Annotated in this window: 56 protein-coding genes, 1 tRNA gene, 2 pseudogenes and 1 other annotated feature (1 of these 60 only partly in view); of the genes and pseudogenes, 26 read left to right on the top strand and 33 right to left on the bottom strand. The window is 58.8% G+C overall.

What is annotated here, in order from left to right; all coding sequences use genetic code 11:
- Nucleotides 1-194: 194 nt before the first annotated feature.
- From K1W69_RS11940 to K1W69_RS11915, 6 genes are all read left to right on the top strand, one after another.
- Nucleotides 195-1,046: an LOG family protein gene (locus K1W69_RS11940; protein WP_220228572.1), complete on the top strand. Its 852-nt coding sequence runs from the start codon at nucleotides 195-197 to the stop codon at nucleotides 1,044-1,046.
- A gap of 142 nt (nucleotides 1,047-1,188) precedes the next feature.
- Nucleotides 1,189-2,679, top strand: coding sequence for an ABC transporter substrate-binding protein (locus K1W69_RS11935; RefSeq protein WP_220228571.1), 1,491 nt, complete (start codon nucleotides 1,189-1,191; stop codon nucleotides 2,677-2,679).
- 60 nt (nucleotides 2,680-2,739) lie between these two features.
- Entirely contained in the window at nucleotides 2,740-3,687 is a 948-nt protein-coding gene (locus K1W69_RS11930; protein WP_220228570.1) for an ABC transporter permease, read from the top strand.
- Nucleotides 3,684-4,523, top strand: coding sequence for an ABC transporter permease (locus K1W69_RS11925; RefSeq protein ID WP_220228569.1), 840 nt, complete (start codon nucleotides 3,684-3,686; stop codon nucleotides 4,521-4,523). The genes K1W69_RS11930 and K1W69_RS11925 overlap by 4 nt, the downstream gene beginning before the upstream one ends.
- Nucleotides 4,520-5,509 carry an ABC transporter ATP-binding protein gene (locus K1W69_RS11920; protein WP_220228568.1) on the top strand — a complete coding sequence of 330 codons (990 nt, stop codon included), beginning with the start codon at nucleotides 4,520-4,522 and terminating at the stop codon, nucleotides 5,507-5,509. Before K1W69_RS11925 ends, K1W69_RS11920 begins: the two co-directional genes overlap by 4 nt.
- Nucleotides 5,509-6,330, top strand: a complete 822-nt coding sequence (locus tag K1W69_RS11915) for an ATP-binding cassette domain-containing protein (protein WP_220228567.1) — start codon at nucleotides 5,509-5,511, stop codon at nucleotides 6,328-6,330. Before K1W69_RS11920 ends, K1W69_RS11915 begins: the two co-directional genes overlap by 1 nt.
- Here K1W69_RS11915 and K1W69_RS11910 read toward each other — a convergent pair.
- Entirely contained in the window at nucleotides 6,306-7,016 is a 711-nt protein-coding gene (locus K1W69_RS11910) for a pyrimidine 5'-nucleotidase (protein ID WP_370688258.1), read from the bottom strand. The two genes, K1W69_RS11915 and K1W69_RS11910, sit on opposite strands and share 25 nt — an antisense overlap.
- Before the next feature lie 105 nt (nucleotides 7,017-7,121).
- Here K1W69_RS11910 and K1W69_RS11905 point away from each other — a divergent pair, with 105 nt between their 5' ends.
- The gene (locus tag K1W69_RS11905) at nucleotides 7,122-8,027 is read left to right on the top strand and encodes an EamA family transporter (protein WP_220229315.1); all 906 of its coding nucleotides are present in this window, start codon (nucleotides 7,122-7,124) and stop codon (nucleotides 8,025-8,027) included.
- A gap of 299 nt (nucleotides 8,028-8,326) precedes the next feature.
- On the opposite strand, the gene K1W69_RS11900 is transcribed toward K1W69_RS11905, so the two are convergent.
- The 5 genes from K1W69_RS11900 to argB all read right to left on the bottom strand — a co-directional run bounded on the left by K1W69_RS11900 (nucleotide 8,327) and on the right by argB (nucleotide 14,395).
- Complete coding sequence (locus K1W69_RS11900; RefSeq protein WP_220228565.1) at nucleotides 8,327-9,292, bottom strand: Csu type fimbrial protein; 966 nt, start codon at nucleotides 9,290-9,292, stop codon at nucleotides 8,327-8,329.
- A 13-nt stretch (nucleotides 9,293-9,305) separates the two neighbouring features.
- The gene (locus K1W69_RS11895) at nucleotides 9,306-11,621 is read right to left on the bottom strand and encodes a fimbria/pilus outer membrane usher protein (RefSeq protein WP_220228564.1); all 2,316 of its coding nucleotides are present in this window, start codon (nucleotides 11,619-11,621) and stop codon (nucleotides 9,306-9,308) included.
- Between the two features lie 128 nt (nucleotides 11,622-11,749).
- On the bottom strand, nucleotides 11,750-12,136 hold the full coding sequence (locus tag K1W69_RS11890; protein ID WP_258571087.1) for a fimbrial biogenesis chaperone: 387 nt from the start codon (nucleotides 12,134-12,136) through the stop codon (nucleotides 11,750-11,752).
- Nucleotides 12,137-12,195: 59 nt separating this feature from the next.
- Complete coding sequence (locus K1W69_RS11885; protein WP_220228562.1) at nucleotides 12,196-12,741, bottom strand: Csu type fimbrial protein; 546 nt, start codon at nucleotides 12,739-12,741, stop codon at nucleotides 12,196-12,198.
- A gap of 748 nt (nucleotides 12,742-13,489) precedes the next feature.
- Nucleotides 13,490-14,395, bottom strand: a complete 906-nt coding sequence (gene argB / locus K1W69_RS11880) for an acetylglutamate kinase (protein WP_220228561.1) — start codon at nucleotides 14,393-14,395, stop codon at nucleotides 13,490-13,492.
- 155 nt (nucleotides 14,396-14,550) lie between these two features.
- On the opposite strand from argB, the gene msrB reads away from it, so the two are divergent.
- Entirely contained in the window at nucleotides 14,551-15,054 is a 504-nt protein-coding gene (msrB, locus tag K1W69_RS11875; protein WP_220228560.1) for a peptide-methionine (R)-S-oxide reductase MsrB, read from the top strand.
- Nucleotides 15,055-15,064: 10 nt separating this feature from the next.
- Here msrB and K1W69_RS11870 read toward each other — a convergent pair whose 3' ends face one another.
- The 5 genes from K1W69_RS11870 to K1W69_RS11850 all read right to left on the bottom strand — a co-directional run bounded on the left by K1W69_RS11870 (nucleotide 15,065) and on the right by K1W69_RS11850 (nucleotide 21,225).
- Nucleotides 15,065-17,311 carry a DUF3604 domain-containing protein gene (locus K1W69_RS11870; protein WP_220228559.1) on the bottom strand — a complete coding sequence of 749 codons (2,247 nt, stop codon included), beginning with the start codon at nucleotides 17,309-17,311 and terminating at the stop codon, nucleotides 15,065-15,067.
- Between the two features lie 105 nt (nucleotides 17,312-17,416).
- Entirely contained in the window at nucleotides 17,417-18,289 is an 873-nt protein-coding gene (locus K1W69_RS11865) for an NAD(P)-binding domain-containing protein (RefSeq protein WP_220228558.1), read from the bottom strand.
- A gap of 1 nt (nucleotide 18,290) precedes the next feature.
- A complete protein-coding gene (locus K1W69_RS11860; protein ID WP_220228557.1) occupies nucleotides 18,291-19,589 on the bottom strand; it encodes a TRAP transporter large permease in 1,299 nt (432 codons plus the stop codon).
- Nucleotides 19,590-19,620: 31 nt separating this feature from the next.
- On the bottom strand, nucleotides 19,621-20,133 hold the full coding sequence (locus K1W69_RS11855) for a TRAP transporter small permease (RefSeq protein WP_220228556.1): 513 nt from the start codon (nucleotides 20,131-20,133) through the stop codon (nucleotides 19,621-19,623).
- 87 nt (nucleotides 20,134-20,220) lie between these two features.
- A complete protein-coding gene (locus tag K1W69_RS11850; protein ID WP_220228555.1) occupies nucleotides 20,221-21,225 on the bottom strand; it encodes a TRAP transporter substrate-binding protein in 1,005 nt (334 codons plus the stop codon).
- Nucleotides 21,226-21,393: 168 nt separating this feature from the next.
- Between K1W69_RS11850 and K1W69_RS11845 the strand changes: the two genes are divergently transcribed.
- The gene (locus tag K1W69_RS11845; RefSeq protein ID WP_220228554.1) at nucleotides 21,394-22,221 is read left to right on the top strand and encodes a GntR family transcriptional regulator; all 828 of its coding nucleotides are present in this window, start codon (nucleotides 21,394-21,396) and stop codon (nucleotides 22,219-22,221) included.
- Here the strand turns inward: K1W69_RS11845 and K1W69_RS11840 are convergent.
- From K1W69_RS11840 to rpmH, 5 genes are all read right to left on the bottom strand, one after another.
- Nucleotides 22,218-22,982 carry a CDP-alcohol phosphatidyltransferase family protein gene (locus tag K1W69_RS11840; RefSeq protein WP_220228553.1) on the bottom strand — a complete coding sequence of 255 codons (765 nt, stop codon included), beginning with the start codon at nucleotides 22,980-22,982 and terminating at the stop codon, nucleotides 22,218-22,220. The two genes, K1W69_RS11845 and K1W69_RS11840, sit on opposite strands and share 4 nt — an antisense overlap.
- A 68-nt stretch (nucleotides 22,983-23,050) precedes the next feature.
- Nucleotides 23,051-23,704: a ribosome biogenesis GTP-binding protein YihA/YsxC gene (yihA, locus tag K1W69_RS11835; RefSeq protein ID WP_220228552.1), complete on the bottom strand. Its 654-nt coding sequence runs from the start codon at nucleotides 23,702-23,704 to the stop codon at nucleotides 23,051-23,053.
- A gap of 15 nt (nucleotides 23,705-23,719) precedes the next feature.
- Entirely contained in the window at nucleotides 23,720-25,525 is a 1,806-nt protein-coding gene (gene yidC / locus K1W69_RS11830; protein WP_220228551.1) for a membrane protein insertase YidC, read from the bottom strand.
- On the bottom strand, nucleotides 25,525-25,926 hold the full coding sequence (rnpA, locus tag K1W69_RS11825) for a ribonuclease P protein component (protein ID WP_220228550.1): 402 nt from the start codon (nucleotides 25,924-25,926) through the stop codon (nucleotides 25,525-25,527). The genes yidC and rnpA overlap by 1 nt, the downstream gene beginning before the upstream one ends.
- A 47-nt stretch (nucleotides 25,927-25,973) precedes the next feature.
- On the bottom strand, nucleotides 25,974-26,111 hold the full coding sequence (gene rpmH / locus K1W69_RS11820) for a 50S ribosomal protein L34 (RefSeq protein WP_220228549.1): 138 nt from the start codon (nucleotides 26,109-26,111) through the stop codon (nucleotides 25,974-25,976).
- Between the two features lie 346 nt (nucleotides 26,112-26,457).
- Between rpmH and K1W69_RS11815 the strand changes: the two genes are divergently transcribed.
- The 4 genes from K1W69_RS11815 (at nucleotide 26,458) to K1W69_RS11800 (ending at nucleotide 30,514) form a co-directional block, all read left to right on the top strand.
- Nucleotides 26,458-27,237, top strand: coding sequence for a TVP38/TMEM64 family protein (locus tag K1W69_RS11815; RefSeq protein ID WP_220228548.1), 780 nt, complete (start codon nucleotides 26,458-26,460; stop codon nucleotides 27,235-27,237).
- 42 nt (nucleotides 27,238-27,279) lie between these two features.
- Entirely contained in the window at nucleotides 27,280-28,707 is a 1,428-nt protein-coding gene (locus tag K1W69_RS11810) for a dihydrolipoyl dehydrogenase family protein (protein WP_220228547.1), read from the top strand.
- A gap of 63 nt (nucleotides 28,708-28,770) precedes the next feature.
- On the top strand, nucleotides 28,771-30,324 hold the full coding sequence (locus K1W69_RS11805; protein WP_370688235.1) for a sensor histidine kinase: 1,554 nt from the start codon (nucleotides 28,771-28,773) through the stop codon (nucleotides 30,322-30,324).
- 113 nt (nucleotides 30,325-30,437) lie between these two features.
- Nucleotides 30,438-30,514: transfer RNA gene (locus K1W69_RS11800), tRNA-Arg, on the top strand.
- A 264-nt stretch (nucleotides 30,515-30,778) separates the two neighbouring features.
- Here the strand turns inward: K1W69_RS11800 and K1W69_RS11795 are convergent.
- Together K1W69_RS11795 and K1W69_RS11790 are read right to left on the bottom strand one after the other, a co-directional pair.
- Nucleotides 30,779-31,609, bottom strand: a pseudogene (locus K1W69_RS11795) (IS5 family transposase).
- Between the two features lie 268 nt (nucleotides 31,610-31,877).
- The gene (locus K1W69_RS11790; RefSeq protein WP_220228545.1) at nucleotides 31,878-32,198 is read right to left on the bottom strand and encodes a hypothetical protein; all 321 of its coding nucleotides are present in this window, start codon (nucleotides 32,196-32,198) and stop codon (nucleotides 31,878-31,880) included.
- 198 nt (nucleotides 32,199-32,396) lie between these two features.
- Between K1W69_RS11790 and K1W69_RS11785 the strand changes: the two genes are divergently transcribed.
- The 7 genes from K1W69_RS11785 to K1W69_RS11755 are packed head-to-tail and all read left to right on the top strand — an operon-like array spanning nucleotide 32,397 to nucleotide 41,016.
- Complete coding sequence (locus K1W69_RS11785; RefSeq protein ID WP_220228544.1) at nucleotides 32,397-33,554, top strand: C4-dicarboxylate TRAP transporter substrate-binding protein; 1,158 nt, start codon at nucleotides 32,397-32,399, stop codon at nucleotides 33,552-33,554.
- A gap of 59 nt (nucleotides 33,555-33,613) precedes the next feature.
- The gene (locus K1W69_RS11780; RefSeq protein ID WP_220228543.1) at nucleotides 33,614-34,114 is read left to right on the top strand and encodes a TRAP transporter small permease; all 501 of its coding nucleotides are present in this window, start codon (nucleotides 33,614-33,616) and stop codon (nucleotides 34,112-34,114) included.
- A gap of 8 nt (nucleotides 34,115-34,122) precedes the next feature.
- Entirely contained in the window at nucleotides 34,123-35,433 is a 1,311-nt protein-coding gene (locus tag K1W69_RS11775; protein ID WP_220228542.1) for a TRAP transporter large permease, read from the top strand.
- A 9-nt stretch (nucleotides 35,434-35,442) separates the two neighbouring features.
- Nucleotides 35,443-36,297, top strand: coding sequence for an IclR family transcriptional regulator (locus K1W69_RS11770; protein ID WP_220228541.1), 855 nt, complete (start codon nucleotides 35,443-35,445; stop codon nucleotides 36,295-36,297).
- Entirely contained in the window at nucleotides 36,297-38,396 is a 2,100-nt protein-coding gene (locus K1W69_RS11765; RefSeq protein ID WP_258571008.1) for a hydantoinase/oxoprolinase family protein, read from the top strand. Before K1W69_RS11770 ends, K1W69_RS11765 begins: the two co-directional genes overlap by 1 nt.
- Nucleotides 38,397-38,398: 2 nt before the next feature.
- Entirely contained in the window at nucleotides 38,399-40,108 is a 1,710-nt protein-coding gene (locus K1W69_RS11760; RefSeq protein ID WP_258571007.1) for a hydantoinase B/oxoprolinase family protein, read from the top strand.
- Nucleotides 40,109-40,155: 47 nt separating this feature from the next.
- The gene (locus tag K1W69_RS11755; protein WP_220228538.1) at nucleotides 40,156-41,016 is read left to right on the top strand and encodes a fumarylacetoacetate hydrolase family protein; all 861 of its coding nucleotides are present in this window, start codon (nucleotides 40,156-40,158) and stop codon (nucleotides 41,014-41,016) included.
- 611 nt (nucleotides 41,017-41,627) lie between these two features.
- On the opposite strand, the pseudogene K1W69_RS27040 reads toward K1W69_RS11755, so the two are convergent.
- Nucleotides 41,628-41,787: pseudogene (locus K1W69_RS27040) on the bottom strand (IS3 family transposase); the annotation flags it as partial.
- 78 nt (nucleotides 41,788-41,865) lie between these two features.
- A protein-coding gene (locus tag K1W69_RS11745; RefSeq protein WP_220228536.1) for an IS3 family transposase occupies nucleotides 41,866-43,037 on the bottom strand; the annotation gives its coding sequence in 2 pieces (ribosomal slippage) (nucleotides 41,866-42,749 and nucleotides 42,749-43,037; 1,173 coding nt in all).
- Nucleotides 42,640-42,756 (bottom strand) — a sequence feature (AL1L pseudoknot). Its footprint overlaps the gene before it by 117 nt.
- Before the next feature lie 261 nt (nucleotides 43,038-43,298).
- On the opposite strand from K1W69_RS11745, the gene K1W69_RS11740 reads away from it, so the two are divergent.
- Together K1W69_RS11740 and K1W69_RS11735 are read left to right on the top strand one after the other, a co-directional pair.
- Complete coding sequence (locus K1W69_RS11740; protein ID WP_220228535.1) at nucleotides 43,299-43,517, top strand: hypothetical protein; 219 nt, start codon at nucleotides 43,299-43,301, stop codon at nucleotides 43,515-43,517.
- Nucleotides 43,518-43,577: 60 nt separating this feature from the next.
- Nucleotides 43,578-43,799: a hypothetical protein gene (locus tag K1W69_RS11735; protein WP_220228534.1), complete on the top strand. Its 222-nt coding sequence runs from the start codon at nucleotides 43,578-43,580 to the stop codon at nucleotides 43,797-43,799.
- A 9-nt stretch (nucleotides 43,800-43,808) separates the two neighbouring features.
- On the opposite strand, the gene K1W69_RS11730 is transcribed toward K1W69_RS11735, so the two are convergent.
- The 4 genes from K1W69_RS11730 to K1W69_RS11715 all read right to left on the bottom strand — a co-directional run bounded on the left by K1W69_RS11730 (nucleotide 43,809) and on the right by K1W69_RS11715 (nucleotide 47,127).
- Nucleotides 43,809-44,258 (bottom strand): MarR family winged helix-turn-helix transcriptional regulator, encoded by a 450-nt coding sequence (locus K1W69_RS11730; RefSeq protein WP_220228533.1) that lies wholly within the window; start codon nucleotides 44,256-44,258, stop codon nucleotides 43,809-43,811.
- A 22-nt stretch (nucleotides 44,259-44,280) separates the two neighbouring features.
- Nucleotides 44,281-45,558: a TRAP transporter large permease gene (locus K1W69_RS11725; RefSeq protein WP_220228532.1), complete on the bottom strand. Its 1,278-nt coding sequence runs from the start codon at nucleotides 45,556-45,558 to the stop codon at nucleotides 44,281-44,283.
- Nucleotides 45,555-46,040 carry a TRAP transporter small permease gene (locus tag K1W69_RS11720; protein WP_220228531.1) on the bottom strand — a complete coding sequence of 162 codons (486 nt, stop codon included), beginning with the start codon at nucleotides 46,038-46,040 and terminating at the stop codon, nucleotides 45,555-45,557. The genes K1W69_RS11725 and K1W69_RS11720 overlap by 4 nt, the downstream gene beginning before the upstream one ends.
- Nucleotides 46,041-46,128: 88 nt before the next feature.
- On the bottom strand, nucleotides 46,129-47,127 hold the full coding sequence (locus K1W69_RS11715; RefSeq protein ID WP_220228530.1) for a TRAP transporter substrate-binding protein: 999 nt from the start codon (nucleotides 47,125-47,127) through the stop codon (nucleotides 46,129-46,131).
- Between the two features lie 160 nt (nucleotides 47,128-47,287).
- Between K1W69_RS11715 and K1W69_RS11710 the strand changes: the two genes are divergently transcribed.
- Genes K1W69_RS11710 through K1W69_RS11695 form a run of 4 tightly spaced genes read left to right on the top strand, consistent with a single transcriptional unit; the run spans nucleotide 47,288 to nucleotide 50,248 of the window.
- A complete protein-coding gene (locus tag K1W69_RS11710; protein ID WP_220228529.1) occupies nucleotides 47,288-48,019 on the top strand; it encodes a 2-oxo acid dehydrogenase subunit E2 in 732 nt (243 codons plus the stop codon).
- Entirely contained in the window at nucleotides 48,016-48,261 is a 246-nt protein-coding gene (locus K1W69_RS11705; RefSeq protein ID WP_220228528.1) for a biotin/lipoyl-containing protein, read from the top strand. The genes K1W69_RS11710 and K1W69_RS11705 overlap by 4 nt, the downstream gene beginning before the upstream one ends.
- Nucleotides 48,258-49,259 carry a thiamine pyrophosphate-dependent dehydrogenase E1 component subunit alpha gene (locus K1W69_RS11700; protein ID WP_220228527.1) on the top strand — a complete coding sequence of 334 codons (1,002 nt, stop codon included), beginning with the start codon at nucleotides 48,258-48,260 and terminating at the stop codon, nucleotides 49,257-49,259. Before K1W69_RS11705 ends, K1W69_RS11700 begins: the two co-directional genes overlap by 4 nt.
- Nucleotides 49,256-50,248, top strand: coding sequence for an alpha-ketoacid dehydrogenase subunit beta (locus K1W69_RS11695; RefSeq protein ID WP_220228526.1), 993 nt, complete (start codon nucleotides 49,256-49,258; stop codon nucleotides 50,246-50,248). Before K1W69_RS11700 ends, K1W69_RS11695 begins: the two co-directional genes overlap by 4 nt.
- Nucleotides 50,249-50,257: 9 nt before the next feature.
- On the opposite strand, the gene K1W69_RS11690 is transcribed toward K1W69_RS11695, so the two are convergent.
- From K1W69_RS11690 to K1W69_RS11650, 9 genes are all read right to left on the bottom strand, one after another.
- Nucleotides 50,258-50,410: a YjiS-like domain-containing protein gene (locus K1W69_RS11690; protein ID WP_220228525.1), complete on the bottom strand. Its 153-nt coding sequence runs from the start codon at nucleotides 50,408-50,410 to the stop codon at nucleotides 50,258-50,260.
- 154 nt (nucleotides 50,411-50,564) lie between these two features.
- On the bottom strand, nucleotides 50,565-50,840 hold the full coding sequence (locus K1W69_RS11685) for an IS3 family transposase (protein ID WP_220228524.1): 276 nt from the start codon (nucleotides 50,838-50,840) through the stop codon (nucleotides 50,565-50,567).
- Nucleotides 50,841-50,922: 82 nt separating this feature from the next.
- Complete coding sequence (locus K1W69_RS11680; protein ID WP_258571006.1) at nucleotides 50,923-51,189, bottom strand: transposase; 267 nt, start codon at nucleotides 51,187-51,189, stop codon at nucleotides 50,923-50,925.
- A gap of 104 nt (nucleotides 51,190-51,293) precedes the next feature.
- Entirely contained in the window at nucleotides 51,294-53,048 is a 1,755-nt protein-coding gene (locus K1W69_RS11675) for a SulP family inorganic anion transporter (RefSeq protein ID WP_220228523.1), read from the bottom strand.
- A 153-nt stretch (nucleotides 53,049-53,201) separates the two neighbouring features.
- The gene (locus K1W69_RS11670) at nucleotides 53,202-54,149 is read right to left on the bottom strand and encodes an MBL fold metallo-hydrolase (RefSeq protein ID WP_220228522.1); all 948 of its coding nucleotides are present in this window, start codon (nucleotides 54,147-54,149) and stop codon (nucleotides 53,202-53,204) included.
- Between the two features lie 25 nt (nucleotides 54,150-54,174).
- Nucleotides 54,175-54,618 (bottom strand): DUF6691 family protein, encoded by a 444-nt coding sequence (locus K1W69_RS11665; protein WP_220228521.1) that lies wholly within the window; start codon nucleotides 54,616-54,618, stop codon nucleotides 54,175-54,177.
- A gap of 4 nt (nucleotides 54,619-54,622) precedes the next feature.
- Nucleotides 54,623-55,057: a YeeE/YedE family protein gene (locus K1W69_RS11660; RefSeq protein ID WP_220228520.1), complete on the bottom strand. Its 435-nt coding sequence runs from the start codon at nucleotides 55,055-55,057 to the stop codon at nucleotides 54,623-54,625.
- A complete protein-coding gene (locus K1W69_RS11655) occupies nucleotides 55,054-55,266 on the bottom strand; it encodes a YgaP family membrane protein (RefSeq protein ID WP_220228519.1) in 213 nt (70 codons plus the stop codon). The genes K1W69_RS11660 and K1W69_RS11655 overlap by 4 nt, the downstream gene beginning before the upstream one ends.
- 112 nt (nucleotides 55,267-55,378) lie before the next feature.
- A protein-coding gene (locus K1W69_RS11650) for a Crp/Fnr family transcriptional regulator (RefSeq protein WP_220228518.1) crosses the window boundary here: on the bottom strand, nucleotides 55,379-55,479 show its end. The gene runs 574 nt beyond the window's last position; 101 of the gene's 675 nt are visible here — the last part of the coding sequence; the start codon falls outside the window, past its right edge; it ends in the stop codon at nucleotides 55,379-55,381.

The raw sequence follows: 55,479 nt of genomic DNA, 5'->3' as shown, positions 1-55,479 counted from the left end.
CGTGTATTCCTTGGAGGTTTCCTTAACGGTCGGGGCGTTATTCTGGCGGTTGGCCGGAACCGGCCTGGATCGGCTGGCGTTGATCATGCGCTGGTCATGCTTTGTCTGCGGACAAGCTACTAAGGGAGGAAAAGCGGGGCGTCAATCAGCGGCCCGCGCGCCGGGGCGACGGCGGCATCGCGAAAGGAAAATCCATGAGTTTCAATCCAAAGAAAGATGGCTGGGATCCGCTTCCGACATCGCGGACCGATACGATACGCGCCCGGCAGACGCCGTCGACGCCGCAAACGACCTCGCCTGTCTATCGTCTCGCTTTCGTCGACGAGGATTTCATGTGCCGGGAGGAATTGCGGCCGGTGCGTCTGCAGCTCGAACTGCTGAAGCCGGAAATGCTGCTCAGCGAGCGCGGCGTCAAATCGACCGTCGTCATCCAGGGCGGCGCGCGCATACCGGCGCCGGGAGAAAAACCCGCCGCGGCGCGCAACGAAACCCAGCGGCGCAATCTCACTGCGGCCTCCATCTACTACGAAGAGGCGCGCAAATTCGCAGGCCTGTGCTCGCAGCATTCCGCCCTGTCCGGCTACAGCGAGTTCGTCGTCATGACCGGCGGCGGGCCAGGCGTCATGGAGGCGGGCAATCGCGGCGCTTCGGAAGTCGAGGCGCCGTCGATCGGCCTCAACATCGTTCTGCCGCACGAGCAGGCGCCCAACCGCTACATCGATCCGGAGCTTTGCTTCAATTTCCACTATTTCGCCATCCGCAAGATGCATTTCATGATGCGCGCGAAGGCGGTCGCCGTCTTTCCTGGCGGTTTCGGCACCATGGACGAACTCTTCGAGACGCTGACGCTGATACAGACCGAACGCATGGACAGGGTTCCGGTGATCCTGTTCGGCGCAGAGTTCTGGAACCGCGTCGTCAATTTCGAGGAGCTGGCCGATTTCGGCACGATTGCGCCTGAGGATCTTGATCTGATCAGCTTCGTCGAAACGGCCGAGGAGGCCTGGTCGATCATCGCCGAACGCTACGGCGTGGACACGGAGTGATCGGGGGCTATCGTCAAAGCCCGCTAACACGTGGCATGACGTAAGTCTCGCGAACACGCCGGCGATAGCGTCAGCGCCGTCACCGGCGTTTTATATTGTTCGGCTAATGATGGTTCCGGAACCCCTATTTCGGAGCCGGACCATGACCTTGTTCAACCGACTGATTGCCTCTTCAGCCCTTGTCTTGACCGCCGGCCTGCTTCTTGCAGGTCCGGCCGCTGCTTCGCAGTTGCGCATCGGAATGCAGCAGGAGCCGACCTCGCTCGACCCGACGGCGGACGCCACGGCGTCGATCGACGGCATGCTCGCGCACAATGTCTATGAATCGCTGACGACCGTGAACGAGGCGGGCGAGGTCCTGCCGAACCTGGCCGAAAGCTGGACCATCTCGGACGATGGCCTCACCTATACGTTCACGCTCGTTGAAGGCGTGACATTCCACGACGGCAGCGCCTTCGACGCCGACGACGTGAAATTCAGCTTCGACCGCGCCATGGCCGAAGACAGCACCAATCCTTCCAAGAGCATTTTCAAGCCGATCGAATCCGTGACGGTCGTCGACCCGCGGACAGTCGAAGTTAAGCTGAAGCAGAAGGACGCCTTCCTTCTCTTCAATCTCGCCCAGGGCGACGCTTCGATACTCGGCCCCGAAACTGTGGACGGCAACGCGACAAAGCCCGTCGGCACCGGACCCTTCGCCTTCGATTCCTGGACCCGCGGCGACCGCCTGGTTCTGAAGAAGTTCGAGGATTATCGCGACGCCGACGAGGTCTCGATCGACACGGTCGAATTCCGCTTCATATCCGATCCGGCGGCCGCCAGCGCAGCCTTGCTGTCCGAGGAACTCGACGCCTTTCCGGGCTTCCCCGCGCCTGAACTCCTGCCGCAGTTCGAAGCCGATCCCCGCTTCAATGTCGTGATCGGCTCCACGGAAGGCGAGGTCATCCTTGCCATCAACAATGCGAAACCGCCCTTTGACGATATTCGTGTGCGCCGGGCGATCAGCCATGCGATCGACCGCGACGAAATCATCGATGGCGCCATGTATGGCAGGGCGGTTCCGATCGGCAGTTTCTATCCCCCGCACGGCGCCGCCTATGTCGATCTCACCGGCGCCTATCCGCACGACACAGAAAAAGCAAAGGCGTTGTTCGAGGAAGCCGGCGTCTCCGGCGCCACGATGACCCTGCGTTTGCCGCCATTCCCCTATGCCGCCCGTTCGGGCGAGATCATCCAGGCGGAACTCGCCGAAGCCGGGATCGATGCGAAGATCGAGAATGTCGAATGGGGTTTCTGGCTGGACGAGGTCTACAAGAAACTGAATTACGACATGACCATCATCGCTCATACCAGCCCCAACGACATGGGCAACTTTGCGCGCGGCAAAAGCTACTTCTATGGCTTCGAGGATCCGGAATTCAACGAGCTGTGGGCGCGCATCGAAACGGAAGCCGATCCGGACAAGCGCAATGCGCTGCTGGCGGAAGGACAGAGATTCGTCACCGACCAGGCTGTTCACGGTTTCCTGTTCCAGTTGCCCAAGCTCGCCGTGATCCGCGACGGCGTCAGCGGCTTCTGGACATCTTCTCCGGTATTGTTCCAGCCGCTCGCGGACGTAGGCTGGTCTGAATAGCGGAAGTGAAACGGCCGCGGCGTCGTATACCGCCGCGGCAGCTCTTTCCTTTTTCAGGACATGCAGTACTTCCTGTTCCGCCGCACAATCGGGTTTGTTCTTACGCTGCTCGCCGTGTCTGTCATCGTGTTCGCGGTGATGAACATCCTTCCCGGCGATCCTGCGCTGACCATTCTCGGTCTTGATTCCACCGAAGACGCCCGTGCTGCGCTGCGTCTTGAGCTCGGTCTCGACGCGCCCGTCGCAAGTCGCTATCTCGAATGGATGTCCGGCGCCGTACACGGTGATTTCGGGCAGAGCTACGCCTGGTCCGTGCCGGTCGGCGAACTGATTGCGGAGCGTCTGCCGCTCACCCTGTCGCTTGCCTTGTCCGGCATGCTTTTTACCATGATTCTGGGGCTGGTCATGGGCGTTCTGGCCGCCGCCGATCACAGGCGTTTCGGCGACTGGGGCGTCATGTTCGTCAGCCAACTCGGCATTGCGTTACCGGCGTTCTGGCTATCCATCCTTCTGGTATTGCTGTTCGCAGTCAAATTGCGCTGGCTTCCGCCTGGCGGTTTTCCCGGATGGGATGAGCCGCTCGCCGCCATGCGCGCCCTGGTGCTGCCGACGATTGCGCTGGGTCTTGTCCAGTCGGCCGTTCTTGCGCGCGTCACGCGGTCCGCCGCGCTGGAGATCATGCGGCAGGATTTCGTGCGCACTGCGCGCGCCGCCGGGCTCGGGCGAAGCCGTATTTTGTGGCGTCACGTGCTCCCCAACGCGCTGGTGCCGATCGTCACCATCATCGGTATGCAGTTCGCTGCTCTGGTGACGGGCACGATCATCATCGAAAATGTCTTCTACCTGCCCGGGCTCGGCAGGTTGACCTTCCAGGCGATTGCCAATCGCGACCTGTTCACGGTGCAGGCTCTTGTCTTGATGTTTGCGGCCATAGTGATCGCAGGAAACTTCGTCGTCGACGTCGCCTATCTGCTGATCGATCCGCGACTGAAAGGGCGCATGCGATGATCAGGCGCTTCGCCACGGCTGTGCCTGCGAACACAGCAATCGGCGCGGTCCTGCTCGCTGTCGTGCTGTGCGCGGCTCTGTTGTCACTGGTCTGGACGCCCTATCCTTATGCCGAGATGAATATTGCCGGGAAGTTCCAGGGCATGAGTTCCGAACACTGGCTGGGGACTGATCAGTACGGCAGAGACGTCCTGTCGCAGCTCATGGCCGGAGCGGCGAGTTCGATGGCCGTCGCCTTCATCGCCGTGGGGCTGGGCGGGCTGACCGGCGCGGCGCTCGGCATGGTCGCTGCGTCCGTCGGCGGCGTGACGGATGACGCGATCATGCGGCTGGGCGATCTCGGCTTTGCGTTTCCGGCGCTGTTGTTCGCCATAATGCTCGCCGCCGTGTTCGGGCCTTCGCTGGGCGTCGCCATTGTCGCGATCGCATTCATCAACGTGCCCGTCTTCGCGCGGGTCGCGCGGGCCGCCGCCATTCAGGTCTGGACGCGGGATTTCGTTCTGGCCGCGCGGGCCGCCGGCGTCGGCTCTTTTGGCATTTCCATGCAGCATGTTTTGCCGAACATCGCCGCGCCGCTGATTGTCCAGGCGACGATAGAATTCGCCGTAGCCATTCTCGCGGAGGCCGCGCTTTCCTATCTCGGCCTCGGCGCACAACCGCCGCTGCCGTCCTGGGGGCGGATGCTGGCGGAGGCCCAGACATTGCTCTATCTCGCGCCACAGCTCGCGATCTATCCGGGACTGTGCATCGTCGTCACCGTAATCGGGTTCGGCATGCTGGGAGACGGCCTCAGGGATATGACGGATCCGCGTCTCTCGAAGGAGCGCGCGGCATGATCGGGGTCGAGGGTCTGTCGGTCCATTTCAATGCGGGCTGCGCGGTGCGCGACGCACAATTTGCGATTGCGCCCGGCGACCGCGTCGGCGTCGTCGGCGAATCCGGATGCGGCAAATCCGTGCTTGCGCTTTCCCTCATGGGCATGCTGCCGGAGACGGCACGCATGAGCGGGTCCCTGAAAATCGACGGCGTGGAAATGGCCGGAAGCGACGAGGCTGCCTGGCGGAACCTGCGGGCGCGCCGCCTGGCGATGATCTTTCAGGAGCCGATGTCGGCGCTCAATCCCCTGCGTCGTGTTGGCGAAACGGTCATGGAGCCAATGCGGGTCCATCTCGGACTGTCGCGCGCAGACGCCAGAAGGAAAGCGCTGGCGCTGTTCGAGGAAACGGGAATCCCGGAGCCGGAGCAACGCTTTCGCCAGTTCCCGCATGAACTGTCCGGCGGTCAGCGGCAACGGGTGTTGATCGCGCTGGCGCTTGCCTGCGATCCGGACGTTCTGATCGCCGACGAGCCGACGACGGCGCTGGACGCCAATGTCGCGCTCAGGATCATCACGCTGCTGGTCGAGTTGTCCAAGCGGCGCAACATGGCCTTGCTGTTCATCAGCCATGATCTGGAAGCGGTTCGCCGCGCCACCACGCGGGTCATGATCATGTATGGCGGGGATATCGTCGAGCAGGCGCCGACGCAATCGCTCCTCGTCGCGCCCGCGCACCCCTACGCCAGGGGATTGCTTGCAACCCGTCCACGCTTCCGGCCCGCGCGGCAGCGCGATCTGCGACTGCCGACAATCCCGGGCGCCGTGCCGCCCTTGAAGGATCTGCCAATTGGCTGCCGGTTTTCCGGCCGCTGTCCCGTGGAGCTCGCGCACTGTCGTGAGCAGGCGCCCCCGCGCCGAACTCAGGGGAGCGGAACCGTGGCGTGTCATCACACCGGCGAAGTTCTTGCCGGCCATGCGCGCCCGATCGAAAAGGCGTTCGTCTGATGCCTGCGCTTCTCCAGCTGGATCGCGTAACCCGCCGCTACGCCTTGCCGCGACGCTCGCTCCTCCGGGCGCCGGCGCCGCTCACGGCGGTCAGCAATGTCAGCTTGACGCTCGCGCGAGGCGAGACGCTGGGCGTGGTTGGAGAAAGCGGGTCAGGCAAGTCGACGCTTGCACGCCTCGCAATGGGTTTCGAACGTCCGGATGAAGGGGCCGTGTGCTTCGACGGGAAGGACCTTGCCCGCCTGTCGAAGCCGGAGCTCAAGGCTTTGCGGCCGCGTTTCCAGATGGTGTTTCAGGATCCCTACGGATCGCTCGATCCGCGCCGGCGCGTGGGCTGGTCCGTCGCGGAACCGTTGCGCGTGCTTCGTCGGGAAGAGCCGGCGGTCATTGAATCGCAGGTGAACGCGGTTCTGGAAAGAGTGGGGCTTCGGGTTGAAGACGCCCGCAAATATCCACATGAATTCTCGGGCGGCCAGCGCCAGCGAATTGCGATCGCGCGGGGCATTGTCACCAGCCCCGATCTCCTTATTGCCGATGAGGCTGTTTCGGCGCTCGACGTTTCCGTCCAGGCCCAGATCCTCAATCTCCTGATGGATCTTCGCGACGATATGGGTCTCGGCCTGTTCTTCATCAGCCATGACCTGCAGGTCGTATCGAGCATCAGCGACCGGATTGTCGTGCTCAGACAGGGCGAGATCGTTGATGATGGTCCGACGGACGATGTCATGTTCAGGTCGCGGAACGCCTACACGCGTTCGCTCATGGCCGCGGCCGGGTGGCGTGCGGCAAGGGACGGTCAGTCCGCCGCGACCGACAGGTAATGGCCGAGAAAGTCAGCCAGATTGTCCGTCACATAATCGATATGCTCGCCCTCGCGGCCATCATGTTCCCAGGCCTCGCCCAGCGCCTGGTCCAGATTGTGGGGAACAACGAGCACGGTCGCCATGCCAAGATCCTTCGGCACGACAAGGTTACGCGGCAGGTCCTCGAACATCACCGCCTGCTCGCTGTGGACGCCATGCTGTTCCAGGAACAGATCGTAGGTCTGGCGCGCTGGTTTCGGCGTCAGGCCAGCCGCAAGGATATCGAATATTTCGTCGAAATGATCGAGAATGCCGAGGGCGCGGGCGGTGCGTTGCGCATGGCCGAGATCGCCATTGGTGAAGATGAACTTGCGGCCGGGCAGCGTTCGGATCGCCTCTCCAAGCGCCGGGTCCGGCTTGACCCACGAGTAGTCGATGTCGTGCACTTTCTCCAGAAAGTCGTTCGGATCAATGTTGTGCAGGTTCATCAGTCCGTTCAGCGTCGTGCCGTGATCCCGGTAGTATTGTTTCTGCAATTCCCGGGCCTCTTCACGCGGCAGGCGCAACAATGTCGATACATAATCGGTCATGTTGCGGTCTATCTGTGAGAACAGATCCGTGTGGCGCGGGTAAAGCGTATTGTCGAGATCGAATACCCATTCGGTAATGCGATCGAAATCTGATTTCTTGGGAAGGTTGTCGATCATGTGTGTTGGCGCCACGCTTCGAGCTGAAAAGTCTGTCGTCCTTGCATAAAACCTATCGGGCTCCATTGGCAAATCCAATATTTGTCTCTAGTCACGTCGGATATGGAACTCTGGATTCCCATCACGATAGCGGCTGCGTTCCTGCAGAATGTCCGCTCCGCAATGCAGAAACATCTCAAGGGCGTCATGGGAACGACGGGCGCCACTTTTGTGCGTTTCGGTTTCGGCTTTCCCTTCGCTATTTTTTTCGTGCTGGCGCTTCGTTACGGAGCGGGGTTCGCCTTTCCGGACCTCAACGGCGCCTTCTTCGTCTGGGCGATTGTCGGCGCGCTGGGACAGATCGCCGGCACCCTGCTTCTGGTCTACCTCTTCTCGTTTCGAAACTTCACGGTCGGCACCGCCTACTCACGCACCGAGCCGGCTCAGGCGGCGCTATTCGGACTGATTTTCCTGGGCGAGACCATGAGCCCGGGCAGCCTCGTTGCGATCGCCATTGCGGTTTTCGGCGTCATGATCCTGTCCGTCGCCCGTGGGCCGATGAGCTGGACCGGATTGTTCACCGCGATTTTCAGCCGCATCGCCCTGATCGGCATCGCATCGGGCACGGGTTTCGGCATCGCCGCCGTGGCTTACCGCGCGGCGTCGCTGTCGCTGGGCGGTCCGAATTTCATGATGCAGGCCGCCGTCACGCTCGCCTTTGTCATCGTCTTCCAGACGGTGGTGATGTTCGCGTGGATGCTCTGGCGCGATCGTGAGGAAATCAGCCGCATCGCCGCGGCCTGGAAGCCGGCGCTGATTGTCGGTCTCGCCGGCGCCACCGCCTCCTTCGGCTGGTTCATGGCGATGACGCTGCAGCAGGCGGCCTATGTGAAGGTGCTGGCGCAGGTCGAGATCATCTTCACCTACGCCTCATCGGTCTTCATTTTCCGGGAAACGGTCAGTCGCCTGGAAATCGCCGGTACATTGCTGATTGTCGCGGGCGTGATCGTTCTGGTGGCCGTGACCTGACGAAGGTCGCGGCGTACGTTCGAACAGGAACGAAACAAGAACTTTATGGGTGCGTTTCGCCTCGTTTTATGCTATATGAGGCGCGTTGAATTCCGCCCGCCTGGAGGCGTGAGAGTCGTGAAAACGCGGATTCCCGAAACAAAGCCAGATTGCCCGAGACCGCATTACCCGAAACAAAGCCAGATGCTGCGCAGACCTGTTTTATTGCTTCGGGTGTTATGAAACTGCAACATAACCATATGATATTTATGCGAATTCATCCCTTGATCAGAGCACGCGCCCGGCATCCGCCGTCAGCGTTATAGATAGGTGATCGTAACCACAACAGTGTCGGTATAGACGCCTGGCGGTACGGACGACTGGGGCGGAACTCGACCATAAACGGGGAGGTCGACGCCGCCGCCGCTTGCTGTGCCGAACACCGAGTCCCAGCCGGAGCCCCAGGCATTTGTCCTGGCTGCGTCCGTGTAGAGGCCGTAGCTGATCATGTCTGTGCCGGATTGCATGCGTCGATTCGCCGGGTCGTACGTTCCGGCCTGGCCGTCGTCCAGTGAAATCCAGTATTTTGTCCCGGCGGTGCAGGTCACGGAAAGCGAAGTCGAGGCATCGATGTTGTGCGTGATGTTTCCGGAAGCGCTGCCGAAATCGAGATCGTCTGCTTCGACAAGGCAGTTGGCCTCCACCTTGGCGCTGACCTTGACCTGCTGACTTGTCGCATATGCGCCGGTCACGGCGTCGCACTGCAATGAATCTCCGGCGGCGTAGTAGAACCGGACGGAGTGCCAGGAAATTGTGTCGCGGTAGGTGTCCGGCTCAGCCGTTGGCTGTGCGCCCGAGAGAAGGCCGTAAAGGGTCACCACTCCGGATGCGGTCCCCTGCGTAACCGGCAGGACGATGCGCTGTGGCGATCCCAGTTGCGGATGATCGGAATGTCCCCACAACGTCGTGTGCGCCGCATCCGTGTAAAACCTGTAATAGAGCTTTTCGTAGAAGCCGGCGCTCATCCACCGGTCCGCTCCGTTGAAACCGCCTCCGAAACCCGGGCCGTAATTGGCGCATAGGGTAACCGCTGTGGCGGAGCCCAAATTCGAGCATTCAATTGTAATGTCCGTTGCGGTTGCGGTGTTGCCCGTCAGTGTATCGGCGTCGCCGAAATCCACGGAAATCCGTGAGGGAATACTGCAACTTGTTGCGGCTGCGTCGGCGGGAAACAGGGCGACTGCCAGATTGCAAAGGACCAGGACGAGGAGGGTGCGTGTAAGCAATTGAGTGACTTTCCTATTGGATCGCGATGCAGGTGACGTCGGGCAACATGACTTGAGCGCCGGCCTGTCTGGCATATTCGAATTCTGCAATGCATTTTGCGCCGCTGGTGCGGGTCATGGTGACACGGTTCCGGGCGCCGAGATTTTCGATAAACGCCTGGCCGTCGTAACCGACCGCAAACGGCTCGGAGGACCCCTCTGTTTTTCCGGTGGTTCCGACCTCGAGGAAGTCTCCATTCTCGTCCCGGAAAGTGATCAGTGCGGAGCCGCCCTCCTGACTGCCGGTGAATTCGACGACGACACCGGAAAGGCCGGCGGGCACGACCTTGCGGCCAGTGCTGTCGACAACGACATCGAGAGGCAGGTCCATTGGATCAATGCCGATCCGGTTGCGCTCGTAGGAGCGAAGATCGGGGATCAGCAACTTGCCGCGAGGTCCGGTCACGCCAACCTCCTGATTTTCCAGCAATACTGGAACACCGCTGGCGCCGGCGTCCACTACAGCGAATGCGTCGTCGATGCGGTTGGTCAGGAAGACGCCGCCGCCGGCTGCGACCACTGAGCCGCTGAGCCGGCCGCTCGCCGAAAGGCTTTCACCGCGCTGGCGAACCGTAGCCGACAGCTTGGCTATGGGTATGCGCTTTTCTACGGTAGCGGTCACAATCGGCTTGTCATTTTGCTGGTAGGCGAAATCCCAGCCGAAATTTCCGTTTTCCTCACTGGCTGGCCGTCCCACCGAGGCGATGGAGGAGAGGCCTTCGGCGATCGAGTTCGATGACGAGTTCAATGTCATATCGCCGCCGAGCGGCCTGGAAAACGCAGCCAGCACACCGTATTCATTGCGTTCCATGTCAGCATAGGCCGAACCCGAGAACGTGCCGTCGAAGAGCGGCGTGGAGAAGGAGGCCGAGGCAACGCTCTGCTGATCGCCGTCGAACCGCTCAATCCGGGTGAAGTTCAGGTTCAGATTGGTTTTTTCCAGAAAGGTAAGCGGAAACGAGAATGATATCTGATCCAGGGCGCGCGGGACCGCGCCCGACCAGTTCGGATGCCCGTCGTCATCGGCAGTCCGGAATGTATAGGATGCGATGTCGTTGAACGCGCCGAAACTGCGTTGCATTCGTGCTTCTACATGGACGCTGGCGATTTCGAGCTCGATGGCCCCCGAAAGGAAAATCCCGGTCTCTTCTCCTGTGGTGCTGCCGGACATCGACAGTGAGCCGACGCCCCATTTTCCGAGGCCGGCGACCACGCCCATGCCGGCATTGATCAAACCTTCTCCGCCTTCCGCGTGCCCTTCCAGCGTAAGCCAGTCCAGCGCTCCGTAACGGATGCTGGCCGATCCCATCAGTCGCTCGTCATACATATCGAATTGGGAGCCGTATCCGGTTCTGGGGAAACCCAGTTCGAGAGAATAGTCCAGCAGACCGGTTCGCAGGAGTTTGTCGGAGATGAAATATTCGGCTTCGGTTACGACTTCTGCGCCGGTTTCGTCGCGAACGACGATGAGCGCTGTGCCGGGGCCTGTGGCGGTGGGCATGTCGGCGATCTCGAAAGGTCCGGCCGGCACCGGTCCTGAAAACCGCCTCGTATTGCCGAGAAAAACGTCGACAGTCGACGGAACTGCGGCGGTGCCGGCGAAACCGGGAATCGGCACGGTCACAAGTCCCGGGCGGAGCCCGAAGTTTCGCTGTATCTGAACTCCGCCCAGGCGTGTAGGGCGCGTCCAGCTCAGTCCGCTGGTGATCAGGTCGCCGGCGCGATAGGTTCGCATCGTATTCGGATTGGAATAGGTCCAGAAGGACTCCAGGCGCCGGACTTCACCCAGTGAAAGCGCAGCGGTATTCGACAGTACTCCGGCGGGGCTGAATACTCGGCTTTCGAAGGCGCCGCTTATGCCTCCATGCCCGTAACGGGAGGTGTCAAAACCGTAGTACCCGCTTGTATTGATCGAATAGTTGATAAGCCCGCCGAAACCGGTCTCCACGTGGTTTTGCGGGTTGTCGCCAGTCAAAGGATCATTGCCCCGGCTCGCCGATACAATGCGTGGAGAACGCTCTGCGTTCGAAGCGGAAAAGGAAAGGGTCTGAGAGGCGCCGTCATAGACCACAGAAACATTCGGCAGTTGCGACAGATCGATTCTGCCGTCCGGCCGCTTTGCCGCTTTGACGGGCTGAATGCCGACATTGCGCAATTGCTCGGGATCCATGGACAGGATTCCTCCGGATTCCAGGCGAACCGAAGCGATGAGTTCGGTCGAGACTCCGTTGATGAATACCTCGAGCTGCAGATCGTGACTGAATGCGTATGCGCCATCGAGCATGGACATATCGGTCGTCTGCGCAGTTGCAGTGTCAGCATATCCCGTAAGAGCGGCCACAAGCGCCAGGGCCGCCAGACAGCATGGCTCCCTGGTCAAAGTGGATCGGACTTGCATGGTTAGTGCAGCGACGCAGCCTAGTGGAAGTGAACCGGGATCGCATGACGGACGAGGATGTTGATCATTCCCGTCTGACGGCGCGACGGGTCCGGCAGCTGGTCGATGATCAGACGGTAGGATTCCCGACCCCTGACCGGTAGCTTCGCTACACGGACGATACGAATGATGTTCTCCGTACCTGGAGCCAGTTTCGATATGGGCGGGCTGGCGACCACATCGCGCGTCGGTTCAAGCACATCCTTGCCGTTCTCCACGGTCCACCTGAAAACCCGGACCTGTATGGTGACCGGATCGGTTTCGTCGTTCCACACTCTGACGGACGCAGTCTTTGCACCGTTCCCGAGGTCCAGGGAGGTGGGAGCGACTCGAAGAGTAGATCCCACGGCGGATGCGCTAAACAACATCGACAAAACAAATGCTGCAGCGAGAAAGAAAGGGCGCATTGTCTCGCACTCCCTTGTTATCACTCGGTTGGCAGCGCGCTGCCGTACCAGATCGTTGCAGTAATGGCGTCGGTATAAGTGCCGGTCGGGACATTCTGTCCCGAAGAGACGACAGCATGGATCGTGTGTGCTTCCTCGCTGCCGGTTGCCGACTCTACGGACTTGGTGGTGGCGTCGTCGTCGCCCCACACAGTCGTGTAGCTATTGTCCTGATAGAGCTGATAAGAAACAGTGTCTCCATCGAGATTGGTCAGAACGCGAGCGCCTGTATTGCCGGACGTTCCTCCGCTTAAACCGATTTCGAATGGAGAGTCGTTCGTGCATTCCACAGACAGGTCGGCGGTTGCAGTAATCTGGGTATCCACGATACCGGTTGAAGGGAAGGTGATGTCGCTTGCGGAAAGAGTGCACTCAGCCGTAATCGTCAGGCTGACGCCGAACTCGGCTGTTGCTGTTTGCGCCAATACCGGCGATGCGAAAAGAAATGTGACGACGCTCGTTATAGGAAAAATATGCTTCATGATTTTTTGCCTTTTATGCTCAATTAATTTTGGATCGACGGCCATATTGTGAAAATTGCGGGAAGCCGTGAATATATGCGCTTCCGTCTTGATCTCGTGTATTCGTCTCGCGGTGCTCCTTCCTCGAACGATGAACCCGGATGCGTTGGATCCATACGCGCACGCGGCAAGAAGCCGGACGCGGGGCGGATTAAAACCTGGAGTGAGTGCTGGGTGTATGCTGCTGACTTCGGTGCGAACGATTGGTCCGCGAGACAAGGTGCGGTGTTGTGAACGCCTTGTTCGTTGGCTCTATTTCTGTAAACGCGATGCCGAACAAAAGGCGCCTGTAACCAGGTGGAAGTCATTAAATGTATTCCGTATTTTCTGTAACAACTCTCCAAATTTGAAATCTGATAAATCTGGTCGCCGGACCTGTGTTTGCCCGACTCCCTGCGAAAACGGCCTTCGTATGCCAAGAATGCATCCGTCCGTCAAGCACAATCTATAATAGAATTCAGGATGCGTTCACTACCTAATTTTGGTGGCAAGTGTGGCTCATCTCGAAAATATCGGAGTTTACCGGGAACGCAGAACAAAAAATGAACATTTCTGGTGCATTCCGGCGCGTTTCATGCTAGAAAACGGGCGCGAAGTCTGCGCGACCGGGCGCCTGAAGCCTGAAAACGCGGATTCCCGAAACAAAGCCAGATCGAGGTAACGCCGAAAACCGGCGAAAAACCGGAATCCCGAAACGAACCCAGATTTACCGAAACAAACCCAATTTCTGGAAATATATAAATAAAACAATATCTTATGGAACTATCAGGGTTCCAGCGCCGTGTTCTGTCATGATTTCCAGCAGCACGGCGTGACGTGTTTTACCGTTGAGAATGACCACGCCCTCGACGCCCGCCTCGATCGCCTGGATGCAGGTTTCGACTTTCGGGATCATCCCGCCGGAAATGGTTCCGTCGGCGATCAGGGCGCGCGCCTCGCCGACCGAGAGTTCCTTAAAGAGGTTTCCGTTCCGGTCGAGCACGCCCGGAACGTCGGTCAGGAACAGGAGGCGCGAGGCCGACAACGCCCCGGCGATGGCGCCGGCGAAGGTATCGGCGTTGATGTTGTAGGTATGGCCGTCGCGTCCAGGCGCCACCGGCGCGATCACCGGGATCATCTCGGACTTTGCGAGCAGATCGAGAAGCGTGCGGTCGACCTCGACGACTTCGCCGACGAAACCGAGATCGAGGATCCTCTCGATGTTGGAATCCGGATCGATCATGGTCTTGTGCGCCTTCTTGGCGAAGACCATGTTGCCGTCCTTGCCGCACAGGCCAATGGCCCATTCGCCCTCGGCGTTGATCATCGCGACGATTTCCTTGTTGATGGAGCCGGCGAGCACCATCTCGACGATCTCGACCGTCTTCTCGTCGGTGACGCGCAGTCCGCCCTCGAATTTCGATTCGATGCCCATCTTGTTGAGCATCGCGCCGATCTGCGGTCCGCCGCCATGAACAACGATCGGGTTGATGCCCGACTGCTTGAGCAGCGCCACGTCGCGGGCGAAGGCCTGACCGAGCGTGTCGTCGCCCATGGCGTTGCCGCCGTATTTCACGACAATGGTGCGGTTTTCATACTGCTGCATGTAAGGCAGCGCCTCGGCGAGGAATTCCGCCTGCAGTTCAGCCTTGCCGCCCTTGTCTGTCGTGATGTCGGTCATGAAGTATCCCCTTTGATTTGCGGTGTTGTAGCGGCATTGCAGGCGAGGGGCAATTGCCTCTTCCCGGGCGAAAACACATGCCACTCGCGAAAAGTTCATGGGAACGTCATCACGATTTTTATTATGTTTGGTTCGAGAAAGAAGGAGACGGAACAATGATCAATCGTCGATCACTCCTGTCAGGCGCGGCCGTCGCCGCAGTGGGCGCCTTTGCTGCGGCAAGACACATGTCGGGCCCCGCGCAGGCGAGCGAGGAATTCGAAGTCACCCATACGGACGCGGAATGGAAGGCCATGCTCACCGACGAGCAATACGCGGTCCTGCGCCATGAAGCGACGGAACGCGCCTTCACCAGCCCGCTGTTGAATGAAAAGCGCGCCGGCACCTTCAATTGCGCCGGATGCGATCTCCCGCTTTATGCGTCGGAAACCAAATTCAAGAGCGGCACCGGCTGGCCGAGCTTCTACGAGGCGTTGCCCGGCGCGGTCGGCACGAAGACGGACCGCAGTTTCTTCATGACGCGCACTGAAGTGCACTGTAGCCGCTGCGGTGGCCATCTCGGCCATGTGTTCGACGACGGTCCGCCGCCGACCGGCAAGCGTCACTGCATCAACGGGGTTGCGCTGACCTTCGAGCCGAAAGCGACCCAGTCGGGCTGACGCTCCGGCTTCAGACCGACATCACGTATGTCGGGCTTGCCCAGGCGCGGTGACCGTCTTCCTGTTGCACGCGAACGTAAAGGCGCCGCTCGGCGCCTTTCGGCAACGTAATCAGACGTTCGATATCGAGGCGTGTTTCGCTCATCGTCTCGGGCAGGGCATAGAGGCGCATGCCGCTGCCCAGACCGCCCGCGTCGATCCGGATTTCGCTTCCGTCCCAGCCGCCAAGATCAAGGTCGGCGTTACAGAACGATGTCCGCACCTTGACGTGTCCGGTGGCCGCCTTGTCGAGCCAGAGATCGATCGCGCCATAATTGCCCGTCGTCACCGCGGACCATGTCAGGCCGCTTGGCGACTGGTCTGAAATTCCCCGATCGAGATTCCAGTTGTTGAGCAATTGCGCCTTCTCGATGGTGTTTCCATCGAGCGTGATCTCGCCGTTCCATAGCATCGCTCGCGAGCGGCCGCGCGAGGCTGCGCCCTCGTAGACAATGCGAAGGCGGCGGGACGGCTTGTCTATCGTCCAGGGACGGATCGTCTCGAGGCATTCCAGGCCGTCAAACAGATCAATCCGCTCGAGAGGAGCAGAGCCGGTCAGGTTCACGACGTAGCGCAGATTTTCCTGATCGGTCTCGACGATCGCGCCCATCAGCGCAACATTTGTCGCGCCAACGCTTTGCGCTCCGCCGCCCGGGTCACCGTCGAAATAGCGCACTGGCGTGGCGAACTGCGCTTCGGTGTTCAGAAAAATTCGCGCGCCCGTTGTTCCGTAATGCCGGCGTTTTTTCATCGCGTCGAAGATCGCGAGACGGCTGGTTTCTGACGTCAGGAAGCAGGTGAGGCCGCCCATCGAGCCGAAGAACGAGGCGCCGGGATAACACGCGCCGGGCCTTCCCTTGTGGCCGTCGGAGTTGGCGACGATGCCGACGCGGTAGCCCTGCCTGAAGGCGTCCTCAACGATCCATTCGAACGTGCCCCAGGAGGAATGCACCTCAACGGCTGTTTCCAGCCGCGCGTCGTGGGAATGAACGATATCGGCGTATCGCCCGCCGACATGGGCCGCCACCACGCACTTGTCCGGATCGAGCCGCCCAAAGAGGTCTTTCGCCGTCCAGGCGTCGTCCGGTTCGGTCCTCAGGCTTTCGATCTGTGCGTGAGAGGACCGGAAAATCGGCTCGCCCTCGTTCAGATAATGGACGTTCCTGTCGCCGCCGACGGCGGTGTTGGCAGACCACTCATAGCCGGGAAAGCACACGAACCTGCCCGGTTCGTCGAAGGCCCGCGTCGTCTCGTTCAGCTCCGCCCAGAATTCGTCGGTGATCTGGAAATCGTTGCCCTGATGGCCGATGACGTCGAGGAAGGCGAGATCACGGCCGAAGGCGAAATATTCCGCCGCGTCGTTGGTGCCCAGCGTCTCGTTGGATTGCCCGTGCGTGTCGCCCCAGGCGTGCAGGAAATCCGGATCGGCTTCGGCGCGGACGGGATTGGTCCGGAACGCCGCATCGTGGCCTTCGACCTCGATTTCCAGCGCATGCTCGCCGGGCGAAGCAAGGCAGAGCCCTTCGACGCGCAGCGAGCGCTCGCCAGGGCTGGCCTCGACGCTCGCTGGCAATCCGTCGAATGCAGCGCTCGGCTTGATGGCAAAACGCACCCCGTCGAGACGGGACGGATTTCTCCATCTGTCCTCGCCCTTCAGGCCAAGCGCGAATGGTTCGCCTGTCTTGACCAGCGTCGGCAGCACCGCCTTCCAGTGGACAGGAGGCCCGGAAACGATGGACACTTTCGGACTTTCGGGAAGCGCCACGTAGTCATAGGTTGCGATGGCGTCGACGAAGACCCGGAACTCGAACTCGCTTTCACAGTAGGTTTGCATCCGGATGCCGGGAGATCCGTGGCGCCGGTCTCCGAACCGGATGGTGATCGTGTCGCCGGGCGACAGATAGTCGCCGCTGACGCCTACATAAAGCGAGCGGCTCCACGGCCGGATATTGCGCTTGAACTCCCATTTGAGCTGCAGCGGCGCGCCGTTGGACGCCTCGGCTGTCGTGAAGCCCGCCGCGGCCGGATCGTCGAACTGCACCTGTCCCATATCGGTTGCGAACCGGAAGCCGATCTTGATCGAGCCGGTGTCGTCGACGCCAAAGGTCCCGCACCGATAGGTGAGGACAAGTTCCTGCATCGAACCCGCAACGATCTCCGCCGGCGCCTCTAGTTCGGCTGTGCCCATAAGGTCGGGGCGATAGGTCGAGTAGGGCATATTCCGTGACTCCTGGCGCCCGGCGAGCGCATGCTTTGGATGCAGACCAGAGTGAAACGGTCGTTCCCCTCAGGTCCGGTGGTTTGATTGGCCGTGACGTCGCCATTACGGCAAGTCGGGCACAATGTTCAATATCGATGTCCAGTCTTCGCCGCCCTGCCCCGCGTCGACAGCGAAATCATAGACGTCGAGCGCGGCGGCGCCTGTCGTCAGCTTGACGCCGGCGCCCTCGGCTGTTTTCAGTCCCAGCACCAGATCCTTGCGCGCCAGCGCGATCATGAAACCGGGCGTGACGTCGCCCTTGAGAACCTTGTCCGGGTAGGTCGTGTTAATATGTCCCCGACCGGCGGCCGTACCCCGTAAAACCTCCAGCGCGGTCGCCGTCTCGATGCCGCAGGACGCGGCGAGGGTCAACGTCTCGGCGGTGACGAGGTTGGTCACCGTTGTCATGTAATTGTTGACGAGCTTCATGCGGATGCCGGAGCCGGCTGTTCCACAATGTACGATCGTATCTCCCATGCACTCGAACAGCGGCCGGGCGCGTTCAAGCTGCTCGCTGTCGGATCCGACAATGATCAACAGTTTGCCCGTCCGCGCTTCGCTGGCGGTCCGTCCGACCGGAGCGTCGATCATGGTGACGCCTCTCGCCGCCAGCGCTTCGCGAATTGCGTCGGACTGGGTGGGAAGGATCGTGCTCATGTCGATATGCAATGCGCCCGGCGCCATCGCCGCGGCCGTGCCGCCTGCGCCCAGCATGACCTCCTCGACCACCGGCCCGTCGGGCAGCATGGTGATCACGAACTCCGCATCCTCCGCCGCTTCTGCCGCCGAGGCGCAGACTTTTGCCCCTTCCTGTCCGAACGCTGCGACCTGACCCTCGTCCCTGTCGTAGCCGGCCACGACATGGCCTTTCCCGAGCAGGTTGAGGGCCATGTGGAAGCCCATATTGCCCAGTCCGATGAAACCTATGCGCGCCATTCTACCTGCCTGTCATGTAGTGATAGCCCCAGGTGCTGATTGTGGGGAAAAGGATGATAACGAGTGCGTAGAGGAGAAGCACCGCGATCAAAGGAATGAGTTCCTTCGAAATCTCCTCGATGGACAGTTTGGCGATCGCCGAGGCGACGAAGACGTTGACGCCAAGCGGCGGCGTGAGGAAACCGATCTCCATCATCACGACGAGCAGGATGCCGAATTGCACAGGATCTGCTCCGGCTGCCTTCAGCACCGGCAACAGCACCGGAGTGAGCAGGATGATCGTGCTCAAACCCTCCATGAAGGTGCCGGCGATGATCAGCAGACCGCCGACCATCAACAACAGCAGCGTCGGGTTCGACGTCAGTTCGCCGATGCCTTGCCCGAGCAGAACCGGAACCTGATACATGGTCAGCAATTTGCCGAACGCCATGGCCGGTCCCATCGTGATCAGGATCGCGCCGGTCAGCTTGCCCGTCGTCACCATCGCCTCGAAGATGTCGGAAGGCTTCAGCGTGCGTCCGGCAAAGCCGAGGATCATGGTGTAGAGCACCGCGACCATCGAGGCCTCGGTGGGCGTCGCCATGCCGGTGTAGATCACGCCCAGCACGATGATCGGCATCAGAAGCGCCCAGATGGCGCCCTTGAAGGCGATGAAGAACTTCGGAAGGGTCAGCTTTTCGCCGCTGCCTCTGAGACCCCGTATCCTGCCGGTTATGTAGCAATAGGCCGACAGCACGGCGACCAGAAGCAGGCCAGGCACGGCCCCGGAGACGAAGAGGTGCGGAATGGAAAGATCCGCGACCACGCCGTAGATGATCATCGGATTGGACGGGGGGATCAGCACGCCCAGCGTGCCGCCGGCCGCCGTCACGGCTGCTGCATAGGCCGGCGGATAACCTGCCTTGACCATGGCCGAAATCATGATGCCGCCGATCGCCGCCGTCGTCGCCGGGCCGGAGCCGGAAATCGAGGCGAAGAGCCCGCAGGCGACAACCGTCACGACGCCGAGACCGCCCGGAATGTTGCCGACCGAGAGGAAGACGAGGCGGATCAGCTTGTCGGTGATCTTGGAGCGGATCATCAGGTCGCCGGCGAGCACGAAGCCCGGAATGGCGATCAGCGGAAAAAGCTCCGTGCCGGTATAGAGCGTCTGGGCGATATAGATGAGCGGGATCGGGCTGAAATAGAGCCCCGCCACCGTGGCGATGCCGAGCGAGTAGCCGATCGGAACGCCGATAAGCAGACAGAGGCCCAGCATGGAAAAGATGATGGCCGATAGGGTGGCTGCGTCGATGCCCATGGCGTTGTTTCCTGCTCCTCTGCGGCCGCGGCTAGACGGCGGCGGCCTTCTCGGTGTCGTTGAAATGCTCTCCGCGGATGTAGCGTTGAACGACGCGCCAGCTGGTGAGCAGGAAGGAGAGAGGTATGATCAGGTAGACGATCCACATGGGAATGCCGAGCGCCAGGCTGTTTTCGGTCCGCGTCGTCGTGATGCGAACGAGTTCGTAGCCCTGATAGACGACGAAGAGGTTGAACAGCACCCAGACGATGTCCGCCAGCAGAAAGCGCCAGGGCTTCAACCGCTCAGGCAAGCGCGAAAACTGGGCCGATACGCGGAAATGGGCGCCGTCGCGCGCCGCAAGGGCCGCGCCGAAATAGATCAGCCAGATGAAAGAGAAGATCGATGCTTCTTCGGAAATGTAGGTGAATCTTGTCAGCGCGGGTATCGTGACGAAATATCTGACGAAGGCCGAGTAGACGAGGCCGCATACCAGGATCGTCATCAGTCCGACGATCATGAATTCTTCAAGTTTGCGATCGATCAGGGTCAGAATTTTCTTCATCGCCGCCTCTGTTTTTCAGTTGGAAGTTACGGTTCGGACATCAGCCGTCCAGCGGCCGCGACCTTTCGGCCGCGACCGTGGCGCGCCCTAGTTTCCGGCCGCCATGACGTTGTCGACCAGTTCCGAGCCGATTTCGGCCTTGTACTTGTCGACCACCGGCTTGACCGCGTCCATGAAGGGCTGACGGTCTTCGACGATGTTGACCTCGACGCCCTTTTCCTTCAGCCGCTCCATGCCGTCGACATGCGACTTGGCCGATACCCAGCGCTGGTACTGTCCGGCTTCGCTGCCGGCGCGCAGGATGATGGCCTGTTCTTCTTCGGTCAGGCTGTTGAAGATGTCGTCGTTCATGATCATGATCACGACGCCGAAGAACGGGTCGACATAGGAATAGTACTTCAGGAAGTCGAAGAACTTGGCGTCGATCATGTTCTGCGGCGGACCTTCGAGACCGTCGGCAACGCCCTGCTGCAGAGCGCCGTAGAGATCGCCCCAGTCAATAGCGGTCGGGTTGGCGCCGAGCGCCTGGTAGGCGTCGACCATGATGTCGTTCTTCGGCACGCGGAACTTGATGCCTGCAAAGTCGGCCGGCGTGGTGATCGGCCGAACATTGTTCATCGGCGCGCGGTTGCCGTATTCGAAGACCGAGATGACGCGAACGCCGGAGGCTTCGCGGTACTCCTCGAATAATTCCTCGCCGATCGGTCCCTCAACGACCGCGTCAACATGGAACCGATCCTTGAAAAGGAAGGGCAGGACGAACACGTCCATCGGCTTGTACCACATGGATGCGTTCTGGGTCGGCACGGCGGTCATGTCGATCACGCCCAGCTGCACGTCCTTGGCCACGGCCTGTTCGCCGCCAAGCTGGGCGGCGGGATAGACGTCAACCTTCATGGCGCCGCGCGAGTAGACTTCCACCAGCTCCGCGAACCGATTGGCTCCCAGATCGTAGGGCGATCCCGGCGCATTGCCGTGGGCCAGCCTGAATGTCTTTTGCGGTGTCTGTACGTAGTCGTCGGCGTGGGCGCTTGCGACACCGGCGACCGCGATCGCTATCGCCGCTGCGACTGCTGCAATCCTTCCAGTCATATTTGGTTCTCCGCTCTTGTATTGGCCCCCGCCCAACGCAGGGGATGTTGAAAATTAACAGCGTTATACCTTCAGAAGTCAATAGCTATATAGCTATATTAGATTTAATTTCTGGCGCGTGATTATAATTTGTGCAAAGAGACTGGAATCGAGGAGGAAACTGGTGAGATGAACAAGTTGATGACAGGCGAACCACGTGAAACCGGCCCGGAACGCAAATGGGATGCGGCCGGGCGATTGATCGTCAACGCCTATCTGACGTCTTCCGAAGACGGCGTGCCGGTGTATCTCAGACTGAAGAAATGCCTGTCGAAACTGATCGTAAACAGCGAATTGTCCATCGATACGCAATTGCCGCCCGAACAATGGCTGGCCCGCGCGCTCAATGTGAGCCTGGGAACCGTGCAGAAATCATTGAACGCATTGCGGCTGGATGGCTATATCGAGCGTCACCAGGGGCACGGAACCTATGTTTCAGCACCGCGCCGGCGCATGACGGAGCTCTGGCACTACCGGTTCTTCGATCCGCAGACCGGCGATTTCGCCCCGGTGTTTTCAAAGCTGATCGGTCGCCGCACCGTGATGAGCGACGCGGCGGCAGCCATCCTCGGACCGGATCAGCTGGGCTTCGTGGAGATCGAGCGCCGAATCGACGTGGCGGGAGAATTCGCCTGTTTCAGCCGAATGTATCTTGGCGCCACCCACTTCAGCGCTCTTATGAAGATCGAGCCTTCGGTGTTCGACAACGTCAATCTCAAGCAAATCTTTTCGTCACAGTTCGATCGGCCCACCCTCAAGGTGACCCAGCGCGTTTCACTGACGGAGCCGGAGCACTCGGTTCAGTCGATCATCGGTGTTTCACCGGGGAATCAATGCATGGTTCTCACATTGATCGCCCAGTCACATGACGGAGCCTATTCCTTTCAGGAGGCTTTTATTCCGAAATCACGCTTCCTGCTGGACATGTCGCTCAGTGGCGAAGGGTCCGGCGGTTAGAGTTCGGCGTCTGAGCCTGGAGGTTTCTTGTCGAGTTCCGGCCTCAGCGAGCGCCAGATCGACAACGCCGCGAAATAAACGGTCGACAGGATCCACAGCCAGAAGATGACCGAAGAGGCGTCCGGTATCTTCGATCCTTCCGGCGGAATAAGCACCAGCCGAAGCGTTGTCGCCGCCCAAAGCACAGTCACCGGCACCGTCACGCTTCGCCATTCGGTGACGCGGAACGGGTGAACATATTTCAGCGGAATGAAAGTCAGAATGCACAGTATGACAATCACAACCAGATTGGTCGTCGGACTGGTCTGGAGAATGTGAAAATAGAGAACGACGACATTCCACAGCGCCGGGAAGCCTGAAAAATAGTAGTCTGATGTTTTGATAGCCGTATTGGCGAAAGTATAGAGCGATACGGCCATGATCGCGGCAGCCGATATGGTCGCCCAGCCGTCCGGAACGAGGCCGAACCAGTAGACCATCATGGCCGGAACGGCGACGTAGTTGAAATAGTCGATTACATTGTCGAGGGTTGTGCCGTCGAATTGAGGCGTGACGTCGCGCACATGCAGCTTTCGCGCGATTGTCCCGTCGATGCCGTCAACGAACAGCGCCAGACCCAGCCACATGAAGACCGCGGTCTTGTCGTTGTTGAGGATCGCGACCAGAGCCAGGAAACCCAGCACAATGCCGGACGCCGTCAGCGCATGCACGGCCCAGGCCATCGCCACTTGTTGAGGCTCGTGCTTGCCGTCTCCTGTCATGAATCCATTCTCCCATGCGCCGCCATGTGCGGGCCATCGAGACAGTTAATTGATAATGTCGCAGCTTATCAAGCTCTTGCGGCAAAGAGGATAGCGTCTCGCAGCTCCTCCAGGCCCGCCGCCTTCTCCGAGGAGGTGGCGAGAACCTGTGGAAAGGCGGCTGGTCGTTTCGCCAGCTTGGCTGTGGTTTCCCCAATCAGGCGGGGAAGTCCGGCGGCCTTGATCTTGTCGGTCTTTGTCAGCACGATCTGGTAGGAGACAGCCGCCTTGTCCATCAGATCGAACACGTCTTCGTCGTTCTTCTTGATTCCGTGGCGCGCGTCGATCAGCACGAAAGCGCGTTTCAGCGTTGCTCTGCCGCGCAGATAATCGAAGACGAGACGCGTCCATTGGTCGACTTGAGATTTCGGCGCCTTGGCGAAGCCGTATCCCGGCATGTCGACCAGCGCAATCGGAGGCAGATCGCCGGATTCTCCGGAGTATCCGTCCGGAACGAAATAGTTCAGTTCTTGCGTGCGACCCGGCGTGTTGGACGTGCGCGCCAGGCCCTTCTGCCGGACGAGGGCGTTGATCAGCGATGATTTGCCAACATTGGAGCGCCCGGCGAAGGCCACTTCAGGCGGGCCCTCCGGCGGCAGGAATTTCATCGCCGGCACGCCCCGGATGAAGGTCCAGGGGCGCGAAAACGGCGATTTTTCCGAGGTGTCGGCGTTGTGGTCCATCGCAGGATCAGACCGCTATTCCGCAGCCTTCGGTTTTCGCCGGAAAAGCCCCGTCAGGTTGCTCCACAGCGGAATATCCACGCCCTGCCGTTTCATGATCACGCCCTGTTGCAGGATCGTCAGCGTGTTGTTCCAGGCCCAGTAGATAACGAGGCCGGCCGGGAAGGTGGCGAGCATGAACGTGAACACCACAGGCATCCAGTTGAATATCATCGCCTGGGTCGGATCAGGAGGCGTCGGGTTCATGCGCATCTGCAGGAACATGGTGAAGCCCATGATCAGCGGCCAGATCCCGATCATCAGCATCGCAGGCGGATCGAAGGGTAGCAGGCCGAACAGGTTGAACACGGAGGTCGGGTCCGGAGCGGAAAGGTCCTGAATCCATCCGAAGAACGGCGCGTGGCGCATCTCGATAGTGATGTAGAGCACCTTGTAGAGCGCAAAGAACACCGGAATCTGCAGAAGCATCGGCCAGCAGCCGGCGACCGGATTGATCTTTTCCTTGCGGTAGAGCTCCATCATGGCTTTTTGCATGCCCTGACGGTCGTCTCCGAATTTCTGCTTGAGTTCCTCGATCTTCGGCTGGAACTTCTTCATCGCCGCCATCGACTTGTAGGACTTGTTGGCGAGCGGGAAGAAGATGAGCTTGACGAGGACGGTCGTCAGCAGGATCGAGATGCCGAAATTTCCGAACATCTTGTAGAAGTAGTCGAGCACGAAGAACATCGGCTTGGTCAGGAAGAAGAACCAGCCCCAGTCGATCATCAGGTCGAAATGGACGATGTTGTAGGCTTCCTGGTAACTGTCGATGACGGGAACTTCCTTTGCGCCGGCAAACAGCAATTGCTTCGTGGATTGCGTTGCTCCAGGCTGGATCGTAAGGGGATCCGAAAGGAAATCCGCCTGGTAGCGCACGCCGCCGTCGTCACGATAGGTGAAACGTGACTGAAATTCCCTGCCCTGGGCCGGGACCATCGCGGTCGCCCAGTATTTGTCAGCGAAACCGAGCCAGCCGGTCGCCGCCTTCGAAGGCGTGATTGTGCTGGCCTCCGCGACGTCGTCATAGTCGATTTCCTGAAGACCGTCTTCGCCGATATATCCTTTCAGACCCTCGTGCAGAATCCAGATACCCGTAAGGTCCGGCTTCTCGAACCGCGTCACGCGCCCATATGGCGACACCGAAACGGCCGTATCGCCCGCATTGGCGACGCTGTCTTCGATCGTGAACAGGTAGTGCTCGTCGACGGCGATCGTGCGAGTGAATTCTACGCCCTTGTCATTGACCCAGGTAAGCACAACGGGAGAATCCGGTGAGAGCGTTACGCTTTCGGTTGACCAAATCGTGTCAGGACCGGGAACAGATCCGCTCGTCTCGTTACCGACGAAGCCGAACTCGGCGATATACCCGTTGTCCAGATTGGCTGGAGACAGAAGTTCGATGATCGGGCTCGATGGATCGACCGTGAGATGATAGTTTTTCAGCTTCAGGTCGTCGAAGCGCGCGCCCTTCAGGTTGATCGAGCCGGTGAGATCCGGGGTGTCAATGTTCACGCGTTCATTCTGCGAAAGCGAGGCGTCCCGCGATATCGTCGCTCCGCCTGACGGACTTTCGGTGCCGGGAACGCTGCCCTGGGACGTTGCGGCGGGAAGACCGGACTGATTCTGCCCTTCGGCCGCCGGCGTGTTCGCCTGCATTTCGGCTTGCTGTTGTTGAGCCGCACGCTCCTGCTCAATGCGAGGCTGAACGAAAAAAAACTGCCAGCCGATCAGAATCGCCAGCGAAAGGACGATCGCTACGATGTAATTGCGGTTGTTTTCCATTAGGCGTTCCTGTGTCCGGGCTGCCTCTGGCCGCCGCGCGTGTCTTTCGGTCTGCTGCTGCGTGCAATTCGCTGGCAGAGCGATTCAGTCAACGCGCCGAACGGCGCATCGAGCGCGTCCCTTCGCGCTACCACCACATAGTCATGGCCGGGCTTCATATCAAACGCCGCGGACAGACGAACGGCTTCCCTGAGCCTGCGCCTGATCCGGTTGCGTTCCACGGCGTTTCCCTGGCGTTTGGTCACCGTGTAGCCAATACGGGCCGCCTCGTCCGGCCTTTCCCGGTCGAGCACTTCCAGCACGAAAAAGGGACCCTTTCGTCGATCGCCCTTGCGAACGGCAAGAAAGTCGGATCGTTTCTTCAATCGTCCGAGTTCTGGCGGTTGCCTGTGCGGCGACATGGACCCTTCTTTGGCCTTTGGCTGAGTGGACCAGGCAGGGTTCGAGCTTACGCCGACAGGCGCTTGCGCCCACGAGCTCGGCGATTTGCGAGAACCTTGCGGCCTCCCTTTGTTGCGAGGCGGGCGCGGAATCCGTGCCGGCGCTTGCGCACGAGTTTCGAGGGTTGATAGGTACGCTTTGTCATTTATTTCAATACCGCGGTGTGCGGCCCTTCTTGGGTCTGTTAAGAACAGTAGCGTTGCGATTGTGTCCGGACCGGTCGTTGCGCGCAAAATCACGCCGCCGGAATGTTTGAACCCGAACGTGCGCGGCTTATACGCACTCGACACAGGCGAGTCAATTGCGCAGGATTGCCGCATGATTGCCGGTCGCCGCCGCGCTTCACGCCATCGTGAGCCCGTCGGACGCCGCGATCACGCAGACGTTTTGCAATCGGCGAAGGATGTCACTGGCCCGGTCGACAGGGAACCCCTAGATTCGAGTTCAGGGTGGACGCCGCTAGGGTCAGACATCGGAGTACAGGATTGGAAATGACGGTGACGGAGCATGATGGCGAATTGGACGGAAAGACGGAGAATCGCTCCGGGTTCCGGCTTGTCGCGCGTCGGTTCATCCCGGTTCTGATGATATTGGGAGGATTGCTGCTGGGCTATATGCTCGGCCTGCACCGTTTTTTGTCGCTTGAGGCGATCGTCGAAAATCGCGAATATCTGAAATCCTATGTTGGCGACCATGTCTACATGGCTTCCCTCATCTATTTCATTGTCTATACCGCGGCGGTCGCATTCGCTTTTCCGGCTGCATCCCTCCTGACGATCCTGGGCGGGTTCCTGTTTGGATGGTTTTGGGGGGGTGTTTTGACCGCTGTCGCCGCAACCATTGGCGCGACTGTTCTTTTTCTTGCGGCGAAGTCGGCGCTGGGCGACGTTTTGAAGAAAAAAGCCGGTCCGGCGGTAAGCCGCGCCGCAGACAATTTTCAGGAGGATGCTTTCGGATACCTCCTCGTGCTGCGCCTTGCGCCAATCTTTCCTTTTTTTGCGATCAATATTGCTCCGGCCTTTTTCAACGTAGGCCTGCGCACCTATGTGCTGGCGACGCTGATTGGCATTCTGCCCGGGACTTTCGCCTACGCCTATCTCGGCGAGGGTCTCGACAGCGTCATCGTCTCGGCCGCCGCGGCCGGCGAGACCCTGTCCCTGTCCGACATCGTGACGCCTGAACTGACCATCGCCTTCTTCGCTTTGGCCGTTATTGCCGCTATACCGCTTGCGGTGAAGAAGTACTGGCGCAGGAGCGGCGGGTCATCCTGACGCCGTCAGCCAATCGCTTTCATGGTAGCCGAGGATTGTTCGATGACCGAGATACTCCGTCCTGACATCTGTGTCATCGGCGCTGGTTCGGGCGGACTGACCGTAGCCGCCGCCGCCGCTGCTTTCGGTGTCGAAGTTGTGCTGATCGAGGCGGGCAAGATGGGAGGCGACTGCCTGAATTATGGCTGCGTTCCCTCCAAGGCGCTGATCGCTGCGGCCAAACACGCCCACGCGATCGAATCGGCGCCGGCCTACGGGGTAAAGGCGGGCGAGGCGACTATCGACTTCAGGCAAGTTCGCGCTCACATTGAAAGAGCAATCTCGGCCATTGCGCCGAATGATTCCGAAGAACGCTTCACAGCGCTCGGCGTCAAGGTCATCCGCGCCCACGGCCGGTTTGCCGGTCCCGATACGGTGGTTGCTGCTAATTTTGAAATCCGCGCGCGCCGCTTCGTCGTGGCGACAGGTTCGAAGCCGGCAATTCCGCCTATACCCGGACTTGAGGACGTCGACTATCTCACGAACGAGACGATTTTCGATAGAACAGCGCCGATGCGTCGGCTCGTCATCATTGGCGGTGGACCGATCGGCCTTGAGCTGGCCCAGGCCTATCATCGCCTGGGGTCGCAGGTCACGGTGCTGGAAGCGGCCAGAGCGCTCAGCAAGGAAGACCCCGAGTTGGGCGCCGTCGTGCTCGACAGGATGCGCGCAGAGGGCGTGGCGATTGTCGAGGGCGCAACGGTGTCTGAAGTCAAGAAGCGTGGGAGAAGCGGCGTCCGGCTCGCCGTGGAGACCAGCGAGGGACCCCGCACAATTGAAGGCAGCCATCTTCTTGTCGCCACCGGCCGGGCGGCGAGTGTCGACGATCTCGGGCTTGATGAAGCAGGCGTGCGATATGATGCAAAAGGAATTAAGGTCGGGCGGAACCTCAAGACATCAAACCGCCGCGTTTTCGCGATCGGAGACGTCGCCGGCGGCCTGCAGTTCACCCATGTCGCAAGCTATCACGCCAGTCTCGTCATCAAACAGATCCTGTTCAGGACACCGGCGCGGGAAGACGCAACGATCATCCCGCGCGTAACCTTCACCGATCCGGAACTTGCCCATGTCGGCCTTACGGAGGATCAGGCGCGGGCGCAGAACAAGACGATCCGGTTGCTGCGCTGGCCCTATGCGGAGAACGACCGCGCCCAGGCGGAAGGCCTGACCGACGGGCATATCAAGCTCATCGTCGATTCCCGTAGTCGCATCGTCGGCGTTTCGATCGTTGGCGCCGGCGCGGGCGAGATGATCAATCTCTGGACGCTGGCCGTCAGCCGCAAAATGAAACTTGGTGACGGCCGGGACTACGTTCCTCCTTATCCCACCATGAGCGAGATTGGACGGCGGGCGATCGTGGCAAGCTATCTGCCGCTTACGCGCAAACCGCTGGTGCGCAGAATCATCCGTTTATTACGCCGCTTTGGCTAGCTGGTTTCGTCGTTTGCCGAAAAGGTCTATACCGCTGTAAGTATTGAACGAACAGCTTCAGTCATGAACATGCAACGACAAGAATTCAGCGGTGAGAAGCAAGTCCGCGGAGCAGGCAGTGGCGAGAAACCACGTCACAGCCTCTCCAGCAAGCTGCTGCTGCTGACGATTCTCTTTGTCATGATCGCCGAAGTTCTGATCTTCGTGCCGTCTGTGGCCAATACACGGTTGCGCTGGCTCGAGGACCGGTTGCGCACGGCGGCGGCGGCCAGCATCGTTATCGAAGGATGGGAGAATATGGATCTGCCGCGGCCGATCCAGGACGACGCCTTGATGGCGACCGGCACCAAGTCAATCGCCCTCAAAACCGGCGGCATGTCCCGGCTTATCGCCAGTTCCGACATGCCTGCCGAGGTCGATCAGCAATACGATCTTGCCGAAACCGGTCCTCTGACGGCGATCGGGGACGCCTTCGCAACGCTGTTTTCGGGTGAGGATCGTATTATCCGGGTTTATGGTCCGGTGAGCGGAACCGACATGGTCATCGATGTGGTGATGGAAGAGGCGCCGCTGCGTCGCGCAATGCTCATCTATGGCCGCAATGTCCTGGCGCTGTCGCTGATAATTTCCTTCATGACGGCGGGACTGGTGTTTGTCGCCATCAACACGATGATGATTCGCCCCATTCGGCGCATGACGGCAAGCATGGAGGCGTTTTCCCGCGAGCCGGACAATCCGGCCAGGATCATCCAACCCAGCCGGTCTGGCGACGAATTGGGAATTGCCGAAAAGCATCTTGCCGGCATGCAGGAAACCCTGCAGCAAACGCTGAAAGAACAGCAGCATCTGGCCAATCTTGGTCTGGCTGTCTCCAAGATCAATCATGACATGCGCAATATTCTGGCTTCGGCGCAACTGATATCGGACCGACTGACGGAAGTTGACGATCCGGTGGTCAAGCGCTTTTCGCCGAAGCTGCTGCGCGCGATTGATCGCGCCGTCTCCTATACGCGCGATGTTCTCGATTATGGTCGGGCGCGCGAGGCTGACCCGAACAAGCGGCTGGTGCGCCTTGATATGCTGGTTTCCGACGTGCGCGATCTGCTGATCATCGATCCCGAAATCGCCGGCGACAAGGCGCATGACGACAGCGTTGCTGTGGAGTTCGTAAACGATGTCGAGAATGGTTTCGAGATCGTCGCCGACAGCGAACAGCTGTTTCGTGTCGTCCACAACATCTGCCGCAATGCGCTCGAGGCGCTGAAAGCGTCGAACAGCAGCGATCCATCGGTCATTCGCCGTATCACGGTTTCGGCGAGCCGCGAGGGATGCAACGCGATCATCGACATCGACGATACCGGGCCGGGCATGCCGGCAAAGGCGCTTGAAAATCTGTTCAAGGCGTTTCACGGATCGGCGCGCGCCGGTGGAACAGGACTTGGCCTTGCGATTTCCGACGAGTTGGTGCGCGCGCATGGAGGCGCAATTCGGCTCGTTGACAAACCGGAGCCCGGAACCCTGTTCCGCATCACCCTCCCCGATCAGCCGGTTGGAGGCGCTTCCCACCTTTCCGCCGCGCCGGGCGGCGCAGCGGGCAAAGCCGACTTATCCCCGTAGAACGGAAGTTCTGCGCGTGTGGAGCGAGCAATTTTTTAGACTGGCGGTGCTTGCATTCCCGTCACGAAAGGATTAGGTAGCCGTCTCGCGGTCGGTAAACCGTCCTGCGACGCGCGCTCGTAGCTCAGCTGGATAGAGCACCAGACTACGAATCTGGGGGTCGGGAGTTCGAATCTTCCCGAGCGCGCCATTAAAATCAAGCGCTTAGCTTCCATACTGTTAGCCTGATGCGGTCTGTGTCAGCACTATGTCAGCTATCGAATGGGAATTAGATCTTTCGGGATTATGCTTCCAAGTACGACATTGGTTTATTGGATCGGCACCTTCGGATGGATTTGTGTGATTGTTCTTCTGTAGGTCACGCGCATCGCAGGTCTGGCCCCAAGCGGAACTTGGGCATATCTGCAATACTACGACGTGGCCAGTCATACCGAACATTAGCCTTAGAGTCTGTTCAAGAACGCTGGTAGCGGGCGAGCCTCTTGTCATGAGCTTTATCATTGCGGTCTGGATGAAGGCGAGGCTTGTCGTTGAGAACCGCTCGAAATCCTTCGCCAAGCGGCGGTTTATTCCAAGCCATGCAAGTGTGCGCTCAAAGATCCAGCGTTTTGGCGGCACCTCAAAATCGGCCTGATTGCGTTTGACTATCTCTTTAGGTCTCGGGTTTGCGGCCTGGACTTGGTCCCTGGTAGCCGCCATCGCCGCAGAATGTCTCGATAAAGGGAAAGCGGCTTGTGAGCTTGTCGAAGACGAGGGCTGCTCCGTCGCGATCCTGAATGCCCGCCGAGTGGACCTCCGCCTTGAGAAGCATGCCTAACGTGTCGACCAGAATGTGGCGCTTGCGGCCCTTGATCTTCTTGCCCGCATCATAATCGATATCACTGTGGGCGTCCGGGCCGTTCTACATCGACTGGCTATCGATAATGGCAAATGACGGTTGGTCTTCGCGGCCCTCCAGTTGCCGCGTCCTGCGGTAAAGCGCGTCATGAGTACGCCGCCACGTCCCGTCCCGGCAGAACCGTTTGAAATAGTTATGGACCGTGCATTTCGGTGGGCAATCGTGCGGCAGCAACGCCCATTGGCATCCCGATTGCAGCAGGTAGAAGATGGCGTCCATTACGGAGCGCGGTGACGTCTTGCGCCTGCGACCCCGCTGCGGCTGGGGCGGCATCAAGGACTCGACCATGCTCCATCCCCGGTCAGTGAGGTCACTTGCAAAACGCAGCCCGCTTCTGTCATGGTGACGGCGGGTGAAGGGTGTCAAGGCCTTTCGATTTCTCCGTATTTGTCGCAAAATACAAAGAATCTGATTGCCGTCCTTCACTCAACCCCCGATGCCTAACCGGCCATTCTTGGACAGACACTTAGGCACAAACTAAAAGCTGTTGCAGATGATTGAAAAGCTGACTTTTAGGACATTCCCTGGCGATGCGCTCTTGTTTCAAAAGGATGGTGAGCGGTCGTGCGCAGGGTGACCACGAATGTCCGAATTGGGGCCTGAAGCGAACTGGCAGGCATCCGGGTCCATGAAGTTAAGACAGACATTCTGACTTTCACATTGCTTCATGATCAAGACAGATCTTGATTGGAAGATAACCACTCCATTTCCTTGCGTAAGCATCCATGCTGGTTTTTCTGCTCCTCGTTTTGTCACAGCGTCCAGGCCCGATGCTGTCCTTCGCCGTCATGCAGGCCAGATAAGATGAGACCGCGACAAAGCGTTTGCCTTCGGACGGAGTCGTTTCATCGATCGTCCACCAATGTTTCCCGCCCTGAAAGGATCCGGATCGCATTTCCAAAGCTGGCAGCCGCTTTGTTGCGAGCGCCGGGAAATCAACGGGTAGCCACTTGTTCTCGCCGCAGCCCTCAGCCATAGAACAACCAATACTTGTATCAGCGTATTGCAGCCAAGCCAGAAGGCCTCACAATTCTTTGGCGCTGATTGCATTTAATTGATTGTAAAATAACAAGTAACACAAAAATCACAAGAAATTTGAGATTCAATCTGAGCGCGCTTGACGGAAATGCTAAAACTGGAACATTGTTCCAATGGATTCATTTGGAGGAGTTCGATGACATACAAAATGCGATGGACGGCCGTGGGTGCAGGGCTGATTGGATTGGTCGGAATTGTACCCGTTCATGCCGAGAATCTCATCTATGGAAGCTACTTGCCGCCTGAACATCTGATTCTTGAACACGGCATACAGCCGATAGCGAAAGAGATAGGCGAGGATCTTGAATTCGAGATTGTGCCTGGAGGCCAATTGTTTAGTGCCGCTACGGCTTTTCGTGGTATCGGAAGTGGCGTGGCCGATGCAGGCGGTATCGTCAACGCCTACAGCCGCTCACCCCTCAAACATGCTGTGATTCCGACAGACCTGTCTTTCATAGCTCGCAATCCCATAGCTGCAGACGGGGCGGCGCACGAAACCTATTTCCTCAATTGCCCCGAATGTCTCGAGGATTTCAAGAAATCGAACACAGTTTTCCTTGCCGGTTCCACCGCGGGGGGCTACTCCTTGATGTGCAACACTCCGGTGGAAAATCTCGCCGATGTTTCAGGCAAGAAGATCCGGACCGCAGGAGCGATGGGCCGTCTGGCTCAGGCCATGGGCGGTACGCCCGTAAGCATGTCGACCAGCGATATGGTAGAGGGTATTTCCCGTGGCCAGATCGACTGCATCATGGGCCCCATGGCATGGCTCAACTCCTATCCAATCGAGGATATTGTTGAATCCGTCTACAATTTCGGCATCGGTGCGTTCAACAGCATCGGTGTACTGCTGTTGAACCGTGACGTCTGGGATGGGTTGTCCGATGCCCAACAGCAAGCTTTATGGGCGGCGTCACCCGGAATCGTAGCCCGTACGACAATCAAGGGTTATATGGGTGAATATCTGGAAGCACTGAATGCTGCAGAACAGAACGGAATCACCGTTTTGGTTGGTGGTGACGAGATCGATGAGTTCGCGGTAACGCATGCTGAATCCGAGGCGGTGGCAGTCGCCGAAGAGGCGCGCAAAATCGGAGTTGATAATCCCGAACCGATCATAGATGCCTTCATCAAGAATCTGCGCAAATGGCAGAAACTGACGGAAGAAGCCGGTATTGCGGATGTGGTGCCGTCGCCTGAACTGACACAGGCAGAACTCGATCGGGCACTGCCAATCTATGAGCAACTGCTTCGGGAAAATGTTTACGACAAAGTAGATCCGAGCAAGCTCTGACTCCTTCCGCGAAGGCGACCGGCGTTGCCTTCGCCTTTTCCCTTTGCCGGAATATCATGATGATCCGAATTCTCAATGTGACGATGGCTATGATTGCCGGGGCATGTCTATTGCTCATGATGGTCCAGATCGTCGTAGATGTCACTGCGCGACTGTTTCTGGGAGCGCCGATCGGCGGAACCATGGAGACGGTTTCGGTCTATTACATGGTGGCTATTACCTTCCTGCCACTGGTTCTTGTGCAGTCATATGAACGCCATCTCGCTGTCGACTTGTTCACCCAGAACATGAGTGGGCGTACTCGTCATATTCTCGATATCTCGACGCGCGCTTTTGCACTCGTATTTGCTCTCTGGCTGCTCAAGGCCAGCATCGATGAAGCGCTTTACAGCCACGAGATCAAGGAAATGATCGAAACGGCGGCAAGCGTAATGCCCGTTTGGCCAAGCCGTTTCACGGTCGTCGTCGGCATCGCCGCCATGGTCATCGTCCTGGCAGTTCAAATTATCCGCCTTGTTTTGGGCCGCTCTGCCGCTGTCCTGCAGGAAGAAGAGCAATAGGTGTCAATGTGGAACTGTCCGGTCTCGATATAGGCTTGCTTTCGCTCGTCGTACTATTGGTCCTTCTTGCTTTGCGTGTGCCGATCGGTTTTGCGCTGATAGGGGTCTCTGCAGTCGGAATCGCTCTTATTCGCAATCTTGGGGTGGCGACCAGCCAGCTGAAGACAGAGCCATTCGACTTTGCGTCCCACTGGTCATTTTCAGCAATACCCATGTTCATCCTGATGGGAGCGCTGGTTCACCACTCGGGTATCGCGGCAAGCATATTCAACGCCGCGCGAATGTGGACGGGAAATGTGCCCGGCGGCCTCGCGGTTTCCGCGAATTTCGCCTGCGCGGGATTCTCAGCCGCCTCCGGTTCGAGCCTTGCGACCGCCGCAGCGATGGGAAGGATCGCTATCCCAGAAATGAAGGCGGCTGGTTACGATATGCGTCTGGCGACCGGGGTTGTGGCGAGTGCAGGAACACTCGGAGTGATGATCCCGCCATCGATCACGTTCATACTATACGGGATATTCGCAGAGGTTTCGGTCAGCAAGCTGTTCGTTGCCGGCATCTTGCCGGGACTCCTGACGGCGTTAGTTTACGCTGCGATGATCATGATCCGGTGCCGGATCAATCCAGAGATCGCGCCTCCACTGCGTCAGTCGGCCGGTTGGTTGCAGCGGTTCCGCGCGCTCAGTGACGTATGGCCCTTGCTGGTACTGATTCTCGCGATCGTCGGCGGGATGTATTCCGGCCTAGTAACCGCGACGGAAGCCGGCGCCCTGGGAGCATTCGTTGCAATGATTCTCGTTTTTCTAAAGGGTAAGCTCACCATTGACACATTGAAGGCGAGTATCCTGGAAACCATCATCACGACCGCCAGTATCTTCTGGGTCGCGATCGGGGCTATCCTGCTGACGCGATTGCTCGCGATGAGCGGAGCGGGAACATTCCTTACCGATGCTATCGGCAACTGGTCGACCAGTGAAGCTCACCTGATCATCGCGGCCGCGGTGATATTCATCTTCTTGGGCATGTTTCTCGATCCGTTGGGGGTCATCCTGATCAGCCTGCCGATCTTGCTGCCGATGTTCAGGGCGTCCGGTGTCGATATGATTTGGTTCGGCGTTGTTGTCGTCAAGTTCATCGAAGTCGGGCTGCTGACCCCGCCGGTCGGCATGAATGTGTACGTCATCAAGAGTGTTACGGATGACGATGTAACTCTTCCGATCATATTCCGCGGCGTTGCCTGGTTTCTGTTGTGCGAAGTCATTGTCATCGGACTTCTGATCGGCTTTCCGGCCATCGCCACATTTCTGCCGAACCTGATGTAGGGGGAACTCATGGAAACCCGGAAGAAAGAGCCGAACGTAAAACTCTATACGCCACTGAGCCGAGCCTTGCGGATTGTCCAGTTGCTGGCGCGAGAAAAGGATGGCCTGCCGTTAAGCATGATCGGTCAAGTCATGGGGCTGGCAAAAAGCGCCACACACCGGCTGCTGACGACGCTTCAGAATGATGGCTACGTCATGCAGGACCCGATATCGGAACGGTACATGCTGACGCTGAGATTTTCTGCGCTTGGTTTTCGTTATGTTGGAACAATGGGTCTGACCGATGCGGCGCAGCCACTCCTGGACGGACTTGCGGAAAAATCCGGCGAACTGGTGCAATTGGCAATCGTGGATGGCGATGGCCTCGTCTGGGTGGCCTGGTCCCAGGGATCAAGTTCGCCTTTGCGATATGAACCCAAGGCGGGACGCGAAGTAATTCTGCACACTACCGGCGCAGGCGCCTGCTGGCTGGCTTCTTTGAGCGACGAAGACGCCCTCAAGATTATACGGCGGGTCGGATTCTCCAACCCGACAACGCCCGGTTACGGCGAGCATGCGGTGCGAGACGAGGAAGAACTCCTGGAAAAGCTGCGTCTCACTCGAGAGCAGGGATACGGAGTCAATTTTCAGGAAGGAGAAGCAGGAGTGAACGCCATCGCAGTTGCGGTGCGCAACGAAACGATGCCCGACGCTCCGGTTGTTGGATCGCTGGCCATTTCAGGACCGGCCGCACGTACGACAGAGGACTTTCTGGTGGGCTTATTACCAGAACTGCAAACCACCGCCCTCCATCTCAGCGAGATATGGCCGATGCGCGTCCAACTGCTGGAAGGGATGCATAAAGCCAATCCCGGTTCAAAATAATGAAGGAAGTACAAGTGCTTGATAAGACCGAACGCAAAAAGCGACTTGCAGCAGATATTGGAGGCACCTTTACCGACGTTGCAGCCTTCGATGAACGAAGTGGCGAACTTCGACTCGGAAAGGTTTTGTCACAGCCGCATGACCTTGTCGGCGGGATCACCAATGGAATTGGCGCAACCGGTGTAGATATCTCGGATACGAACCTTTTCTTTCATGGCAGCACGATAGCGATCAATACTTTGCTGGAGCGCAAAGGCGCTCGCACTGCTCTTTTGACGACCGCCGGTTTCCGCGACATCTATGAGATCGGCCGCATCAACCGGCCAGATTCCTTCAATCTCTATTTTCGCAAACACTTGCCGCTTATCGAACGGCAATTCCGACTTGAGGTAAACGAGCGCCTTTATGCAGATGGTTCGGTCTGCCGGAAGCTCGATATGGATGAAATCGCAGCGATAGCGGATCGATTGGAGCAGATGGAAATCGAAGCTGTCGCCATCCTCTTCTTGCACTCCTATCGCAATCCGGAGCATGAAATAAAGGTGCGGGATTATCTGAAAGATCGCCTGCCGCAGGTCTTTATTACTGCATCCCACGAATTGTCACAGGAATACCGGGAGTTCGAAAGAACCTCGACGGTTGCGGCCAACGCCTATGTCGGGCCGAAGGTCAATCACTATATGGGGCAACTGGACAGCCATCTCAGCCAGGGTGATTTTCCGGGTTCACTCCTGATCGTCAAATCGAGCGGTGGGCTTTATTCCGCGCCGGAAGCCCGGACTCATTGCATCTGGATGCTTGAATCAGGACCGGCGGCCGGCGTTGTCGGAGCCAAGGAGTTGTGTGAGGTCATTGGACTGAAAGACGCAATTGCCTTTGATATGGGTGGGACAACCGCAAAAGCAGGCGTCATCAAGGACGGGCAGCCATTGACGACTTCCAATGTCATGGTTGGCGGATATCGGGAAGGTTTGCCGATACAGATGACGATGATCGATATCCATGAGGTCGGGACCGGCGGCGGCAGTATCGCCAAGGTAGGGCCTGGTGGTTCGGTTCGGGTAGGACCGGAAAGCGCCGGAGCCGATCCCGGTCCAGCTTGTTATGCTCTCGGCGGCTCGAAGCCCACTGTCACCGACGCCAATCTCATCCTGGGCCGCCTCGCTCCGGACCGGTTTCTCGGCGGCAACATGCGACTGGATCCTGAAGCGGCGAGGAAAGCTCTTGTCGAAAATTTATGTTCTCCGCTGGGTCTTGAATTGAAGGAAGCTGCGGCCGGAATACTTAAAATCGCGGTCAACGCCATGTCCCATTCTGTCAAGGGCGTGACGAGCGAGCGCGGTCTCGATCCTGGAGCTTTCGATGTCCTGATAGCCTATGGCGGAGCAGGGCCGCTCCATGCTTCCGCTGTGGCTCGCGAACTCGGTATTCGGCGTGTTCTCATTCCCGCCGCTCCGGGACATTTCGCCGCCACCGGTATGTTGCGCACCGATCTGCGACACGATTTCACCCGGTCAATCTTCAAACAGCTCGATGATCTCCCCTTCAAGGTAATGATCGGTCATTACGAAGAAATGGAAGGCGAAGCGCGCCAACTTATCGAAGACACGGGAATAAGTGTTTCCAGCATTGTGATGCAGCGTGGCATCGATATGCGTTACGTTGAACAGGAACATGCCGCGACGGTCGAGCTGCCCGACGAAGTACTCAAACGTTTTGACATCGCAGAAATCAGGCGGCTTTTCGATGAGAAACACTTGCATCTCTACGGACACGCTTCGCCGGAAAAACCAGTTGAAATGGTGAGTTTGCGCAGTTCGGTCAGGGGTGTCCTTCCCAAACCCAATGCCGAGAGGACTGAACGTAGCGGACAGACGTCGCTTGATCAGGCGTTTACCGGCGCGCGAGACGTCTGCTTCGATGTATCGGAAGGTTATGTTGAGACGCCGACCTATGCGAGAGACCAACTCCAGGCCGGCAACACGATCTCAGGCCCCGCCCTCGTTGAGGAATATGCATCAACGACAGTCGTCTTTCCCGGCGACACGCTCGAAGTCGATGAACTCGGAAATCTCCTCATCAACACAAGAAAGGCTTGATCATGTCTAATGCGGCTATTGTTACCGAAGAAGACGCCGAGGCGCGTGTCGATCCGATAACCGTCGAACTCGTGCGCAACGGATTGATCGCTGCGAGTGAAGAGATGAAGACGGTCCTTATGCGGACCGCCTACAACATGATCATCTACGAGGCGCTCGATTTTACCGTCGGCCTGTTCGATGCCAGGGGCCAAACTCTTTCGATCAGCCTCGGCCTGCCGATGTTCATTCGCGGCATGGGGGATACCGTACGCGCCAAGGTTGAGCATTTCGGACCGGAGAATATCCAGCCCGGTGATGTCCTGCTCACCAATGACGCCTACATTACAGGATCGCATCTCAATCATCCGACATTCTCTCAGCCTATCTTTCACGAAGGCAGACTGGTCGCGTTCGCATCGTGTATGGCCCACTGGATCGACATCGGCGGGGTCTTGAGCGGGGTTACGACAGATATTTTTTCAGAAGGGCTGCAGATACCGGTCGTCAAATATTACAAGGCCGGACAACTGAACCAGGACTTGCATGACCTTATCCGGATGAATGTACGGATGCCCGAACGCGCCATGGGTGACCTTCAGGCGCAGCTTGCGAGCATCCGGGCCGGCGCCCGCCAGTTCGAGGCGTTAATGAATCGCTATGGCGGCGATGCAGTCATGGCCAGCATCGATGCAATCCTTGATCAGAGCGAAGCGGCTGCGCGGGAGCAACTCAGGCAGATTCCTGACGGCGTATACGAAGCGGAATCTTTCATGGACGACGACGCGATCGAAATCGGAAAGCCGGTTCCTCTGCAAGTTCGCGTCGAGGTGAGCGGAGACACGATGACCGTTGATTTGAGCAACGTCAGCCCGCAGGTCAGGGGATTCTACAATACAGGCGCCGGGGAAGCTTGCGCTCAAGTTGCCTTCAAGTGTCTGGCTGCGTCACAGGAATATCCAATCAACGACGGCACCTATCGTCCGCTGAAGGTCATAAATCCGAAGGGTACTGTTCTCAATGCCCGACGTCCGGCGCCCATGCGCCTGTGGATGACCTATCCCATGACCGTTATCGACACGATCTTCAAGGCCCTGGCTCCTACATTGCCGGACAGTGTCATCGCAGGTCATCATGCCGACCTGATGGTTGCAAACGTAAACGGCAAGGATCCGGAAACCGAAGATATATTCCTGTATCTTGGCGGTCTGATAGGCGGCGGATGGGGAGCAAAATCGCAGGAAGATGGCGTCAATGCCACAATATGCATCAACGACGGGGACACTCACAACGGTCCGGTAGAGCAAGTTGAGAACAAGTATCCGTTGATCATTCGAAAATATGCGCTGCGAGAGGATTCTGGTGGCGCCGGGGAATTTCGTGGCGGGCTGGGTACCGTCCAGGAATGTGAGGCACTGGCACCGATCAACTTCCAGACAAGAATCGAGCGCGTCAACAATCCCCCGCACGGCCTGTTCGGCGGAATGCCGGGTATGGGCAATCAGGTTGCAGTACGCCGCAGCAACGGTGAGGAGACGGTTTTCCCCAATGGCAAGCTGACTGATCAGCTCGAGGCGGGTGAAGCCTATATTCTCCGTTCCGGCGGAGGCGGGGGATTTGGACCACCCGGAAAGCGGAATCCCGCTTCGATCAGGCACGATATTGTACAGGGATATGTCAGTGCCGAAGCGGCGAAATGTGACTACGGCTTCACCATGGAAGCCGAGGATTGAAATCAACCCGGTATATGGTTGGTAGCAGTTAGTGAGGTATTTGAAAGATGAAGCTGGTCAGCTTTCGTAAAGATGGACGCCAGTCCTACGGCGCCGTCGTGAATGGCAATGTGATCGATGCAGGAATGAAATTCGCAGACAGGTGGTCGAGTCTGAAAACTGCCTTGGCGGACAAAGACGGTCTGAATCAAATCGAACTTGCCCTCGATACGGATCTTCCGGCCCATGATATGGGAAATGTCGAAATGCTTCCACCGGTGCCAGACGCCTCGAAAATATTCTGCATCGGTCTGAATTATCGGACCCACATCGCGGAAACAGGACGAGATACGCCTACCCAACCCATGGTTTTTTCGCGTTTTTCAGATTCTCTTGTCGGTAGTAGGGTTCCTTTGATCAAACCGAAGGTCTCGGATCAATTTGACTTCGAAGGCGAACTTGCCGTCGTCATCGGGCAGCGGTGTCGTCATGTGAGAACAGAAGATGCACTTGGCTATGTCGCAGGTTATTCTTGCATCAACGAGGGGTCCGTACGCGATTATCAGCGTTTCACCACACAGTATCTGGCCGGGAAAACGTTTTGGCATTCCGGTGGCTTTGGGCCGTGGCTGACAACTTCCGACGAGATACCGGACCCCCACGCTTTGTTGTTGACCACTAGGCTTAACGGCCAGGTCATGCAGGAGGCGTCAACTTCAGACCTCCTTTTCAGTGTGCCGGAACTGATCTCTTACATTTCGAAGATTTGTCCGCTCGACCCAGGTGATGTTATCGCAACAGGAACAACCGGAGGTGTTGGGGCTGCGCGAAAGCCTCCTGTGTGGATGAAAAAAGGAGACAAAGTCGAGGTGGAAATTTCCTCGATCGGAATCCTGAGCAACACCATTGAGGACGAAATCCTGGAATAGAAATGGGAAGTGAAATCGCCGGCATCTCAGCTGTTGACCGGCGAAATAGCAGAATAAGGTTGAAGGCGGGCGGCAGGTCGTATGTCGTGACCGTTCATCGGTGGGCAGGCGACACCGGTCTCGTCAATGGATTGGTTCTTGGCAGGGTGGCCGAGGGCAGCGCGGCTGACGCAACTTTGCGATCGGCATAGTGAAGGTATTGGGGCTGGGCCGTTACGAAGTATATCGCTGGAGGTGCTTTTTAGGACCTCTGCACGGGATGGAGTTGCTCGTTCCGTCAATCAAGTTCTGTTTAGATCACGACGCTTCGTAAATGTCCGGTTTCCCGGATATTCACGGAACCGTTTAACGGCAGTAATAGAGGCGCAATGTAGTCCGGCCGTTTCGGGGCCGACAGAGGACTGACGGCCTTCGGGCGCAAGTTGGGAGAAGCTGACATCCAATCGATATCGGCAAATTTGAGCAATATCCCTTCTGATTGAATCGAAGGGATTCCCAAATCGGTTTTGATGTGATTCATCCTTCTGGCTGGAACAGGAGGCCAGCCAGGATGACAGCACCTCTATCCAATGATCTGCGAAAACGCGTAGTCCGGGCCATAGAAAGCGGGCTTTCACGGCGGCACAGCGCGGCAATGCTCTCCTCGCCACGAAGGCCCGCCAGAACAATCCTGATCTTCTCCTCGGCAGAGTAGTGTTTGCGGGTTTTCCTTTTGATACCCCTGACCAACTTGTCAGCGGCTTCCTTCGATGTTCCGGATGTCTTGCTCATCTTCGCTCCATAATGGCTTCGATGAACCAGAAATCCTCCGTTGCTCAAACCCCTATTTCTGTCCGGTAGGCGCTGACGTCAGACAATATTTCCGATTGGCTCCAGAAGACGGCGGTGGTTGAACCAGTCGACCCATTCCAGGGTGGCGATTTCAACGGCTTCGAAGTTTCTCCAGGGGCCGCGTCGATGAATGACCTCGGCCTTGTAAAGACCATTGATCGTTTCTGCGAGCGCATTGTCATAGCTGTCGCCAATACTTCCGACAGAAGGCTCGACGCCGGCTTCCGCCAATCGCTCGGAATAGCGAATGGATACGTATTGAACGCCCCTGTCGGAGTGGTGCACGAGGCCACCGCCGTGAGCAGGCCGCCGATCATGAAGCGCCTGTTCCAAAGCGTCGAGAACGAAGGTCGCATGCGCCGTCCGGCTGACGCGCCAGCCGACAATCCGCCGGGCGTATGCATCAATGACGAAAGCGACGTACACGAAGCCTTGCCAGGTGGCCACGTAGGTGAAATCCGAAACCCAGAGCCTATTCGGCGCGGGAGCCTTGAACTGACGGTTCATTCGGTCGAGTGGGCTGGGGGCGGATTTGTCCGGGAACGTCGTGTTGATCGGCTTGCCACGGATGATCCCCTGAAGACCCATGGCCTTCATAAGTCGGGCCACGGTGCATCGGGCAACGCCGAAACCCTCCCGCTGCAATTGCCGCCAGACCTTGCGCACGCCATAGACCCGGAAGTTCTCCTCAAAGACACGGCGGATCTCGATCTTCAGAGCGATATCGCGGCGGGCGCGGGCCGATAGCCGGTCCACGTCCTCACGCTTGGCGATGTTGTCGTAATAAGTCGACGGGGCAATCGGCAACAGTCGGCAGATCGGCTCGACCCCAAACGCCAGACGGTATTCATCGATGAAGGAAATCATCGCTTCAATGGGCGGTCGAGCTCCGCCTGGGCAAAATAAGCAGATGCCTTGCGCAATATCTCATTGGCCTGACGAAGCTCGCGGTTCTCCCGCTCAAGAGCCTTCATCTTCTCCGCCACATCGCTCGGCAGGCCCGCTCTCTTGCCGCTGTCAACCTCGGTCTTCTTGACCCATTCATGCAGCGTCGCAGGCGAGCAGCCAATCTTGGCGGCGATTGAGGAAACGGCCGCCCACCGGGACGGATGTTCGGCTTCGTGGTCCAGCACCATGCGGATGGCTCGCTGACGCACTTCAGGTGAAAATTTGTTCGTTGTCTTGCTCATATCGACTCCACTTTCTCAGAAGTTGGAGCCTCCGGCAAATCCGGTGCGGTTCAGGTTTCTGACCGAGTGGAACTCAAAGTGGACATCCAAAATATTTCCCACTGTTTCAATTGCGTCACCGGCTCGACGGCGAAAAAGTTCCATTTTCATCCGTCAAGAGCGCTTCGGCTTTCGACGCGGAGTGGACCTCCGATCAGACTTCAGCGAATGTCGGTATCCTGGCCCGTTCAAGACGTTCCATCTATGTCGCAGACATGGAGCATGAATACGGGGTTCTGGGATGCGGAGGGGCTCGCCGGAATACGCCTTCCCATGCTGTTTATCGCCGGCAGCGACGACGATGTCTCCGGCTATGAAAAAGGAACCCGGGCGATCTTCGAAGGCGCGGTCAACACGGATCGGTATCTGCTTACCTTCCAGTTCGCCAACCACAATGCGGCCGCGCCGATGCCGGCTCCGGCCGAATCCTGGGAACCGTAGGAGCATCTCGATTTCGTTCCCATCGAGCACTACGCGGACGCTGTCTGGGATACCGTACGGATGAACAACATCACCCAGCACTTCGTCACCGCCTTCTTCGGCGAATACCTGAAGGGTGACAGCGAATTGGCCACCTATCTGTATGTGGTCGAGAACTCCGGCGACGGTGTGGTCGCGCTCAATGACGACGGGACCGAGAAACCCGAGCACACCTATTGGAAAGGTTTCACTCCGCGGACCGCAAAGGGGCTCACACTGGAGCACACGACAAAAGGCGAATAGCTGACGTCGTCACTCGACAAGCTTGCCGAGGAGGCGTGACAGCGTCTCCCGTTCCCTGGCCGTCAGCCTGGAGAGAAAATTGTCCTGGTGCTCCAGGGCAGTCGGGGCCAAGGTATCGAAAAGATCCCATCCCTGATCCGTCAATTGCCACTGGTTGCGTTTGAGATTCTCCGGGTCCTTGCGATGCGAAACCCTTTTTGCCTTTTCGAGGCTGCGCAGGGACCGGCTGACGGTCATCTTCTCCATGTTGAGCGATCGCGCGATTTCCTCTCCGGAGCTCATCGGACTGGCGGCAAGTGCATTGATCACGCGCCATTCGGACAGGGTCAGCTTCAGCCGCCTGCTGTGCTCCTCCATGAATGGCTTGACCATCCGGTTCATCGTCAGGATGAGGCGGTAGGCAACCGTATCGCGAAGGCGTATGTCCCGACGGGGTTCGGAAGGATGATTTGCGGTCATGGATTTCTGTTCGGATAGTGAATCAACCGGGCAACCATAGTGTAACGGCAGGAACGAGGACAATCATGGTCAGCAGGACAAGGAGTGCGAGTAGAAACGGCATCGTCTCCCGTACCACTTGGAGCGCCGGCGCCTGCGCCTGGGCAGCGGTGATGTAAAGCAGGATCCCGACCGGAGGCGTGATCAGCCCGATCGACGTCGAAAGGACGACGACGATGCCGAGATGCGTAATATCAATGCCGCTTGCCAGTGCAGCCGGCACCAGCATCGGTACAAGTACGACGAGGATCGTCACCGGTTCGAGTATTGTGCCGGCGATGATGAGGCCAAGCGCCATCAGCGCGAGGATGGTGGTCGGGCCGAACTGCATGTCCAGCAGGAATAGTGCGAGATTGTTTGCCACGCTGAGCCGGGCGACGATCCAGATGAAGGCGCCTGAAACGCCGATGATGATCAGCACGCGAGCAGCGTCGAGGGCCGCCTGCACGACGCCCTGGAAAAGCTGCTTCAGATTGGCTTCCCGATAGATCACAGTGCTGACGATCGTCGCATAGAGGGCGGCCACGGCGCCGATCTCCGATGTCGTGGCAAAACCGCCGATAAGCCCGACAATCACCAGAACCGGCATGAGCAGTGCCAGAAAACTGGCGCGGAAGGCGGCAATGAGTTCACCGATCCCCTGCCATTTCGAAGCTGGATAGCGGCGCCGGCGGGCGATGATGTAAGAGGCGACCAGCAGGAATGCGCCCATCAGAAGTCCTGGAACAATACCGGCCAGGAACAGCGAGCCTACGGACGCACCGGTGAACAGGGCAAAGATCACCATCGGGATGGATGGTGGTATGACGAGCCCGATAGTGGCGGAGGCGGCAGTCACCGCCGCTGCATAGGAGGGGCTGTATCCATCCCGCTTCATGGCAGGGATCATGACCGAACCGACGGCGGCAGCATCTGCAACGGCCGATCCGGATATGCCCGCGAATACGACGCTGGCCGCGATGTTCGCGTGGGAAAGGCCGCCCCTGATATGGGCGATCATGGCGCGGGCAAGCCTGAGCAGCCGGGCGCTCATGCCGCCGACATTCATGATCGTGCCGGCCAGGAAGAAATAGGGGATGGCCGTGAAAGCCTGGTTGTCGAGGCCCTGCTGAAATGTCTGGACGACCACCAGCGGCGACATCAGCGGCGCGAAGGCGATGGCAAAGACGACTACCCCGAACGCCATCGACAAAAAGACCGGCACGCCGGTCAGAATGGTGATCAGCATGACGCCGAATAGGGTGGCGAGTTCGGCAATCATGAAGTCTGATCCGAAGCGGAGGTATATCGGCTCCCGGTCGCAAGATTAAGGAGGCCCGCGATGACGAGCAGCAAGGCGCCCGCCATCATCGGGTAGTATTTGATATCGCCGGTCGTTCCCAGCGACGGGATGTCGATATTGGCAAAGGCGGCAAGCGCATCCTGCCCGTAATAGAGGAGTGCTGCGCCACCGGCTACGATTCCCGCATCGACGACGAGTGCCAGTGCAGATGCCCTGCCTTTCCCGCTGCCCGATATCAGTTCGACGGCGATGTGGCCGCGCATCAGCCAAAGCGCCGGTGCGCCGATCCAGGCGAGAGACTGCATCAGGATGACAGTGACATCTCCGGTCCATACAAAACCCGACCCGGCGAAATAGCGCATGATTACCTGGACGATCTCCAGCATCGTCATGGCGACAAGCAGCGCGGCAAGCATGACCGAGAGTGTCTTAGTCAGCAGGCTGTGAAACCGTTTTGCCATCTCACCTGTCTCGTTGCAGTTTCGCAGCCGGCAGGATCGGCCGATTTCTGCAAACGACCGCCTGCCGGCATCCCGGGAGGATCACCTGTCACATATTATGCAGTTCGTCGTAGAGACCGGCCGGCCAGGCTTTGCCGTCGAGACCGCTGATCATGCCCGACACCGCTTCCATGAATGCGTCCCTGTCAGGTTCGGCGACAGTCACGCCGAGCTCTTCCAGCTTGGCATAGGCATCTTTCATCTGCTGTTCGTAGATGGCCTTTCCGTCTTCACCGGCTTTGCTTGCGGCTTCGAGGACCCAGCCTTGCTGCTCCTCGGAGAGGTTGGCCCAGGCCTGTGGCGAGAAGAATACGCCGACGCCCGAACGCAGATAGTCTATGGGCGTGTAATTCGCCTGATCCTCGTAATAGCCCGCTCCGACGAAATCGATAACGCCGTTGTCCTGGCCGTCGACGAGGCCTGTCTTGAGTGCGAGCACCAGTTCGGATGCCTTGAGCGGCGTTGCGGTGGCGCCCCAGCTTTCGAAGGCCTGGATGATGAAGGGGTGACCCGGTGTCCGTATCTTCAAGCCCTTCAGGTCCGCCGGTGTCTTGACCGGCGTGCTCTTTGTCGACACGGCGCGGGGCGGACGGTCGCCTACGAACCCGGCATAGACCACCCCGGTCTTTTCCTGGACGTCAGCCATCATCTCCTTGAACTTGTCGGAGTCCAGAAAGCGGTGGAACTGCGCTTGATCCTTGAACAGGAATGGCGCCCAGGTGACGAGGAAGGGGGCGCCTTCTTTCATCATGATAATGGCGCCTATATCGATCAGATGGATATCCAGCGAGTTGGTCCGCGTCTGAACCCACATCTCCGGAGGACTGCCCAGCGCTCCGCCCGGGATAATCTCCACGGTCATTGTGCCGCCGGAAAGCTCCTTGAGATTGTCGGCGAAGCGTTCTGCAGCCTGGTGATAGGTGGTTTGCGGCGGGGCAACATGGCCCAGCGTGAGTTTGACGGTGTCCTGTGCAGAGACCGGCGCCAATGCCGACAATCCCATGACTGCGGACAGCCCGATAACTGCCAACGTGTGTTGAATTTTCATGATGTTCCTCCCTGATCGTGGTGAGAAGTGCGACGATCAATATGTAACATATGTTACTAACATACTTTTGTCACCACTAATTTTTCGAACGTGCACATGCAGCTTTCATATTGACTGGCAGCAATATATTTGTAACAAATGTTACTAACGGGAGGAAATCTTGGATTACGAAATTCGCCAGCTCAGTCCGATGCAGCGGATGGCCAGCCGAAACATGCTGCGCATGGTTCAGGAGTCCGCCGGCGTTACGGTTCACGGTGAATTCCCGGCTGACGGTCTGGTGGAGTTCCAGGATGAACGAAACAGGGACCGGAGAAGCCGCGGTCTCGACCGGATAACTCCAACCCATCTTCTGGTGAAATGTCTGGCGGTTGCTCTGAAGCGGCACCCGTCGCTCAATGCCCATTTCGACGGATCGGATCTCAAATGCTTTCGCTCCTCCAATATAGGGCTCGCGGTCGCGACCGATGACGGCGATCTGATCGTGCCGGTCATCCGCGCCGCAGATACACTTTCTCTGGACGAGGTGGCGGCCTGTGCACGCGACCTTGCCGGCCGCGCCCGGAGCGGGAAGCTCCAGCTTGCCGAAACCAGAGGCGCGACTTTCACGCTGAGCAGCGTGGCCGGCTTTCCGTCGGTCCTGTTCGCAACGCCTGTCGTGCCGTTGCCGCAGGTCGCCATCCTCGCGGTCGGTGCGATCAGGCAGGCGCCCGTCGCGGCACATGGCCAACTCGGCATTGGCCATGTTCTGCCGGTGAGCCTGTCTTTCGATCATCGCCCGATCAATGGCGCGGCGGCATCTGCCTTTCTCGAAACCCTTTCGCGGATCGTCGGCGATCCCGCGGAACATCTGACATCAACCGAGACGCAAACCGGGAAAACCAAGACATGATCGACATAACGATTCCGGATGTGGGCGAAGGCGTTACCGAAGCCACCATCGTGCAATGGAACTACGCGGTCGGAGACACGGTGGAAAAAGGAGCCGTCGTCGTCGAGGTCATGACCGACAAGGTCAATATGGAGGTCGAGACCGAAAGCGCTGGTTTCCTCACCGAGATTCTGCATGGGGCCGACGAGGAACTCCCGGTCGGCACCGTTATCGGGCGTATCGATCCGGGCAGGCAATCATGAACAACGCAACATCCCCGGCAACGACCGGCTCGAACCAGCTTCACATCGAACTCTATCATCTCATGACCATGTCGCGTGTCCTCGACAGGATCATCGGCGAGCATGACGGCCACTGGCATGGCCTTGAAGGAGAGGAGGCCGTGGCGGCCGGCGTCTATCACGGATTGCGGGCCGACGACGTGCTGGCGCCGCATTATCGCGGTACGATCATCGCCGCCTATGCAAAGGGCGCTGATCTCAGAACCCTGCTTGCCGGCGCCATGGGCAAGACGACCGGATACAATATGGGCCGCTACCGCAGCGACATCTGCGGGCCGGCCCAGTACAATCTGATCGGCCTCTATTCGGGTTCCCTCGGACCACCGCTCGGCTATGCGACCGGTGGCGCGCTGGCGGCCAAGCTCGACGGCCGCGACGACGTGGCGGTAGCCGTGTTTGGCGACGGCGGTTCGAGCCGCGGCGATTGCCATGAAGCCATGAACCTTGCTTCTGTACAGAAGTTGCCGGTCGTTTTCGTGTGCCAAAACAACCAGATCGCCATCTCTACTGAAAAGAAGAACGGTGTCGGCGGGTCGGTGGCCGAACGTGGCCGTAGTTTCGGCATGCTGGGCGTTGAAGTCGACGGCAACGACGTCCTTGCTGTCCACGGCGCCATGCAGGAGGCGATCGCCAGGGCTCGCGCCGGCGAGGGGCCAACGACGATCGAGGCTGTCACCTACCGTGTAGCCGGTCACTTTTATTCCGATGCCGAGGACTATCGCGACCCGGATGTCGTCGACAGGTGGCGGGAACGCGACCCGATCCGGGCCTACCGGTCATGGCTGGTCAAAGAAGGTGTCCTCGACGAGGCAGGACTCAACCGGATGGACGAGGAAGCGCGCGTACATGCGCAAACGGCCATGGACCGGGCACTCGCCGATCCTGCGCCGACGGCTGTCGACCTCGCGCCGGAACTGGTTTTTGCGCCGGATACGCCGCGTGAAGGAGAGCGTCCATGACCAGACAGACATTCCAGCAGGCCTGTGTCACCGCCATAGCCGAAGAGATGCGCAGGGACCGGGATGTTTTCGTTCTCGGCGAGGATGTCGGCACCTTTGGCGGACCGTTGAAATCCACCAATGGCCTCTGGGAGGAATTCGGTGGGGAAGGACGGGTCATCGACATGCCGATCTCGGAAGGCACCTTCGTCGGCGCTGCCGTGGGGGCGGCCATGCGCGGCAAGCGGCCGGTCGTCGATCTTATGTTCCTGGAGTTCCTTGCACTCGTCACCCAGCAATTCGGGCTTGATGCCGGGGCGATGCACTACTATTCGGGGGGAGCGATTTCGGTGCCGCTGGTCATGCGCGCCAAATACGGAGTGGGGCCTTTTCACGGCCACGCCTACGATTTTCACAGTTGGTTGCAGAATATTCCGGGTGTGAAGATCGTCGCCCCGTCCAATGCCGTCGATGCCAAGGGACTGATGCGGGCCGCGATCCGCGACAACAATCCGGTGCTGTTCCTGGAGCACATGGCTCTCTACCATGCCGGCCGGATGGAAGTTCCCGACGATGACGAATTCGTCGTGCCGATCGGTAAGGCTTGCGTACCCCGCCGCGGTTCCGACGTGACAATCGTCGCCTCGGCACTGATGACCAAACGATCGCTGGCGGCAGCCGAGACGCTGGAAGCCGAGGGAATTTCGGCCGAGGTGATCGATCTGCGCACCATCGTTCCCCTGGACGAGGAAACGATCCTGGAGTCCGTATCCAGGACGGGGCGGCTGGTGGTCGTCAGCGAGGCGATCAAGACCGGCGGTTCGCACAACGAAGTCGTCTCCGTCGTTGCCGAACAGGCCTTTGACAGGCTACGGGCGCCGATCCTTCGGGTTGCGCCGCCGCGCGTACCGGTTCCCTTCCACCGGGATCTCGAAAAGGCGTACCTCCCCGATGCTGCGGATATCATCGAAGCGGTGCATCGCGTGACCCGTCATTCCATTCCTGCCTGACGAAACAGACTACCTGTCCCGCCAGTGCCGGTCGCTGACGCGGATCGTCATGCCAATGTCGCGCAACAGGTGGCTGGACAGATCGCCCAGATGCTGTCTCTGACGTCGTCGGGACATCTCGATGCCGCAGTCCCTCCGAAAAAAGCGGTTGGCCTTGAACATGGTGATTCTCCTCGCAATGCCTCAGTGGCGGGTGTCTTCGTCAAGCTTGGTGACGAGCATGGCGACAGCCGGCCCAGCAACAACAAATGCGAGTATTGCGCTTGCGTCCGCAGAGACCGACCGGCGAGCGCCCTTTTGGCGGGCGGCGGCGATGTCAGGCTATCGTTGAATGAACGTCTCCTTCGTGCTCATTGCTGTCGGTCGTGGCAACGAAGCGGCGTCCGGTCTTCGGATGCAGATCGTATTCGCGAATCAGGCGCCGGATCGTCTTGTGATTGACGACAATGCCCTGTTGGCGCAGGACCGCACCGACGCGGCGATATCCGCAGGATTCGAATTCATCGCCGATGGCGAACATGGTCTCCGCGATTGCAGTGTCGTCGGCACGCCTCTTCGGGCGGTCATAGTAGGTGGAGCGCGCGATCCCCATCAATCGGCATCCTTCCGCGACGGAGATGCCGCGGGGCCGGTGACAACGGACGTATTTCCGCTTATCGGCCGTGGTGCGTTTTTTAGAGCCCCCTTAGGAACTCCAGTTCCAGAGCCTGCTTGCCGACGAGGCGTTCCAGCGCGGCGATCCGGGTTTCGTATTCCTGGAGCAGGTCGGCCGCCTGCGCATCTACGTCGAAGGCGCCTTCCTTATACTTGCGGACCCAAACACGGATCAGCTGGCGCTGGACATCATGGCGCTTTGCCAATCCGTGCAGCGTTTCGCCGGCGAGATACTCCTGCGCGACCTGACGCTTAAATTCGATACTGTGACTGCGATATCTTGCCATGGGTCTTCTCTCCGAAAACCCGACGGGCTGGTCAATTCCTCAATCCGATTTGTCCACTCCCAGGGGCGCACACCATGACAACTACGCGCCTCACGAGATCAATTTCAGGTTCCGATCCGGGTTTCTTTGATATCGCCCGAAACCGGCTGCGATGCAAAAGCAGTCCAGGCGTCATATTGAGACATAAATATTCGACCATTCAGCTGATCGATAAAATGTGATCGTTTCAGACGGTCCATAACCGGTCCCTTGACCTCGGAGAGATGAAGGCCGATTCCCATTTCAACCAGGCGGTGATTGATGGATTCAAGGCTTTCGAGAGCCGAATAGTCCACCTCGTTGACGGCGGAAAACATCAGCACGACGTTACGAAGTCCATTGCCGTCAATGATGCGGTGTTCAATCATTTCCTCGAGGAAACGGGTGTTCACGAAATACAGGCTTTCGTCCACGCGAAGTGTCAGGAGGGTCGGATCGGTTTCGACCTTGTGGCGCAGAATGTTGCGGAAGTGCTGGGTTCCGGGAACGAGGCCCACCTCGGCCACATGCGGACGCGATGTCTTGTAGAGTTGAAGGAGAACCGAAATCGCAACGCCAGCCGCGACTCCCAGTTCCACTCCCAGTCCCAATGTGAGCACGATCGTTGCGGCGACCGCCGTGAAATCCGCGCGCGAATAGTTCCAGGTCTTTTTCAGGATGGACAGGTCCACAAGACCAAGGACCGCGACGATGATCGTGGCTGCAAGCGTCGCGTTCGGAAGGTAGTAGACCAGCGGCGTCAGCGCTATAGCGGCAATGGTGAGACCAATGGCAGTGAACGCGCCTGCTGCAGGCGTTTCGGCTCCCGCGTCGAAATTGACAACCGACCGGGCGAAACCGCCGGTAACCGGGTAGCCGCCGGTAAATGCAGCGCCGAGGTTGGCGGCGCCGAGGCCGATCAGTTCCTGGTCCGGATTTACCCTTTGACGTTTCTTCGCGGCCAGGGTCTGTGCGACCGAGACGCTTTCGACAAATCCGATGATTGAGATGAGGATCGCGGGCGCGAGCAGCGCTTCCAGCAGAGCAGGCGAGAAATCCGGCAGAGTGAGCGGCGGCAGGCTCTGAGGGACTTCGCCGACAATCTTTACGCCCCGATCGGCCAAATCGAATCCCCAGACGGCGAGGGTTGTCGCCACAACGGCGACGACAGGACCGGCCTTCGTGGAGATATCCGCGAGGAGATCCGGCGCTCCGAGCCTTTTGAGCGTCGCTTTCAGGTTGTTGCGAATCCAGAACAGGAAGCCGGTCGCCAGCACGCCTATTGCGAGCGTGACGCTGTTGAGCTGCGAGAGATTCGCGACGATCGAACCCAGCATTTCAGGCAGTGTGCGCCCGCCGGCGCTGACGCCAAGGATGTGTTTCAACTGGCTCGTCGCAATCAGAATGCCCGAAGCGGCAATGAAGCCGGCGATGACCGGGTGACTGAGAAAATTGGCCAGGAAACCCAGCCGGAACACGCCCAGCATCAGAAGAAAGCCGCCCGAAAGAAATGCGAGGGTAAGCGCAGCCGCTGCGTAGCCCGCTGTGCCCTGTTCCGCGACCTGTCCGATCGCCGACGCGGTCAGGAGTGAAACGACGGCGACTGGCCCGACGGCCAGCGCGCGGCTCGTGCCGAATATCGCGTACAGGATGATGGGAACGATCGAGGCGTAGATGCCAGCTTCGGGTGGAAGGCCGGCCAGCATCGCGTAAGCAAGCGATTGCGGGATCAGCATGATCGTGACGATAACTGCCGCGATCATGTCGTTGGAAAAAGTCTGTCGGTTATAGGCCCGGGCCCAAACGAGGACGGGGACATAGCGGCTGAGTTGATCGATCATTCTGCGCCTCTGCTTTTGTGTCACATGGGAGGACCAATCCACGGAAGCGCAGTGTATATGACCCGGATTTTCGGTCAGTCTGCAGAGACCTGAAAAGTGCGCCGATCCAAACGTTTCCGGATCCGGAAGTCGTCCGGATCCGGGGAACTGAACCTATTCGGCCGCCGCCTTTTCGTCTTCGGAGCCAAACGTTTTTGCGAGTTTCGACGTAAACCTATTAAGCGGCACGCTCAGAACCGCCCGGCCTTTTGCGTCTTCCTCCGGAAGCCTGCCGCCGCGAATATTCACCTGGAGGGCGTAGAGCATACGGTTCGGCAACGGTAGCGTCGCGTCGCGTGTATCGCGCGTCTCGATATACTCTTCGCGGCTTATGCCATCCTTTACGTGTATGTTTGAGGCTTTGTGTTCTGCGACGGTGGCCATGCATGCTTCCTCACGTCCGCCCTTGCAGTAATCATGGCCGACGAAAATCCGGCTGTCTCCCGGATTGGCAAGGATCGCCTGTAGCGTTTCCCACATTTCAGCGGAAGAGCCGCCCGGAAAATCGCAACGCGATGTTCCGCTATCGGGCATCATGAATGTGTCATGCGCGAAAACCGCGTCGCCCATCGTGTAGGTGACCGAGGCCAGCGTGTGACCCGTTGATAGCGTAATATCAATATTGCAATTGCCAACTGTGATGCTGTCGCCCGGCTCGAAAAGCTGGTCCCAATACTCGGGATGGCCCTGCAGACTCTCGTCCGCATACATATCCGACCAGATCTCCTGAACCTTCAGAACCCGTTTGCCGATCGCCTGCCTGGGCGCGTCGCCCAGTTTTTCTTTGATGTAATTGGCGGATGAAAAATGATCGGCGTGGGGATGCGTGTCGAGAACCCATTCCACGTCCAGGTTTTCATTGGCGACATACGCCAGAATTTCGTCCGCGCTGTAGGTCCAGGTCGCGCCTGCGGCTGGATCGAAATCAAGTACGGGATCGATGATCACGGCTTTGCGCGTCTGCGGACACCAGGCCACATATTGCCATGATCCGCTGGCGCTTTCATAAAAGGCGGCGACATTCGGGCTGCCGGGATTGGAAGATGCCGGGTGGAACTGCATTTTCTGTTTCCTCTCTTTTTGACGACTAGATGCGCGCGGCTTTTGCTTCCTTGCGCACGCTGAAATTTGGCAGGAGCCTGGCAAGGAAGATTCCCGCCACGAGGGCAATTGTAAAGACGAAGACCTCCCAGCGGCCCGTTCCAAGCGCTGGCAGGGCGCCTCCCGGACAGAAGCCCGAAATGCCCCAGCCAATGCCGAAGACGGCCGATCCGCCGACAAGTTTTGCATCGATACTGCGCGACCCGGGCAGATAGAAATGTGGTTCGTATATGGGAGCGTTGCGTCCGAAAACCAGTTTGTATCCAACCAATGTCGTTATAAGCGCACCGCCCATAACGAGGATCAGCGATGGATCCCACTCGCCCGCAATATCAAAGAAATTAAGCACTTTCGCGGGGTTCGCCATGCCGGAGATCGAAATCCCGACGCCGAAGACGACGCCAATCAGGTAGGTTGCGATCAGTTTCATGGTTTCAGGCGCCGATCATGTGGCGGATGATGAACACGGTTGCGAAGGTGGAGGCCATGAAGGTCAGCGTCGCAACGATGGACCGGGGGCTGAGACGGGCCATCCCGCATACGCCGTGCCCGGAAGTGCAGCCGGAGCCTAACGTCACGCCAACCCCGACAATAAGGCCGCCGACCACAAGAGCTGCGGTTGACATCGGCGTCTCCACGGCGGGCATCTCGCCGGAAACCAGCCAGACGATCGCGGGGCCTGTGACCATGCCGGCCAACAGCGCCGCGCGCCATGCAAAATCGGACGCGGACGACGGCTGAAAGAACCCGGCGAGAATGCCTGTGGCTCCCATGATCCGGCCAATGAACAGCATCAGGAGGATCGAGGCGATTCCGATAAGCGCGCCGCCCGCCAGCGACGCCCAGGGCGTGAATGCGGTTTCGATCATTTGGCGGTCCGGCAGGTGCTCAAGCCAATGACCCGGTAAAGCGGGCAAAAGCCCGCCAGCGCCGTGATCACGAAAACGACGGCGACGATCACCGCGAGCCAGAACAGGGCGCCCGAAAACGGCGACGTCGCGCCGAATGCACCAAAAAGCAGCGCCGCTGCAATGACCAGACGCAGTACGCGGTCAATCATTCCCATATTTGTGGACATGTCCTCACTCCATACTCCATCGAAAAACAACGCGCTGATTATCGCATGGCGTGGCTCGCCGTGTCGGTGACATAGTCACAAAACGGATCGTGGAGACGGAAGCGGAGATTGATCAGCTATGTGCGCCTGACGACTTGACCAGTCGCGCGAGGCCGGAGCGTCCTGTCAGGCGCACCTCGCCGCGAGACTGCTCGATCCATCCCCGGCGCTGAA

This window comes from Flavimaribacter sediminis (assembly GCF_019492055.1).
GTDB classification, from domain to species: Bacteria; Pseudomonadota; Alphaproteobacteria; order Rhizobiales; family Rhizobiaceae; genus Flavimaribacter; species Flavimaribacter sediminis.
The sequence above is the reverse complement of the archived record's forward strand: the minus strand, read 5'-3'. Positions and strand labels throughout refer to the sequence as shown.

Coding starts and splice junctions, on each gene's coding strand:
- K1W69_RS11940 (WP_220228572.1), top strand. CDS start 195: ATGAGTTTCAATCCAAAGAAAGATGGCTGGGATCCGCTTCCGACATCG.
- K1W69_RS11935 (WP_220228571.1), top strand. CDS start 1,189: ATGACCTTGTTCAACCGACTGATTGCCTCTTCAGCCCTTGTCTTGACC.
- K1W69_RS11930 (WP_220228570.1), top strand. CDS start 2,740: ATGCAGTACTTCCTGTTCCGCCGCACAATCGGGTTTGTTCTTACGCTG.
- K1W69_RS11925 (WP_220228569.1), top strand. CDS start 3,684: ATGATCAGGCGCTTCGCCACGGCTGTGCCTGCGAACACAGCAATCGGC.
- K1W69_RS11920 (WP_220228568.1), top strand. CDS start 4,520: ATGATCGGGGTCGAGGGTCTGTCGGTCCATTTCAATGCGGGCTGCGCG.
- K1W69_RS11915 (WP_220228567.1), top strand. CDS start 5,509: ATGCCTGCGCTTCTCCAGCTGGATCGCGTAACCCGCCGCTACGCCTTG.
- K1W69_RS11905 (WP_220229315.1), top strand. CDS start 7,122: ATGGAACTCTGGATTCCCATCACGATAGCGGCTGCGTTCCTGCAGAAT.
- K1W69_RS11895 (WP_220228564.1), bottom strand. CDS start 11,621: ATGTCCATGCTCGATGGCGCATACGCATTCAGTCACGATCTGCAGCTC.
- K1W69_RS11890 (WP_258571087.1), bottom strand. CDS start 12,136: ATGTTGTTTAGCGCATCCGCCGTGGGATCTACTCTTCGAGTCGCTCCC.
- K1W69_RS11885 (WP_220228562.1), bottom strand. CDS start 12,741: ATGGCCGTCGATCCAAAATTAATTGAGCATAAAAGGCAAAAAATCATG.
- argB (WP_220228561.1), bottom strand. CDS start 14,395: ATGACCGACATCACGACAGACAAGGGCGGCAAGGCTGAACTGCAGGCG.
- msrB (WP_220228560.1), top strand. CDS start 14,551: ATGATCAATCGTCGATCACTCCTGTCAGGCGCGGCCGTCGCCGCAGTG.
- K1W69_RS11870 (WP_220228559.1), bottom strand. CDS start 17,311: ATGCCCTACTCGACCTATCGCCCCGACCTTATGGGCACAGCCGAACTA.
- K1W69_RS11865 (WP_220228558.1), bottom strand. CDS start 18,289: ATGGCGCGCATAGGTTTCATCGGACTGGGCAATATGGGCTTCCACATG.
- K1W69_RS11860 (WP_220228557.1), bottom strand. CDS start 19,589: ATGGGCATCGACGCAGCCACCCTATCGGCCATCATCTTTTCCATGCTG.
- K1W69_RS11855 (WP_220228556.1), bottom strand. CDS start 20,133: ATGAAGAAAATTCTGACCCTGATCGATCGCAAACTTGAAGAATTCATG.
- K1W69_RS11850 (WP_220228555.1), bottom strand. CDS start 21,225: ATGACTGGAAGGATTGCAGCAGTCGCAGCGGCGATAGCGATCGCGGTC.
- K1W69_RS11845 (WP_220228554.1), top strand. CDS start 21,394: ATGAACAAGTTGATGACAGGCGAACCACGTGAAACCGGCCCGGAACGC.
- K1W69_RS11840 (WP_220228553.1), bottom strand. CDS start 22,982: ATGACAGGAGACGGCAAGCACGAGCCTCAACAAGTGGCGATGGCCTGG.
- yihA (WP_220228552.1), bottom strand. CDS start 23,704: ATGGACCACAACGCCGACACCTCGGAAAAATCGCCGTTTTCGCGCCCC.
- yidC (WP_220228551.1), bottom strand. CDS start 25,525: ATGGAAAACAACCGCAATTACATCGTAGCGATCGTCCTTTCGCTGGCG.
- rnpA (WP_220228550.1), bottom strand. CDS start 25,926: ATGTCGCCGCACAGGCAACCGCCAGAACTCGGACGATTGAAGAAACGA.
- rpmH (WP_220228549.1), bottom strand. CDS start 26,111: ATGACAAAGCGTACCTATCAACCCTCGAAACTCGTGCGCAAGCGCCGG.
- K1W69_RS11815 (WP_220228548.1), top strand. CDS start 26,458: ATGACGGTGACGGAGCATGATGGCGAATTGGACGGAAAGACGGAGAAT.
- K1W69_RS11810 (WP_220228547.1), top strand. CDS start 27,280: ATGACCGAGATACTCCGTCCTGACATCTGTGTCATCGGCGCTGGTTCG.
- K1W69_RS11805 (WP_370688235.1), top strand. CDS start 28,771: ATGAACATGCAACGACAAGAATTCAGCGGTGAGAAGCAAGTCCGCGGA.
- K1W69_RS11790 (WP_220228545.1), bottom strand. CDS start 32,198: ATGGCTGAGGGCTGCGGCGAGAACAAGTGGCTACCCGTTGATTTCCCG.
- K1W69_RS11785 (WP_220228544.1), top strand. CDS start 32,397: ATGACATACAAAATGCGATGGACGGCCGTGGGTGCAGGGCTGATTGGA.
- K1W69_RS11780 (WP_220228543.1), top strand. CDS start 33,614: ATGATCCGAATTCTCAATGTGACGATGGCTATGATTGCCGGGGCATGT.
- K1W69_RS11770 (WP_220228541.1), top strand. CDS start 35,443: ATGGAAACCCGGAAGAAAGAGCCGAACGTAAAACTCTATACGCCACTG.
- K1W69_RS11765 (WP_258571008.1), top strand. CDS start 36,297: ATGAAGGAAGTACAAGTGCTTGATAAGACCGAACGCAAAAAGCGACTT.
- K1W69_RS11760 (WP_258571007.1), top strand. CDS start 38,399: ATGTCTAATGCGGCTATTGTTACCGAAGAAGACGCCGAGGCGCGTGTC.
- K1W69_RS11755 (WP_220228538.1), top strand. CDS start 40,156: ATGAAGCTGGTCAGCTTTCGTAAAGATGGACGCCAGTCCTACGGCGCC.
- K1W69_RS11740 (WP_220228535.1), top strand. CDS start 43,299: ATGAATACGGGGTTCTGGGATGCGGAGGGGCTCGCCGGAATACGCCTT.
- K1W69_RS11735 (WP_220228534.1), top strand. CDS start 43,578: ATGAACAACATCACCCAGCACTTCGTCACCGCCTTCTTCGGCGAATAC.
- K1W69_RS11730 (WP_220228533.1), bottom strand. CDS start 44,258: ATGACCGCAAATCATCCTTCCGAACCCCGTCGGGACATACGCCTTCGC.
- K1W69_RS11725 (WP_220228532.1), bottom strand. CDS start 45,558: ATGATTGCCGAACTCGCCACCCTATTCGGCGTCATGCTGATCACCATT.
- K1W69_RS11720 (WP_220228531.1), bottom strand. CDS start 46,040: ATGGCAAAACGGTTTCACAGCCTGCTGACTAAGACACTCTCGGTCATG.
- K1W69_RS11715 (WP_220228530.1), bottom strand. CDS start 47,127: ATGAAAATTCAACACACGTTGGCAGTTATCGGGCTGTCCGCAGTCATG.
- K1W69_RS11705 (WP_220228528.1), top strand. CDS start 48,016: ATGATCGACATAACGATTCCGGATGTGGGCGAAGGCGTTACCGAAGCC.
- K1W69_RS11700 (WP_220228527.1), top strand. CDS start 48,258: ATGAACAACGCAACATCCCCGGCAACGACCGGCTCGAACCAGCTTCAC.
- K1W69_RS11695 (WP_220228526.1), top strand. CDS start 49,256: ATGACCAGACAGACATTCCAGCAGGCCTGTGTCACCGCCATAGCCGAA.
- K1W69_RS11690 (WP_220228525.1), bottom strand. CDS start 50,410: ATGTTCAAGGCCAACCGCTTTTTTCGGAGGGACTGCGGCATCGAGATG.
- K1W69_RS11685 (WP_220228524.1), bottom strand. CDS start 50,840: ATGGGGATCGCGCGCTCCACCTACTATGACCGCCCGAAGAGGCGTGCC.
- K1W69_RS11680 (WP_258571006.1), bottom strand. CDS start 51,189: ATGGCAAGATATCGCAGTCACAGTATCGAATTTAAGCGTCAGGTCGCG.
- K1W69_RS11675 (WP_220228523.1), bottom strand. CDS start 53,048: ATGATCGATCAACTCAGCCGCTATGTCCCCGTCCTCGTTTGGGCCCGG.
- K1W69_RS11670 (WP_220228522.1), bottom strand. CDS start 54,149: ATGCAGTTCCACCCGGCATCTTCCAATCCCGGCAGCCCGAATGTCGCC.
- K1W69_RS11665 (WP_220228521.1), bottom strand. CDS start 54,618: ATGAAACTGATCGCAACCTACCTGATTGGCGTCGTCTTCGGCGTCGGG.
- K1W69_RS11660 (WP_220228520.1), bottom strand. CDS start 55,057: ATGATCGAAACCGCATTCACGCCCTGGGCGTCGCTGGCGGGCGGCGCG.
- K1W69_RS11655 (WP_220228519.1), bottom strand. CDS start 55,266: ATGTCCACAAATATGGGAATGATTGACCGCGTACTGCGTCTGGTCATT.